Here is a 56,961-nt window from a genome sequence, read left to right on the forward strand (position 1 = left end):
TGCCGATCCTGAGCTCCGGCCAGCCGCGCGCCAGGAAGTCGCGGTTCAGGCGCGCCGCGCTCTCCTGCATCAGGAGCGAGGTCGCCACCGCGCGGCTGGCGTGGTCGGCAAAGCTGACGGGCGCGCCCCAGAAGGCCATCACGGCGTCGCCGATGTACTTGTCGAGCGTGCCCTGGTGGCTGGAACGGATGTCCTCGGACATCGCGGTGAGATACAGGTTGATGTACTCGCGCAGCTCCTTCGGGGAGAGGCCCTCGGAGATGGTGGTGAATCCGCGCACGTCGACGAACATGACCGTCAGCTCGCGGCTCTCGCCATCCATGTTGTAGGCTTGCGGGTCCTCGGCCATCTTCTCGACCAGCTCGGGCGCCACGTATTCGCCGAAGCGCGTGACAAGCGCCCTGCCCTTGCGGAACTCGAAGAAGTAGCCCCAGGCGAGGTTCAGCACGAACAGGGACGCGACCAGGAGCAGGCAGATGAAGACGTTCAGGACCAGGTCGTGTTCCGTGTACGCGTACCAGTTCAGCCAGCCGGTGGCGACGAAGACGCCGGATGCGAGCAGCACCGACCAGGCGGGGGCCAGGGCCGGCAAGGTGAAGGTCAGCACCAGTCCCACGGCGACCACCAGGCAGGCCTCGAGGGCCTCGGCAACCCCGGGACGGACCTTGAAGCGGCCGTCGATCATCGACTTGATCATGTTGGCGTGGATCTCGACCCCGGGATACTCGGCGTTCACCGGCGTCGCGCGCAAGTCGAGCAATCCCGGCGCGGTGGTACCGACCAGCACGATCGTGCCCTCGAGCACCTCCTTCGGCACCTTGCCCTTCAGGACATCACTGGCCGAGACATAGCGAAAGGCTCCGCCCTCCGGCCCGCCACTACCGCGAAACTGGACGGTGGACGTCATTCGGTAGCCCACCGGGAAGCGGACTACCCCGGCCTTGCTGGTGAACAGCTGAATCGTGTCGAAGTCGGAGGCGTCGCGCTGGGACTGGGACATCTCGTCCTTGTTCGTGTCGAGGACCGGCTTGACCGCCCGGGCGTCGAGGAAGGCCGCCATCGTGGCCAAGGAAAGCGATGGATAGTAGCCGTCCCCGATGCGGAAGAGCACCGGCGACGAGCGCACCAGACCATCCGCATCCATCACGGCCGTGAACACGCCGGCGCCGGCCGCGGCCTGCTGGAGGCGCGCGATGTTGGCCTCGTAGCCTTCGCCGCTATGCGCATAGGCTTCGCGGCCGTTCAGGAAATCGGTATCGAAATACGGTGCGGGCAGCACGCCCTTGGTCTGGCTGCCCGACAGGTTGAAGCCGAGCACCACCGGCCGCCCTTTCATGGACGCCGCAAACATGCCGTCATAGTCCAGCGCCGGCTTGAGCCGCGCGAGCTGGTCATGCAGCGCAGGCACTTCTTTCAGCTCCGTTCTGGCCAGGCGCTCCAGCACCTCATAGCCGGAGCTGGTATCCGGCTCCGGGAACGAAATGTCGAAACCGACCACGCCCACCTCGTAATGGCGCGTCAACTGGTCGACCAGCTTGGCCAGCACGTTGCGGCTCCACGGAAAGCGTCCCACTTCGGTCAGGCTCTTGCTGTCGATGTCGACAATCACGATGCCGGGCTCGAGCTCGAAAGGCTCGAGGCGCATGCGCATGTCCGCGATGATGGTGTCCTGGCGCTCGATGGTATGGCTGGTCCAGTCGCCGCGGACGTACAACACGGCGGCAAGCGTCAGCAGCAGTCCGAGCGCCCAGCGCGCCCCATACCGGGAAAAAGCCTGGCGAAGACGTTTCATCGCAACTGCGGGAACCTAGGGCCGGTAACCCGGGATCTGCGACTCGTCGATCTCGTCGATCTGGTGCGCATCCATGTTCTTGTGCGCGAACTGCAGGTAGACGCGGTTGCGCACGAAAATGTCGAACAGGTCCGGATCGATGTGGCCGTTGAGCGCGAACTTGCCGAGGATGTGCAGCGACTCGGACAGTTTCTTGCCCTTCTTGTAGGGACGGTCGCAGGCGGTCAGCGCCTCGAAGATGTCGGCGATCGCCATGATGCGCGCCGGCACCGACATCTGTTCCTTCGTCAGGCCTTTCGGATAGCCCTTGCCGTCCATGCGCTCGTGGTGGCCGCCCGCGTATTCCGGCACGTTCTTCAGGTGCTTCGGCCACGGCAGCGACTCCAGCATGCGCACGGTGACGTCGATGTGGTTGTTGATGATCTTGCGCTCGTCGTCGGTCAGGGTGCCGAAGCGCACAGTCAGGTTGCGCACTTCGTCGTCCGACAGGAAGGCCGCTTCCCGTCCATCCGGCCCGGTCCAGCGGTACGCGGCGATGCGGCGTACGCGTTCCTGGTCTTCGACCGACATGCCTTCGCCGCCGACGTTGGCGTGGCGCAGGAAGTCGCGGTCGGCCTTGATGCGCGCCTGTTCCGACTGCAGGCGGTCCTCGATCGCCTCGGCATTCGCGCCCGGCTCGATTCTCGCGCGCAGCGCACGGATTTCGCAGTCGCGCAGCAGCACCTCGAAGCGCGTGTCCACCAGGTGGATGCGATCAAAAATGGTTTCCAGCTTGGTCGACTTGTCGACCACGTGCACGGGCGTGGTGATCTTGCCGCAGTCGTGCAGCAGGCCGGCCAGCCACAATTCCTTGCGGTCGGCGTCGGTCATGCGGAACCCGGCCAGCGGGCCGTGGGGGGTGGCGTGCACCGCCTCGGCCAGCATCATGGTCAGCTCGGGCACGAACTGGCAGTGGCGGCCGGTGTACGGCGACTTTTCGTCGATGCCGATGTTGATCAGGTTGACCAGCGCTTCCAGCAGGTTCTCGAGCTGCTGGATCAGGAGCTGGTTGGTCAGCGCCACCGCCGCCTGCGCCGCCAGGGCTTCGATGAAGCGCTGGTCGGTCTGGGTGAACACGCAGATCTCGCCGGTCTCGGGATTCTTGGCGTTGACCAGCTGGAGCACGCCCACCAGTTCGCCCTCGTGGTCGGTCATCGGTACCGTGAGGATCGACTGCGAGTGGTAGCCGAAGGCGGTGTCGAAGGAGCGCATGCCCGAGAAGTTGAAGACGTCGGCCTTGTAGACGTCTTCGATGTTCACCGACTGGTTGAAGTTGGCCGCATAGGCCGCCACCGACGCGATGTTCTTGTTGCCGTAGTTGTCGTAGAGCGGCACCGGCGCGATGTCGATCGGCTTGCCGCTGACGCCACCCTGGTAGATGTCGAGGGTGTCGTTGATCGAGATGTGGAAGCACAGGCTCTTGCGGTCCTCGCTCGGGCGGTACAGGGTGCCGCCGTCGGCGTCGGTCATGTGCTTGGCCACGCGCAGGATGCGGTCGAGCAGCGCGGCGGTATCGTGCGTGTCTCCCAGCGCCACGCTGACTTCCGTAAGCTGGTGCAGGCGTTGCGCGATTTGTGTGGGATTCAGCTCTTGCATGATGGTTCGGCCGGGAGGGACGCCGTATGCATGAGGCTAGAGCATATGCACACGGAAACTTATTTGCCAGTTGGTAATTTCCGAAAGTGTAGCTTTGTTACGACCTGGTGTATATGGGACGTGGGTGGAAGTGTCGAAAAATTACAATTTTGGGACGCTTTTCAGGACAATGCCGCTATCATGATCGATGTTCCAAAATAACAAAGACAGATAGTCCGGCTGGGAGTACCAATGAAATTCCGCTTCTGGGGGGTGCGAGGTTCGATACCGTCCCCAGGTCCTCGTACCGCGCGCTACGGCGGCAACACCACCTGCATCGAAGTTCGCAGCGACGACGGCACCCTGATCATCCTCGACGGCGGAACCGGCCTGTTCCCGCTGGCGCAGCACCTGCTCGCCTCGCCGCCGCGTCCGCCCATCCAGGCCAACATCTTCATCACCCACAGCCACTGGGACCATATCCACGGCCTGCCCTTCTTCACGCCCCTGTTCATCAAGGGCAGCCGCGTGCGCCTGCACGGCGCCTATGACCCGGTCACCCGCAGCGGCATCGAGCACGTGATGGGCGTGCAGCTGCAGAACAGCTACTTCCCGGTCAGCGAAACGCAGATGGGCGCCACCATCGAATACCGCACCCTGGACATCGGCGCGCCGATCGAAGTGGGCGATGCGGTGGTGGGCAACGTCCTGATGAACCACCCGGTCACCAACCTCGGCTACCGCATCGCCTGCAATGGCCGTTCGCTGTTCTTCACCGGCGACCACGAACCCTGGCACAACCCCTATCCACCGGGCGACTCGGCCTTCGACGCCTTCGAACAGCACCTGCACGATCGCCAGCGCGCCATCGACGCCGCGATGGAAGGCGTGGACGCCCTGATCGTCGACTGCTCCTACACCCGCGAGGAATACCCAGCCAAGGCCGGCTGGGGCCACGGCACCTTCGACGCCGCCATCGAGATGGCGCTGCGCGTCGGCGCGCGCGCCCTGTACTGCACCCACCACGAACCGACCCGCAGCGACGACGAGCTCGAAGCCGCCTTTGCCGCGGTCACCGCGCGCTACCGCGACCGCCTCGGATCGCTCGAGGTCCACCTGGCCTTCGAAGGCCTGGAAGTGGCGCTCTGATGAACGCGCCCATGGGTGGTCCCGCTCCCGCACGCGCGCAGGACGACACAGCCGGCCAGCTGGTCTTCCTCCGCAAGCTGCAGGCGATCACCAACCGTATCCACGCCACCGCCCGGGTCGAAGAGATCATGCTCGACCTCGGGCTGGATTTCTGCGACCTGCTCGACTGCGACCGCTTCACCCTGTACGCGATGGCGCCCGACAAGGAACACATCGTCTCGCGGGTCAAGACCGGCCTGACCACCGTGCGCGAGCTGCGCCTGCCGCTCGGCCCCGCGTCGATCGCCGGCTATGTGGCCCAGACCCGCCAGGCGGTCGCGATCGCCGACGTCTACGACGAGGCCGAACTGCGGCGGATATCGCCCGCGCTGCAGTTCCAGCGCGGCGTCGACCAGCGCACCGGCTACCGCACCCGCCAGATGCTGGTCGCGCCCCTGCAGGACGCTCTTGGAGAGCTGCTGGGCGTGGTCCAGTTCATCAACCACCGCGGTGGCGGCCCCTTCCCGGCGCGCGCGATGGAGGCGGTGCGCCAGCTGGGAGAGACCCTGTCGGTAGCGCTCAGCCAGCGCCTCGCTCCCCAGCGCATGCGCGGCAAATACGACGCGCTGGTCCGGGAAGCCCTGCTGAGCCAGGAAGAACTGGAGCAGGCCGGCCGCCGCGCGCGCGAGCGCGATGCCGACCTCGAAGACGTGCTGGAAGGCGAGCTGCACGTGCGCCGAGCCGCCATCGGCGCGGCGCTGGCCGCCTGGTTCAAGCTGCCCTACGAGCCCTTCCGGCCGGAGCGCGTCAAGCCGGTCGACCTGCTGCGCAACCTGAAGGCGCAGTATGTCGAGGAGAACGGCTGGCTGCCGCTCGAGGACGGCCCCAACGGCCTGGTGGTGCTGGCAGTGGACCCGGAGCGCACCGCGGCCAGCCGCATCGTCGGCCAGCTGTTCCCGAAAGCGAAGGTCAGCTGGCGCGTCACCACGCGCGCCGAATTCCGCCAGACCCTGGAAGCCTTCTTCGGCACCGGCAGCAGCAGCGAAACCGTGGGCGAGCTGCTCTCGGGGTTGGAAGACGACGAGGACCACGAGTCCTCGGCGGACATCTCGGAGGCGGTCGAGAACGAACTGGTGCGCCTGCTGAACAAGGTCATCGTCGACGCCTACCGCCAGGGCGTGTCGGACATCCACATCGAGCCGCAGCCGGGCAAGGGCAAGACCGGGATCCGCTTCCGCAAGGACGGCGTGCTGGTGCCCTACATCGAAATTCCGTCGAGCTACCGCAATGCGCTGGTGGCGCGCATCAAGATCATGTGCGACCTCGACATCTCCGAGCGCAGGAAGCCGCAGGACGGCAAGATCCGCTTCAGGAAGTACGGCCCGCTCGACATCGAGCTGCGGGTGGCGACCATCCCCTCGGCCGGCGGCGTCGAGGACGTGGTGATGCGCATCCTGCAGGCGGGCGAACCGATTCCCCTTAGCAAGCTCGGGCTGAGCGACTACAACCTCGGCCGCCTGCTGCCGGCGATCGAAAAGCCCTATGGCCTGTTCTTCGTGTGCGGCCCTACCGGCTCGGGCAAGACCACCACCCTGCACTCGATCCTGCACCACCTGAACACGCCGGAAACCAAGATCTGGACCGCCGAGGACCCGGTGGAGATCACGCAGAAGGGCCTGCGCCAGGTGCAGGTCAACCGCAAGGCGGGGCTGGACTTCGCCAGCGTCATGCGCGCGTTCCTGCGCGCCGACCCGGACGTGATCATGGTCGGCGAGATGCGCGACAAGGAAACCGTCAGCACCGGCATCGAAGCCTCGCTGACCGGCCACCTGGTGTTCGCCACGCTGCACACCAACAGCGCGCCCGAATCGATCGTGCGCCTGCTCGACATGGGGATGGACCCCTTCAATTTTGCCGATGCCCTGCTGGGCATCCTCGCGCAGCGCCTCGCGCGCCGCCTGTGCACGACCTGCCGCCAGTCCTATTCACCGGACCCTGCGGAAGTGGAGGCACTGCTGGCGGAGTATTGCGAAGACCTGCGCGGGACCGCGTCGCACCAGGCTGATCCCGAGGCGGCGCGCAACCGGATTCTCGAGGCTTGGCGCCAGCGCCACGGCGATGCCGATGGCCGCTTCACCCTGTACCGCGCGGTCGGTTGCGACGACTGCAACAAGGGCTACCGCGGCCGCATCGGCCTGCACGAGCTGATGCTCGGCAGCGATGCCGTCAAGCGCCTGCTCGTCGAGCACAGCCGGGTGTCAAGCCTGCTCGACGCGGCGCTCGACGACGGCATGCTGACCCTGAAGATGGACGGGATCGAGAAAGTGTTTGCCGGCCTCACCGATATCAAGATGGTCAGGGCGGTTTGTATCAGGTAGTACCCCTTCAAACCTTCCATTCAAGACAGGAGAAGTTCATGAAATATCTGCCGCTTTCCGCCGCCCTCGCCCTCGCCTTCGGCCTGGCCGGCTGCGCCGCCACCGATACCCCGGCCAATGGCCAGAAAGTCGCCCGCGAGGAATCCTACGCCCCGGTCGGCACCATGATCCCGCGCAAGAACGGTAGCGGCCTCGGTGCCGGGCCGGTCACCGCGGTCGACAAGACCCAGGTCGAAAATGCGCGCGCCATGCAATCGAACGGTGTCGCCGGCGCGCCTCCGGGCGCCTGATCCACGCTGCAAGTGTTCAATAAAGGCCAGGAGCATAAAGCACTCCTGGCTTTTTCATTCGATAGCGCTGTGCCGCACTATCCACAGAGGGTAATCATCACCCAGGACAGGCTGAAGCGGTTTTTGCCGGGCGAGTGACATTAGAATAGTTAATGTAATTATTTGCCGATCTGGCGAATCATGCATATCTCATACTCGAGGGCAAAGGATGGCAGTCCATCGCTCCCGATTACCAGGAGACGTCGATGAAACACCTACCGCTGTTTACCGCCCTGGCGCTCGGGCTCGCCGCGAGCCTGGCGGGCTGCGCCGCTACCGAGCCCACGACCAGGGGCGAGAAAGTCGCCCGCGAAGAAGCCTATGCGCCGGTCGGCACTTTCATCCCGCGTAAGAACGGCACCGGTCTGGGCGCCGCGCCGATCACCGCAGTCGACAAGACGGCCGTCGAGAACGCGCGCGCCATGCAGTCCAGCGGCCTGGGCGGCCTCGGCAAACCGCTCTGACGCTGTCTCGATACGCCTGTTTCCGGAATCCGCAACGCTGCGGTTTGCATAGTTGAACGAAGCTTATGGAGGAGACCTCGACATGAAAACCATCATCCTGGCCGCCCTGGCATGTGTGCTGCTTTCCGGCTGCGCTACTGATCCGGCGGCGAAGACAGGCGAGCAAGTGGCGCAGAACAGCAGCTTTACGCATACCGGTTCGGCGATCCCGCGCGCCAAGGGCAAGGGGACTGGCGCTGCAGCGGTCGGTACCGCCGAGATGAACGAGCTGGAGAATGCCCGGATCATGATGAACACGGGCCTGAAGAAATACTGATTGCAGCAAGACAGGCAGCCTGGATGTGAATGAACCGTCTTTCTCATGCATACCAGGATGCAATTGATTTCCGCCGCGCACTTTGCCGTACGTGGCGGCGCATACGTTCGCTTTTCTGACAAGGAGTCGTTTTAGATGAAGAAGTTCCTGATGGCCGCTGCGGCCTGCACCCTGCTGGGCGGCTGCGCCTACTACGTCCCGTCCACCGGCGAGAACGTGGCCCAGAACGACGACGGTCGCTACGTCCCGACCGGCAGCAACATCCCGCGCAAGAAGGGCGAAGGTACGAGCAATGTCAGCACCCTGAGCAAGGTCGAGCTGGAGAGCGCCCGCATGGACGCCGGGTCGGCCCCGGTCATCCCGGCCAACCAGCAATAAGCGCCGGCATAAAAAAAGGCCAGGATTCCTGGCCTTTTCCTTTTGTGCTCAGTCGTCGTCAGGGCCGCTGCCCTACTCGACGAACACCGCCGTCGTGCGCGCGGGAATGGTGAAACTGCCGCTCGCCTCGACATAGCTCGAGCTCTTCACCACCGCGTCGTCCGACTTGCGCTGCAGCTTGTGCAGCTTCAGCTTCAAGCCCTTGAGTGCGGGGATCGCAAGGGTCTTCGCCTCCTTGTCCACGTTGAACAGCACCACCACGCTGCGGTACTGCGCGCCCGGATAGCGGGTCGGCTCGTCGCCGTCGATGCGCATCACGATCAGCCCCGGCTCCTGGTCCGGCCCCGTGTTGTGGAACTTCAGGCGCTCCATCACGTCTTTCGCCGTGCGCAGGCGGAACAGGCTGCTGTCCATGCGGATCGCCAGCAGGTCTTCGAAGGCCGACCTGGCCGACAGGATCGCGCCGGAATCAGGCTTGATCAGCGGGTTTTCCAGGATCGGCGTCATCAGGCCCCAGTTGTCGCGGTTGACGCCCGCCATCGGCAGGCCGACGCCGAAGTTGTTCGCGGCATAGCTGTAGTCGAGGCGGTTGAACCAGTCGCCCGCGTTGTAGCTGTCGCGGTCGAGCGACTTCGAGCGCAGCAATTCCTGGCCGGCATGGATGAAGGGCACGCCCTGCGACAACAGCACGATGGCGGCGCCCAGGTTCTGCACCCGCACGCGGTCCGCCAGCGAGGTCGATTGCGGCAGCCTGAAGGCGTTGATGTCGAACAGGGTCTGGTTGTCGTGCTTCTCCACGTAGTTGATCGCTTCGAGCGGGCTGGCGGTGTAGCCGGCGCGCTGGCCGAAGTAGTCGATGTCGGCATTGCTGCGCAGCGAACCGAAGCGGTCGACAAAGCGGTAGTCGCGCAGGGTGCCGGACAGGCCCACGCGCACCATGTCGGCCAGGCGCAGCGCATCGTCGCGCGACTGGCGCGCCCGGTCGTTCGGGTCATACCACACGCCGTTGATGAAGCCCTGCTGGCTAATCAAGTTCTCGCCGCCGTCGCAGCAGCCGCCGCCGCGCACCGCATCGCGCAGGCGGTCGTTGAAGGAACCGATGCCGCTGCCATACAGGTTGGCCTGGCGCGCCTGCACGAAGCGCTGGTCATTGCCGACGGCGCCGAAGTTCCAGCCTTCGCCGTACAGGTAGATCTCGCGGCCGGCGGCACGGTTCACGGCCGTTTTCAGGCGCGTCATCAGCTCGAGCGGGGCAAAGGACATGATGTCGAAGCGGAAGCTGTCGACCTGGTAGGCCTTGGCCCACAGCGCCACCGAATCGACCATCAGCTTGCCCATCATGGTGTGTTCGGCCGCGGTGTCGGCGCAGCAGCTGTCGTTCAGGTTGGCGCCATTGCCGTTCAGGCGGTAGTAGTAGGCCGGCACGATCTTGTCGAGCACCGACAGGGGCCCCTGCTGCGAGCTGCTGGTGTGGTTGTAGACCACGTCCATCGCCACCCGCAGGCCGGTGTCGTGCAGGCCCTGCACCATCGCGCGGAATTCGCGGATGCGAGCAGCGCCGTCATTCGCGCTGGAGGCATAGCTGCCTTCCGGCGCGTTGTAGTGCACCGGGTCGTAGCCCCAATTGAAGCAGTCGCTGTCGCGCACCGCGTCCACCGCGGCCTGCTGGGCGCTCGATGCCGGCCCCGCATCCGGGATCGCAGGCGTAGTGCATCCGAGCTCGTTGACGCTGGCGATGTCGAAGGCCGGCAGCAGGTGCACGTGGGTCAGTCCGGCTTTCGCCAGCGACTTCAGGTGGCGCATGCCGTTCGACTGGCGCTCGGTGAAGGCCAGGTACTTGCCGCGCCGCGCCGCCGGCACCGAGTCGTCGCCGGCGCTGAAGTCGCGGATGTGCAGCTCGTACAGCGCGATGTCGCCCGCGTGCTCGAGTCTGGGGATGCGGTGCTGGTCCCAGCCGCGCGGCTTGAGCGCGTCGCTGTCGAGGTCCGCCACGAAGGAGCGGGCGCTGTTGGCGTTCAGGCTCACCGAATACGGGTCGGTGACGGTATTGGTCACGATGCTGTTGTTGGCCCAGCGCGACAGCACCTGCACGGTATACGTGTAGTAGGCGCGGTTGGTCCAGTTCGCGTTCGGCGCGGTGTAGCTCCACACGCCGGTGGCGGCATCAAAGCGCATCGGCACCGAACCGGAGCTTGGTGCGTTCGCATCCGGATAGATGTCGAGCGCCACCGACTTTGCGGTCGGGGCCCAGACCCGGAAGCTCGGCACGCCGGCGCCGTTGAAGCTTACCCCCAGCTTCGCGTTCGCGGCGCGCTGCCCGAACACGTCGTCGAGCATGCCCGCGTTCTGCAGCGAGGTGACCTGCACCAGCTTGCCGGCGGCGTCGAACTGGGCGATCGCGAACTGGGCGCTGGCCAAAGCGCCCAGTTTCGCCGCATCCGCGTTCGACAGGGCCAGGCCGGTGGCATTCGCCAGGTGCGGGAACTTCGTGCGCACCGCTTCGGGCAGCGGCGCCAGGCTCAGGTTCATGCTGCCGTCGGCGCCGCTTACGCCCGCCGCGCCGGAACCGAGCCCCCCATTGGCGGCGTAATACAGCTTGTAGCTGCCGGTGGCCGGCACACCGGGCCAGGCCAGGGTGTTCGCGGCCAGCCAGTGGGCGCTGGCGTTGAGCAGGCTGCCGTAGCTGAGTGCAGGCGGCGCCGTGTAGACGGTGCAGTCGCCTTCCAGCAGCCAGATCTCGTGGCCGCGGCTAGCCACGTCGTTCGGGAGCGGCGCGCCCTGGTCGGCGCCGCAGTTCTTGGTGCCGCTGCCGTCGGTGACGAGGAACCACAGCGCGGTCTTGCCGGCGGCAAGCGGGATGTCGACCCAGCCGCCGAAGCTGTCCGACTGGGTGAACATGAAGCGGTCGGTGATCCAGGCGGAACTCGGATTGGCCGGGCCGTCCCACGAATACACGCCCCACTGGGCGGCGTCGTTCTGGACGCGCCGGAAGTGGATGCGGATGGTGCCGGGCGCGACCGGCGCGGCGGCAGTGGTGGCAGTGGCGGCCGGCTGCTGGGCGTACGCGGCCGCTGCGGGCAGGCCGGCGCCGGCGACTGCCGCCAGCAGGCCGCAAGCGGTCATGGCGAACCGCAGCCGTGAAGTCAAACTACGTCTGGTGCGCATTGATGTCCCCTTTGTCATTGTTTTCTTTAGTAGTTACCGCCGGCAACAGCTGAGCAGGCGGTCACGGTAGCGAGCGCTACCATGTAATATTACTACCAACGTACTGACATTTAACAATGCGTTCGCTAAAAAACACTGTCATCCGCGTGCATGGATCTTCTCGGCCGGCACCGGACGCGAGAAGAAGTAGCCCTGCCCTTCGTCGCAGCCAAGGGTCTGCAGCAGCTGCATCTGGCGCCGGCTCTCGATGCCCTCGGCCACCACCCGCATCCCCAGCGCATGCGCCATGGCGATCATCGACGCGATCAGGGTGTCGCCTTCCGGATGCTCGATCCGCAGCACGAAGGCGCGGTCGATCTTGAGCACATCGAAGTGCAGCTTCTGCAACTGCGACAGCGAGGAGTAGCCGGTACCGAAGTCGTCGATGCACAGCTTGATCCCCATGTCGCGCAGCTGGCGGAACACGGCCGACTCGCCGATCCCTTCCTGCATCATCGACGATTCGGTCACCTCGATCTCGAGCAGCCTTGGGTCGATGCCGTGGCGCGTCACGGCCGCGCGGAACAGGCCGAGGATGTCCGACTGGCTGAACTGGCGCGGCGAGACATTCACCGACACCGGCACCGGCGCCGCGCCCTCGCGCTTCCACTGGGCCAGCTGGCGGCAGACGCCATCGATCACCTGCTCGCCCAGGCGGACGATCAGGCCGGTCTCCTCGAGCAGCGGAATGAAGCGGTCCGGCCCGGTCAGCCCGCGGTCCGGGCGCTCCCAGCGCACCAGCGCTTCCATGCTGGCCGGGGCGCCGGACACCAGGTCCACGCGCGGCTGGTAGTGCAGCACGAACTGCTGCCGGTCGAGCGCATGGCGCAGTTCGACCTCGGTTTCCAGACGGGTGCGGATCGCCTCGAAGAAGCTCTCGTGGAAGAAGCGGTACTTGCCCTTGCCCTCGGTCTTGACCGAGTACATGGCGATGTCGGCGTTCTTCAGCAGGGTCTGGGCGTCGTCGCCGTGCTCCGGGAACAGGCTGATGCCGATCGAGGCATTCAGGACGTGCAGCGCGTGCTGCAGGTGGAAGCCGTCGCGGAAGGCGCCGAGGATGCGCTCCGCCACGTGCTCGACATCCGTGCTGCTTGCGACCTGTTCGAGCACCACCACGAATTCGTCGCCGCCCAGGCGCACCACGTGGTCGCGCGGGCGCACCGCGATCCGCAGGCGCTTGCCCACGGTGCGCAGCAGCTCGTCGCCGGCCGCATGGCCGAGCGCATCGTTGACGGTCTTGAAGCCGTCCAGGTCGATAAACAGCACCGCCAGGCCCTGCCCGTCCGCGCGCGCCGCGCCGATCGCCTGCGGCAGGTACTGCTGGATCCAGTAGCGGTTCGGCAGGCCGGTCAGCTCGTCCGAATTGCTGCGGCGCTCGAGTTCGGTCAGGTGCGCCTTGCCCTCGCTGATGTCGCGGATCGTGACCGCCAGGTCGTCGCCGGCGCGCACCGCCTTGTAGCGGATCCACTGGGGCTTCAGGGGCTGCTCCGCCGACGGCGTCACCGGGAGCTCGCGGTCGTACAGCCCGGTGTCGAGCGCCTGGCACAGGCGCGCGCAGGCGGCGCGGAACAACTCGCCCTGGTAGAACTCGGAGAGACGGTGTCCGATCAGTTCCCTGGGCTGCTTGCCGAACATGTCGGCGCCAAACTGGTTGCAGTCGACGACCAGGAAATCGCGCACCACGCCCTGCAGGTCGCGCAGCGGGCGGTTGATGAAGAAGCCCTCGCCCGCATCCTCGGTGGCCAGCCGGTAAGTGGCGCGGATGGTCTCGACCTGGTGCCGGCGCCACTTCGCGTGCACGAAGACGGCGCTGGCCAGCAGCGCGGCCAGCGCCAGCCAGGCGGTGTTCCACCAGGCCCCGGCCAGCTGTTCCTGGCGGTGCGCGCGGTAAGGCGCCAGCGCCGTGTACTGGTCGACGCCGACGACGCCGACCAGGCCCAGCTCCGGAAACGGCCGCCAGCCGACCACGCGCGCGCGCCCGTCGGCGAAGCGAAGCCCGCCGTCCGGCTGGGCCACGCCGCTGGTCGCACCCAGGGGCAGCGGCGCCAGCAGGAATGGTGCGCCCATGCTGTGCACCGTGGCGCCGCTGCGGCTGGCGACCAGCGCGCCGTCCGCCGCCACCACGGCCACGAAGCCATGCTCGCCCAGGATCGGCTCGGCGTAGTGCTGGGTGAAGAAGGACGGCAGGACCGACACCAGCACGATGCCGTCGAAGCGTCCCTCGGGCGTCAACAACGGACGCGAGAAGGCGACCACCTCGCGCCCCGACAGGTCTCCCACCAGCGGGCGGCTCACGTAGAGCCGGTCGGCGCCGGCTGCCTGCTGGGCGCGGAAGTAGGCCCGGTCGCCGACGTAGCGGCCGACGGCGCCCGGATGGGTGCTGGTCATGATGCTCCCCTCGCGGTCGACCAGGGCCACGGCGGATATATATTGTTTGGAGAAAATCCCTGCCTCGAGCGTGCCCGACAGGTCGATACGCCGCCCCGATACCGCCCAGTTGTGGCGCAACAACAGCAACAGGCGATCGGTGTCGCCGATCGAGCGTTCGGTGCGGATCACCAGGCTGCGCGTATAGGCATCGACCTGTTGCGCCAGTTCGGTGCGGCGATCGCTCAGCTCGCGCCCGAGGTCGAGCAGCACATAGCTCCACAGCGCGACCGCGGCAGCCAGCGCGAGCGCCGGCCATACCAGCAGCAGCGCCATGCGCGGACGCAGGAAGGCCAGCAGCGGTCGCAGGCTGTCGATGGCCCGGAGTCCGGTCGCGGTTCCGGCGGGCATTGCCTTGTCGGCTTGCGGGGTCATGGCTCTGGTCGGATGGGCAGCGGCCCGTCCAGTATAACCGCGGGGGCTGCGGGTACCCGGACACGACGGGCGAAAAAAAACCCGGCAGCGCCGGGTTTTCTGGAAGCATTGCTTTCTCTGCTGTGCTTACATGATGTGGGTGCCGATCCACCAGGCCACAGCCGCCATGAAGGCCGACGCCGGGATGGTGAAGATCCAGGCCCAGACGATATTGCCGGCCACGCCCCAGCGCACCGCCGACATCTTCTGCGAGGCGCCGACGCCGACGATGGCGCCGGTGATGGTGTGGGTGGTCGACACCGGGATGCCGAAGTAGCTCGACATCAGCAGCGTCATGGCGCCACCGGTCTCGGCGCAGAAGCCGCCTACCGGCTTGAGCTTGGTGATCTTCTGGCCCATGGTCTTGACGATGCGCCAGCCGCCGAACAGCGTGCCGAAGGCGATCGCCGCGTAGCAGGAGATGATGACCCAGGCCGGCGGGTGCGCATCGCTGGCGCTGACGTAGCCGGCCGCGATCAGCAGCATCCAGATGATGCCCATGGTCTTCTGCGCGTCGTTGCCGCCGTGGCCCAGCGAGTAGGCGGCGGCCGAGGCCAGCTGCAGGCGGCGGAACCAGGTATCGACCTTGCGCGGCGTGGACTTCACGAAGCTCCACGAGACGATCAGCATGATGATCGAGCCGAGGATGAAGCCCAGCATCGGGGCCACCACGATGAAGGCGACGGTCTTGAGCAGGCCGCCGGCGACCAGCGAGCCGGTGCCCGCCTTGGCCACCGCGGCGCCCACCAGGCCGCCGATCAGCGCGTGCGAGGACGAGGACGGGATGCCGTAGTACCAGGTGATGATGTTCCAGGCGATCGCGCCGACCAGCGCGCCGAAGATCACGTAGTGGTCGACCACGTGCGGGTCGATGGTCCCTTTGCCGATGGTCTGCGCCACCTTCATGTTGACCACGAAGATCGCGATGAAGTTGAAGAAGGCCGCCATCGCCACCGCATGGTGCGGCTTCAGGACGCCGGTCGACACGACGGTAGCGATCGAGTTCGCCGAGTCGTGGAAGCCGTTCATGAAGTCGAAGACCAGCGCCAGCAGCACCAGCATGCCCAGCACGTAAATGCTGATGTTAACAGTTTCCATAATTGTTCTTGTTGTTGGCCGCGTTATGCGTTTTCGACGATGATGCCTTCGATGATGTTGGCGACATCCTCGCAGCGGTCGGTCACGGTCTCGAGGATCTCGTAGATGGCTTTCATCTTGATCAGGTTGCGCACGTCCGGCTCATCGCGGAACAGCTTGGACATGGCGGCGCGCATCACGTGGTCGGCGTCCGACTCGAAGCGGTCGATCTCTTCGCAGATGGCGACGATCTTGGCGGCGTTGCCCATGTCGTGCAGCAGGGCGACGGCTTCCTGGACCTTCTTGCAGGCCGACAGGCACAGTTCGGCCAGGCGCGCGGCTTCCGGGGTCACGGCGTGCAGGTCGTACAGCGACACGGTCTGGGCCGCGTCTTCCATCATGTCGAGGATGTCGTCCATGCTGGTGATCAGCTTGTGGATGTCGTCACGGTCGATCGGCGTGATGAAGGTCTTGTGCAGCATGTCGACGGTGGCGTAGGTGATCTTGTCCGCCTGTTTCTCGATGCTCTCCACGGCGTGGGTGCGGTTTTCCAGGTCGTCGAAGTTGGTCATCAGGCCAACCATTTCCTGGGCACCCTTCACGCACAGTGCGGCGTGCTGGTTGAACAGGTCAAAAAACTTGCCCTCCTGGGGCATCAGGCGTCCAAACATATTATTCTCCGTTGTGAATCTCTTGGGACTTCGAAACCGCCGCCACGGCTGGCAGCGGAAAAGGATTGAAACTGCGGCTTATCGAAACTTAGTCGCCCTGGTAGATACTCAGGTTACCGCTATAGTTGCCGAACTTGGTGTAGGAGCCGATCCAGGTAAGGCGAATCGCCCCGATCGGGCCGTTACGCTGCTTACCGATGATGATCTCGGCGGTTCCTTTATCGGGCGAGTCGGGATTGTAGACCTCGTCGCGATACAGGAAGATGATAACGTCCGCATCCTGTTCGATAGCGCCCGATTCGCGCAGGTCGGACATGACGGGTCGTTTGTTGGGGCGTTGTTCCAGCGAGCGGTTCAGCTGGGACAGTGCGATGACGGGGCAATGCAGCTCTTTCGCCAGGCCCTTGAGCGAACGCGAGATCTCCGAGATCTCGGCCGCCCGGTTGTCGCCCGGCTGGCTGCCCTGCATCAGCTGCAGGTAGTCGACGATGATCAGGCCAAGCTTGCCGCACTGGCGCGCCAGGCGTCGTGCCCGCGCGCGCATTTCGATCGGATTGAGCGCCGGCGTCTCGTCGATGTAGAGCTGGGCGTCGTTCATCTTCTGGATCGCATGGGTCAGGCGCGGCCAGTCTTCGTCGTTCAGGCGGCCGGTACGCAGGCGGTGCTGGTCGAGCTGGCCCACCGAGCCGAGCATACGCATGGCCAGCTGGGCGCCGCCCATCTCCATCGAGAACACGGCCACCGGCAGGCCGGCTTCGATCGCGACGTTCTCGCCGATGTTGACCGAGAACGCGGTCTTGCCCATCGAGGGACGGCCGGCCACGATCACCAGGTCGCCCGGCTGCAGGCCGGAGGTCATGCGATCGAGGTCGATGAAGCCGGTCGGCACGCCGGTGATCTCGCCCTGGTTCTCGCGCGAGTACAGTTCGTCGATGCGCTCCACCACCTGGGTGAGCAGCGGCTGGATCGGGTTCCAGCCCTGCTGGCCGCGCGCGCCGGTTTCCGCGATCGCGAAGATCTTCGACTCGGCCTCGTCCAGCATCTGCTTGACCTCCTTCCCTTGCGGGTTGAAGGCGTTGCCCGAGATTTCGTCGGCCACCGTGATCAGGTTGCGCAGGATGCCGCGGTCACGCACGATCTCGGCGTAGCGGCGGATGTTGGCGGCGGACGGCGTGTTCTGCGCCATCGCGTTCAGGTATTGCAGGCCGCCGACCTCTTCGGCCTTGCCCAGCATGTTGCAGGCTTCGTAGACCGTGATCACGTCGGCCGGCTTGCCGGCATTGATCAGGCGGATCATCTGTTCGAAGATGATGCGGTGATCGTAGCGGTAAAAATCCTCCGCGTGCATGAAGTCGGCAATGCGGTCCCACGCGGCATTGTCGCGCAGGAGGCCGCCGATGACGGACTGCTCTGCTTCGATGGAATGCGGCGGGATGCGCAGGGAATCGACTTGCGGATCGGCTGGGGAATTCATGGCGGGCATTATACCTTCTCCTGTCATCCGGCTGTCATAAAGGCTCAGTTTTTCAGGACGTAAAAAAAGCCGGGCGAGCCCGGCTTTTTCATTTATACAACACTTGCTTAGGCAGCTTCACCGACAACAGCGATGGTGATCTCCGAGACGACGTCGGTGTGCAGCGCGACGGCGACCGGGAATTCGCCGGTGGTCTTCAGCGGGCCGGTCGGCAGGCGAACCTGCGACTTCTCGACCGGGAAGCCTTGCTTGCTCAGGGCTTCGGCGATGTCGAAGTTGGTGACCGAACCGAACAGACGGCCGTCCACGCCCGCCTTCTGGGCGATGGTGACGGTCATGCCGCTCAGCTTGTCGCCTTGCGCCTGGGCAGCCGACAGCTTTTCAGCTGCTGCTTTTTCCAGTTCGGCGCGCTTGACTTCGAACTCGGCCACAGCAGCCTGGGTAGCGCGGCGTGCCATCTTTTGCGGGATCAGGAAGTTACGTGCGTAACCGTCCTTGACTTTGACGACGTCGCCCAGGTTGCCGACGTTAACAACTTTTTCGAGCAGAATAACTTGCATATTTTTTCTCCAGGATAACTGACTGACGTGCCGACGCTTAAGCGTTGTGCAGGTCGGTGTACGGCAGCAGCGCGAGGTAGCGTGCGCGCTTGATGGCGGTGTCGACCTGGCGCTGGTAGTGCGCCTTGGTGCCGGTCAGGCGTGCCGGCATGATCTTGCCGTTTTCCTGGACGAAGTCCTTCAGGGTGTCGACGTCCTTGTAGTCCACCTGTTCCACGCCTGCGGCGGTGAAGCGGCAGAACTTCTTGCGCTTGAACAGCGGGTTCTGCTGTTTGCGCTTGAGTTTTTCTTTAGCTTTGTTTTTGTCGAACTTTTTACCGAATGCCATTTCGAGGCTCCTGTATCTAATCTAAATTGGCCGTTTTAGGCGGCACTGAAATCAATGATGTGAAACACCAAGGCTTTGCTGTTGCGGTTTTTTCGTGCAAGGAATCCTTCGAACCGGTAGGCGGCGCCGAGTTCGGCGCTGTCCAGCCTGCCTGAAATCTCGCCCGCGCCGAGCGCAGGCATTTCAAACTCGACCAGTCTTGCCACTCCGGCTTCGACCTGCTGCGAACTGTGCTGCAGGATGGCGCCCACGATGGGGACGCCGGCCGGGGTGAATCGCAGTACGTCTCGCTCCGCGATGGTCGCGATGAGCTGGAACTGATTCACTGCGATGCTTTACTTGGTTCGTTAATTCCTGGAAAAAACTTAGGCAGCTGCGGCCGGGGCAGCGGCTGCTGCTTCTGCGCGGTGGCTCTTGGCTGCGTCTTCGCGCTGGACCGACTTCATCATCGGCGACGGTGCGGTTTCGGCCTTCTTCATCTTGACGGTCAGGTGACGCAGGACGGCATCGTTGAACTTGAATGCGGTTTCCAGCTCGACCAGGGTCTCGTTGTCGCACTCGATGTTCATGCAGATGTAGTGGGCTTTCGGCAGCTTCTGGATCTGGTAAGCCATCTGGCGACGGCCCCAGTCTTCCACGCGATGGATGTTACCGCCGCGGCTGGTCACCGTGGTCTTGTAACGCTCGATCATCGCCGGAACTTGCTCGCTCTGGTCCGGGTGGACGATAAAAACGATTTCATAATGACGCATGCAACACTCCTTAAGGACGTTTAAACAAATGCCCACCTCGGCGTCAAGACGAGTGTGGGAAGGGGTAAGCCCACGATTATAGCCGGAAAAGCGGGCAGTTGGGAAGCCGGGGTGTGGTTTGGGATGGAAGGAGACCTTGCCTGTCCGCCAAGTACCTGCGTACACGCCGCCACACTTTGGCAGTCGGAGGACCCGGATTGCACAATTTTTTTACACTTTTCCCGCGTTTGCCCTTGCGCATTGCGGAATACTGTACAAAAATACAGTCTGCTCTTACAACTAATGCCGTATAACACCCATGCTCAAGCTCACTGCAAGGCAAGAACAGATCCTTAACCTGATCAAGGAAGCGATCGAGAATACCGGTTTCCCGCCGACCCGCGCCGAAATCGCGGCCGAGCTGGGTTTCAAGTCGGCCAACGCGGCCGAGGAACACCTGCAAGCCCTGGCGCGCAAGGGCGCGATCGAGATTTCGCCGGGCACCTCGCGCGGTATCCGCCTCGTCGGCGCCTCCGTCGAGCAGATCCCGATGCCGCCTCCGAACCTGATGATGTCGCTGCCGCTGGTCGGCCGCGTCGCCGCCGGTTCGCCGATCCTGGCGCAGGAACACGTCGAAGCCACCTACTCCGTCGACACCGCCATGTTCTCGGCGCGCCCCGACTTCCTGTTGAAGGTCAAGGGCTGGTCGATGCGCGACGCCGGCATCTGCGATGGCGACTTTCTGGCGGTCAAGAAGGTCGACAGCGCCAAGAACGGTCAGATTGTCGTCGCCCGCCTGGGCGAGGAAGTCACCGTCAAGCGCTACCGCAAGACCGGCAACCTGGTCGAGCTGCTGCCGGAAAACCCGGACTTCAAGGTGATCCAGGTGACGCCGGAAGACGAGTTCGCGCTCGAGGGCCTCGCAGTCGGCCTGATGCGCAGCTGGCACTAACAATTCCCCCGATGGCTGCGTTGCATCGCCTTGCCCTCGGGGTTTTGTTAGTCGAGCGTAAAAAAAGCGGGCACGGCCCGCTCTTTTTATTTGTCCTTGAACAGGGTCGAGCTGTTGGTCTTGACCATCTTGTTGTGTTCGGAGACATAAGCCTCGGTCGCCTTGCGCCAGGCTTCGAAGTCCGCCAGGATCAGCTTCGAACTCACCTTGGCCTCCTCCGACAGGTTGGCCTGCAGCTGCTCCAGGTGGGCGTTCGATTTCTCCAGCTCGTCCTTCTTCATCAGCTTGCGGATGTCTTCCGGCACGCGCTTGGTGAGCGGCGAGGCCGCATTCAGGTTGGTGACGTACTTGTTGTAGCAATCCTGCCAGGTGTTGATGGCGGCGCCGATGCGGTCGATGTCGGCGTTGATCTTCGACATCGCCGGGATGCGCGGCGCCGTGCAGCGGAATTCGCCCGACTTCAGGTCTTCGCCATCGTAGCCGCTGATCCAGTAATCGATCTCCTTGCGGCGCTTGACGCGCTGGTCCATCAGCTCGAGGGACGCGATCGCGACCTTGTTGCCCTTGGCGGCAGCCTTCTTGAACACGGCCTCGGCCTTCGCCTCATCCACCTGCCCCGCTTCGCCGTACCAGTACATCTGGCCGAGCGCCTGCTGCGCGTCCGGGTTACCGGCATTGGCCAGTTTGGTATAGATCTTCAGCGCCGCCGCGTAGTCCTTTTTCTCGAACAGGGCGTTGGCGTCTTCCAGCTCGCCGGCAAAGGCGGCGCCGCACAGCAGCAGGGAGGCAAGGAACAGCTTGGTCTTCATAGACGTGATACCGATGGGAATGGAGTCCCATGATAGCGGTAATGTGCCGTGCCGCTCAACCGCTGAATGAAAAACGGCAGCCGTAGCTGCCGTCGTGTTTACGCTTCCAGCGCCTGGCGGAAGTCCGCCAGCAGGTCGTCCGTGTCCTCGATGCCCACCGACACCCGGATCAGGGATTCGGCGATGCCCATGCTGGCGCGACGCTCGGGCCCCATCTCGAAGAAGATCGTGTGCGCCACCGGGATCACCAGGGTGCGGGTGTCGCCCAGGTTGCTGGCCGGGATGCCCAGCTTCAGGCGGTTCAGGTAGTCGAAGCAGTCGATATCCTCGCGCAGCTCGAAGCTCATCAAGGAGCCGCCCGCGCGGAACAGCTCCTTCGTGATGCCGTGCTGCGGATGCGAAGGCAGGCCCGGGTAGTGCACTGCCGAGACCCGCTCATCCGCCTCCAGCATCTGCGCCAGCGCCAGCGCATTGCTGCTGGTGCGTTCCATGCGCAGCGCCAGGGTCTCGGCGCCCACCGCGATGTGGTGCGCCGCCTCCGGGCCGAGCGCCGCGCCGAAGTCGCGCAAGGCCTTGGCGCGCAACTGGGCCAGGCCCTGGTTGGCGGCCGGCTGCTTGCGGAAGTTGGCCGCGATGTTCGGGTAGGCGCTCCAGTCGAACAGGCCGGTGTCGGTCAGGGCGCCGCCGAGCGCATTGCCATGCCCGCCGATCGACTTGGTCAGCGAATTGACCACCAGGCCCGCGCCCACCGCCTTGGGACGGAACAGGTAGGGCGTGGTCATGGTGTTGTCCACCACGTAGAGGATGCCGCGCTCGCGGCACAGCTGGCCGATGCGGGCGAGGTCCGCCACCTGGGTGCGCGGGTTGGCGATGGTCTCGACGAACACCATGCGCGTCTCAAGCGTCAAGGCCGCTTCCACCTTGGCCACATCGGTGGCGTCGACGAAATCGACGCCGACGCCCTGCCCCGCCACGGTCTGCCACAGGCTGTTGGTATTCCCGAACAGGAAGGACGACGACACGATGTGGTCGCCCGCCTTCAGGAGCGCCTGGAACAGCGCGCCGATGGCGCCCATGCCGGTCGCGAAACAGATGGTGCCAACGCCATCTTCCATCTTCGTGATCTTGTCCTCGAGCGCGCCCACGGTCGGATTGCCCTGGCGGCCGTAACGGAAGCCCGGCTCCTTGCCCTGGAAGACCGACGCCAGCTGGCGCGCGTCGGCGTAGCCGAAGGCGACCGAGGTGTGCACCGGCTTGTGCAGCGAGCCCTGCTCGATCGTCTTGCGGCGGTCGTTGTGCAGGATCGTCGTGGTGAAACCGAACTTCTGATCGCTCATCGCGCTTGTCGCTCCATTACTCGGTCACGGCCGGGGTGTTCAGGTTCAGTTGCGTACGCACCGGATCCTCGACCTGGTTCTTCTTCGGGCTGTGGCGCGCGCTCTCCTGGCGGTCCAGGTATTCCGGGGTCACGTCACCGGTCACGTAGACGCCGTCGAAGCACGAGGCCTCAAAGTTCTTCAGGGCCGGGTTGACGTCCGAGATCGCCTTCTTGAGCGCATCGACGTCCTGGTAGACCAGGCGGTCGGCGGTGATCTCGCGGCACACCTCTTCTACGGTGCGGCCGTGGGCGATCAGCTCGTCGCGGGTGGGCATGTCGATGCCGTACACGTTCGGGTACAGCACCGGCGGCGCGGCCGAGGCGAAGAAGACCTTGCGGGCGCCGGCGTCGCGCGCCATCTGCACGATCTCGCGGCTGGTGGTGCCGCGCACGATCGAATCGTCCACCAGCAGCACGTTCTTGTCCTTGAATTCGGACGCGATCGCGTTCAGCTTCTGGCGCACCGACTTCTTGCGCATCCCTTGGCCCGGCATGATGAAGGTGCGGCCGATGTAGCGGTTCTTGATGAAGCCTTCGCGGTATTCGACGCCGAGTTTCAGCGCCAGCTGGATCGCGGCCGGACGCGAGGAATCCGGAATCGGCATCACGACGTCGATTTCCTCGACCGGGATCTCCTTGCGGATCTTGTCGGCCAGGTACTCGCCCATGCGCAGGCGGGTCGCATAGACCGAGGCGCCGTCGATCACGGAATCCGGACGCGCCAGGTACACGTATTCGAAGGCGCAGGGGTTCAGCGACGGGTTCTCGGCGCACTGCTGCTGCGACATGTTGCCGTCGTTGTCGATGAAGACCGCTTCGCCGGGCGCGATGTCGCGCACGAAGCGGAAGCCCAGGCCTTCCAGCGCCACCGATTCGCTGGCCACCAGGTATTCGGTGCCATGCTCGCCTTCGTTCACGCCCAGGCACAGCGGACGGATACCGAAGGGGTCGCGGAAGGCCAGCATGCCGTGGCCGGCGATCTGCGCCACCACGGCATAGGCGCCGCGCACGCGGCGGTGCACCGCGGCCACCGCCTTGAACACGGCTTCCTTGTCGAGGTTGTAGCCGTCGGCCGCTTCCTGGATCTCGTGGGCCAGCACGTTCAGCAGCACTTCCGAGTCGGAATCGGTGTTGATGTGGCGGCGGTCGTTCTTGAACAGCTCTTCCTTGAGCTGGGCCTGGTTGGTCAGGTTGCCGTTGTGGGCCAGGGTGATGCCGAACGGTGCGTTGACGTAGAAGGGCTGCGCCTCTTCCTCGCTCGACGAGCCGGCGGTCGGGTAGCGGCAGTGGCCGATACCGGTATTGCCCTGCAGCGAACGCATATTACGGGTGCGGAACACGTCACGCACGAGGCCGTTGGCCTTGTACATCGAGAACATGCTGCTGTGATTGGTTGCAATGCCCGCCGCGTCCTGTCCGCGGTGCTGCAGCAGCAGCAAGGCGTCATAGAGAAGCTGGTTGACGGGATTGTTCGAGACGACGCCGACGATGCCACACATGGTGCGCTCCTAAAGCTGGACTGCCTGATTACAGAAATGTCAAAAACGAATCAAAAATTCACATGCTGCGCCATGGCAGCTGGGAGAAATGGTTTTACCGTGCGCGCGCCGGTTTCCGCCATGGGCGACAGCAACGCGTTCCTCCAGAAATCCTGTTGCGGGATGGAAGTCATCCCACTCAATATGACGGCGGCAAGCACGATTACAATGCCGCGCGCCAAGCCAAACAATCCACCGAGGCCGCGGTCCGCGAGGCTCAGCCCGGTGGCCGTGATCAGGGCGCCAATCGCCAGCGACAGCAGGCCCATCAGGATACGCACGCCCAGGAACAGCAGCACGAAGGCCATGATCAGGCGCGCGGTCTCGCCCGGAAGCAACTCCGGCAGCATCGGCGCCAGCTTTGCGCCGTAGGCGTTCGCCACCACGAAGGCGACGATCCAGCCCAGCAGCGACAGGATCTCCTTCACCAGTCCCCGCAAGGTGGAAATGATGACGGACGACACCAGCACGAACAGCACCAGGTAGTCGAAAATCGTCACGCCCTGCAACCTTCCGTTCGTGCGTTCAGAGCGGCACCAGGCTGCCGGACAGGCCCATGCCGATCAGTTTCGAGCGGATCTTCTCGCCCTCTTCCTTGCTGTACGGTCCCACGCGCACGCGGATCAGGTCGCCCGACTTCTCGGTGAACGAGGACACGCCGGCCGCGCGCAGGCGGCTCTGCAGTTCGTTGACCTTTTCCTGCGTGGCCAGTGCGGCCACCTGCACCACGTACTTCTGGGCCGGGCCGGCGGCGACCTTGGCGGCCGGCTTGTCTTCCAGGATGGCCAGGGCGCGTGCGGCGTCTTCGTGGCGCGGTTTCACTTCCACCGGCTTGGCGGCCGGCTTGTCGAGCTTCTTCGCTTCCAGATCGGCGGCCTTCGGATGCGTTTCAGCCTCCGGCTTGCGCTTCGGTTCCAGCTTCACAGGTTCAGGCTTGGGCGCTTCGGTACGGGTGGTGTCGACGCTGCGCATCGGCGCCGGTTCGGCCGGCGGGGCCGCGACCGGTGCGGTTTCCTGCGCCTGGGCGGTGGGTGTGTCTTCCGGTTCGACAATCTCTTCGCCGCTATCGACGGTGGCTGCGGCGGGTACCGGCAGCGGCGCCGCCTTGTCCTTGGCCGGGATATTGATGGCGATGTCGGTGCCGAGCGGCTTGGGCTCGGAATCGAGCAGCATCGGCAGGCCGACCGCGGCCGCGAGGGCCAGCGCGATCGCGCCTACCAGGCGGCGGCGCGCGCGCTTCTTCTCGGGGAGGATCGGATCGTTGCCGGCGCGTCCGCGGCCGCGGGTCGCGCCTTCGCCGGCGTGGGAGGCACGCTTGGAGCGGGCCTGCTGCCCGTAGGCGGCATCGTCGTCCTTGACGAAGTGGCCGCTGTCCCGGACCGTGTCTTGCTTGTTTTTGCTACCGAACGAGAACAAGCCCATGCGTTTTTATTCAGTGAAGAGAGGATTTTCGGGCCGCCATCACGCCGGCGACCGTGTAGAACGAGCCAAAGACCACAATTCTATCATTCTCCCCTGCCCGGCTCACGGCATTCGCATAGGCCTCCGCCGGGGAGGCAAAGGCGGTGACGGAAAAATCGTCCGGTTTCGCGCCCGCAGGCGCCAGGGCCGCCAGCTTTTCCGCCAGCTGTTCCGGCTGCGCGGAACGGGGCGACGGCAGCGCGGTCACGCACCAGTGGTCGACGATGCCCTTCAGGGGCGCGATCACGGCGTCGATGTCCTTGTCTTCCATGATGCCGAACACCGCGTAGGTGTAACGGTGGAAGCCCATGTTGCCGAGGTTGTGCGCCAGGGTGCTTGCGGCATGCGGGTTGTGGGCGACGTCGAGCACCTGGGTCGGGCGGCCCGGCAGCACCTGGAAGCGGCCCGGCAGCTCGACCATTGCGAGGCCGGCGCGCACTTCCTGGGCGCCGCAAGGCAGCTGCATGCGCAGCACCTCGAGGGCTGCCAGCGCGGCCGAGGCGTTGAGCAGCTGGTTGGCGCCGCGCAGGGCCGGATAGGCCAGCGCATTGCGGCGCTGCCCGCGGCCGCCATAGCTCCACTGCTGCTGGTCGCCCTGGTAGTTGAAGTCGCGGCCGAGTAGCCACAGGTCGGCGCCGATGCTCTCGGCATGCTCGATCAGCGTTTGCGGCGGCATCGGGTCGCTGCAGATCGCAGCCTTCCCGGCGCGGAAGATGCCGGCTTTTTCGAAGCCGATCTTCTCGCGCGTGTCGCCCAAGTAGTCGGTGTGGTCGATGTCGACGCTGGTGACGATGGCCACGTCGGCGTCGACCACATTGACCGCATCGAGGCGCCCGCCCAGGCCGACTTCGAGGATGGCGACGTCCACCCCGGCCTGCGAGATCAGGTGCATGATCGCCAGCGTGGTGAATTCAAAATAGGTCAGCGACACGTCGCCGCGCACGCGCTCCACCGCATCGAAGGCCGCCACCAGGGCCGCGTCGGACGCCATCTCGCCGTTGATGCGCGCGCGCTCGTTGAAGTCGAGGAAGTGCGGCTTGATGTACAGGCCGACGCGGTAGCCGGACTGCAGCAGCATCGCTTCCAGCATGGCGCAGGTCGAGCCCTTGCCGTTGGTGCCGGCCACCATGATCACAGGGCAGCTGAAGGCGAGCTGCAAACGCTCCTTGACGGCGCGCACGCGGTCCAGGCCCATGTCGATATGGGTTTCGGCATGGCGTGACTCGAGCAGTGCCAGCCAGTCGGGCAAGGTGGTCGGGAGAGTAGGCATGGGATGGAGCGGTGAGTGCGTGCCAGACGGCACGGGTGCGGACGCGCTGGGCATCCGCACCTGGGTGAAGGTTACGCTGTGGTTCAGGCCAGCGCGTCGGCGGCCTGGTTTTGCAGCAGCGCCAGCAGGCGGGCGATTTCTTCGCGCATCTTGCGGCGGTCGACGATCATGTCGACGGCGCCCTTCTGCACCAGGAACTCGGCGCGCTGGAAACCTTCCGGCAGCTTTTCGCGCACGGTGTTCTCGATGACGCGCGGGCCGGCAAAGCCGATCAGGGCCTTCGGTTCGGCGATGACGACGTCGCCCATGAAGGCGAAGGACGCCGAGACACCACCCATGGTCGGGTCGGTCAGCACGCTAATGAACGGCAGCTTCTTCTCCGACAGCTTGGTCAGCATGGCGGTAGTCTTGGCCATCTGCATCAGCGACAGCAGGCCTTCCTGCATGCGGGCGCCGCCGGTGGCGGTGATGCAGATGAAGGGGACCTTCTGCTCCAGGGCCACCTGGGCGCCGCGCACGAAGCGCTCGCCGACGACCGAACCCATCGAACCGCCCATGAATTCGAATTCGAAGCAGGCGACGACGACCGGCAGGCTCATGATCGAGCCGCCCTGCACGATCAGGGCATCGGTTTCGCCGGTGGCGTCCATGGCCTGCTTGAGGCGGTCCGGGTACTTCTTGCTGTCCTTGAACTTCAGGGTATCGACCGGCAGGGCTTCCTGGCCGATTTCGTAGCGGCCGCCCTCGTCGAGCAGGCTATCCAGGCGCTCGCGGGCGCGGATGCGCATGTGGTGATCGCACTTGGGGCAGACGTGCAGGTTCGACTCCAGGTCGGCGCGGTACAGGACCGATTCGCACGACGGGCACTTGACCCACAGCCCTTCGGGCATGGTTTTGCGGTTGGCGGCATCGGAGCGCTGGATCCGTGGGGGCAGCAGTTTTTCTAGCCAACTCATCTTTTCTCCTTTGCGGGCAATTCTTCGAAGTGGCGGTAGTGTAGCCGCAAGCGTCCGGCTTGTCGAATGATGTCACCCGGCTAATTATCCTTCAGACATCATCGCAGCCTGCGGCTCACCTGAGCTTTAGAAATATTGTTCTGATTGTGCAACATTATTAAGATTGCAAAGCCTCCGCCCGCGAGGATACGCGTCGAACAGGCCGAACCATTGCAATCAACACCCAATCGCTTCATGAAAAAACTCTTTGTTCTTTTATTCCTTGCCGCACAGCCGTTTCTTGTTTTTGCCCAATCGAATCGCACCAATCTCACCGAAAAAATCGACACCGCCAACTTGAACCTGCGTGCCTTGGGCGAGCAGATCACGCGCAACGATGGTACCGATTACCAGAAAGCCGCGAGCTTGCTGAACTGGGTGAGCAACCGCCTGGAATGGCTTGCAACCGACTACCAGCGCAGGACGGTCAAGGAGATCCTGGAGCGCGGAGGCGGAAACTGCTACGAACTGGCCGAGGTTTATCTGGCCCTGGTGCGCGAGATGAATATCAAGTCCCGCCCTATTGCGGAGATCAACCTGTCGAGATTGAATCCCGAAAGGCAGGCAGCGGCGGAACAGCTGGTCAAGGAAAAGGGACACCGTGCTTCAGTATTCGGCGCTCGCCATAATGACCACCGCTGGCTGGAAGTCTATGACGAAACCTCAGGCAAGTGGCTGCCCGTCGATCCGACCATGAATGTGATCGGCGTCGAGCAGTGGGTCAAGGCAAGGCTTGGGTTCGGCAAGCGGGTGACCATCGACCCCGTCATTTCCGACGACATGATCGCGCCGTTTGCGGTCTTCGTGACCGATGCCAGCAAGGCCAACATGATCGAAAACCGGTCCACTTACTACATGGTGGATCAGTTCAACAAGGTCTATCATGGCGAGCTATCGAAACTTCCTTCCTGGAGCAAATGGCTTGGATTGATACGTCAATTGTCCGAGCATTCCCGGTTGGCGTTCGAGAAGAAAGAAAATCTTCATCGTTACACGAAGCAGATAGAGGAACTGGATTCTGTCTATCGGGACTTGAAGGACGAGTACCTGAAATCCCATCAAGAGCTTGCCCGGGGCTGAGCCGCATAAGCACGCGGCATGTCGTCACGTAAAAAAGGACGCCGCAAAGGCGTCCCCGCGTTGGTCGGTGGTGCGGCAGCTTCGTCGCTTACACCTTGCTAGTGCTTGCCGACATTTCCTCAATGCTGTACTCCAGCCCGCCAACACGTTTTGCCACCACGTTATAGAGCCAGGCGACCAGGCCGGTACAAAGAAACGTGATGACACCGTAGATCAGCGGGGCGATCAGGAGCGTCAGGATTACGACACCGACGCCTCCTCCAAAAGCGCCAAAAACAGCGCCGATGGCGAGAAACGGAAGGGACATCACGATATACAGCAGAGTCAATACTTTGGCGGTCTGGGCCACGGATACGTTCACGATCTGTATTTTCATTTCATGATCCAAGGGATTTGTTTATCGGAAAAAACAAATCCAATGTACCGCCATGAAGCTGAACCCAAAACGTGTCAGCGCAAACCGCGTATTGCGCAAAGGCAATCTTTATCGGGGCATGCGGTCCGCCCGCATTATTCGGCGATCCGGCTCATCCGTGGTCGGCAACTTCGGCAGTCGTGAATTCGAAACCACCCATGCGTGCCGCCACCAAGTTGTAAATCCAGGCGCCGAGCAGCGTGAAGACAAAACCAATCGCCGTGTACATCACCGGCATGACAATCAGCATCCAGAACGGAAAGGCCTGGCCGGCAATCATGGCGGGAATCGACATCAAGACCACCATCGGCAGCGAGATAACGAGGTACAGCACCGCCATGACCTTGGCTGACTGGAGAACGGAAACATGCGTGATCTGCTTTTTCATCGGTGATCCTGTTGAGTGACGTATGAGAATACCCAATGTAACTCAACAATTAACACAAAGGAATATGCATTGCACAGGCTATTCAGCATGCTTAAACGCCGGGTTTGCCAGGTCAGCGTCGAATGACCGGAACGTCGAACGTATTCCGGTCATTCAAGCCTGAGCCCCTAGTTCAGGCGTCGAGGGCGGTGCGGATGCCGGAGGTGAAACTGCGGACGGCGTCGACCGCCTTGTCTTTCGGCACCGATTCCAGCTCCTGGATGATGCGGCTGCCGATGACCACGGCGTCCGCCACTTCCGCCACCGCCCGGGCAGTAGCGCCGTCGCGGATGCCGAAGCCGACGCCGATCGGCAGTTTCACGTGCTCGCGGATGGCGGCTACGCGGCGCGCCACGTCGGCCGTGTCGATGCTGCCGGCGCCGGTGACGCCCTTGAGCGAGACGTAGTAGCTGAAGCCGCTGCCGTACTGGGCCACCTGCTGGACGCGCTTCGTGGTCGAGGTCGGGGCCAGCAGGAAGATCAGGTCGAGGTCGGCCGCGCGCATGGCTTCGGCAAAGGCGGCGCATTCTTCCGGCGGGTAGTCGACCACGATCGCGCCGTCAGCGCCGGCTTCTTTCGCGCAGCGGATGAAGTTGTCGGGGCCGATGCGTTCGATCGGGTTGGCGTAGCCCATCAGGACCACCGGGGTGGTGGCGTCCGTCTTGCGGAACTCGCGCACGAAGTTGAAGACGTCGGGCAGGCCAATGTTGAACTTGAGCGCGCGTTCGCAGGCGCGCTGGATCACCGGCCCCTCGGCCATCGGATCGGAAAACGGAACGCCCAGCTCCAGGACGTCGGCGCCGCCCTCCACCAGGGCGTGCATCAGGGGCACCGTCAGTTCGGGGCCGGGGTCACCGGCAGTGATGAAGGTGACGAGGCCGGTCTTGTTCTGCGCCTTGAGGGCGGCAAAGGTCGATTCGATACGGGACATGCTGTTCTTTCTTTTAAAGGTTCACGAATGGTCGAGCGGAGGGTCAGCTGAAATCCAGCCCCATCTTCTCTGCCACCGTGTGCATGTCCTTGTCGCCGCGGCCCGACAGGTTGACCAGGATGAGCTGGTCCTTGCCGAGGGTCGGCACCAGCTTTACCGCGTAGGCGATCGCGTGCGAAGACTCGAGCGCCGGGATGATCCCTTCGATGCGGCAGCAGTCGTGGAAGGCGCTCAGCGCCTCCTCGTCCGTGATCGACACGTATTCCGCCCGCGCCGAATCCTTCAGCCATGCGTGCTCCGGACCCACGCCCGGATAATCCAGGCCGGCCGACACCGAGTGGGTCTCGATGATCTGCCCGTTCGCATCCTGCAGCAGGTAGGTGCGGTTGCCGTGCAACACACCTGGGTAGCCGGCCGTCAGCGACGCGGCGTGCTTGCCCGATCCCAGGCCCTCGCCCGCCGCTTCGACGCCCACCAGCTTCACGCCCGGCTCGTCGATATACGGATAGAAGATGCCCATCGCGTTCGAGCCGCCGCCGATGCAGGCGACCACGTAGTCCGGCTGGCGCCCGGTCATGGCCGGCATCTGGACCCGGCACTCCTCGCCGATCACCGACTGGAAGTCGCGCACCATCATCGGGTACGGGTGTGGGCCGGCCACGGTGCCGATGATGTAGAAGGTGTTTTCGATGTTGGTGACCCAGTCGCGCATCGCTTCGTTGAGCGCGTCCTTCAGGGTCCTGGAGCCCGATTCCACCGGCACCACCGTCGCGCCCAGGAGCTTCATGCGGTAGACGTTCTGGGCCTGGCGCTTGACGTCCTCGCTGCCCATGTAGACCACGCACTCCAGGCCGAAGCGGGCGCAGATGGTGGCAGTGGCCACACCGTGCTGGCCGGCGCCGGTTTCGGCGATGATGCGCTTCTTGCCCATGCGGCGCGCCAGCAGGGCCTGGCCGATCACGTTGTTGATCTTGTGGGCGCCGGTGTGGTTCAGGTCTTCGCGCTTGAAGAAGATCTGGGCGCCACCTTGTTGCTCGGACCAGCGCTTGGCATGGTAGACAGGCGACGGGCGGCCGACGAAGTGGGCCAGCTCGTAGCGGAACTCTTCGAGGAAGGCGGGATCGTGCGAGAAGCGCGCGTAGGCCTCGTTCAGCTCGGCCAGCGCGTGCGACAGGGTCTCGGCGACAAAGCTGCCGCCATAGGCGCCGAAGTGCCCGGTATGGTCGGGCAGCTGGTATTCGGTAGTCTTGTACAGCGGGGTTTGGAAGGATGCGGGTTTGCCGCGTTCAGGCAGGTCCTTGGGAAATTCGTTCATGATCGTACTCACTCGAGATGATGGCGTCGGCGGCCCGCACGGCCTTGATGAAGTCATCAATCCTGCGGGCATCCTTGATGCCCTTCTGCGCTTCGACGCCACTGCTGACGTCGACCGCGAAGGGACGAACACGTACGGTCGCGTCAGTCGCGTTTTGTACGTTCAAGCCACCACTCAAAACGACCCGAGGCGCGAGCTCTTTTGGGACAAGAGACCAATCGAATACCTTTCCTGCGCCGCCGTAGGCGTCCACCCAGGTGTCGAGCAGGAGGCTCGAGAACCATGGACTGGCGGCGCGGTAACCAGCTTCATATTCTAGCAGCTCGTTCGGGCTCGTGTCCGGCCTGACGCGGAAAGCGCGCACAAAAGGACGCTGCACGGCCGCGGCCAGCGCGGCGCACTCCTCCGGCGTTTCGTCGCCATGGAACTGGATCAGCGACAGCGGCGCCTGCGCCGCGACCGCCCGCACCTCGTCCACCGTCGCGTTGACGAACAGCGCCACCGCGGAAACAAAGGGCGGCAGCGCCTTGCACAGCTCAGCCGCCTGCTCCGGGGTGATGTAGCGTGGACTCTTCGGGTAGAACACGAAACCCAGCGCGTCGGCGCCGGCATGGACGGCCGCGCGCAGGTCTTCCTCGCGCGTGATGCCGCAGATTTTGATACGGGTGCGTTGCATGTGAAATCCCAAGGTGGCTCAGAGCCAGGGCAAGGGATGCGCAGGCTCCTGGGGCAATCCCCACTTGGGATCGTAATCGATTTTGGCCAGGTACAGGCCGTCCGGCATGAACGTGGGCGCGGCCACGTCGCGCGAGCGGCTCTCCAGCACTTCCTTCATCCAGGCCGGCTCATTGCGGCCGGTGCCCACATAGATGAGCGAACCGACGATGTTGCGCACCATATGGTGGAGGAAGGCGCTGGCGCGCACCGTGAACACGATCACGTCGCCGTAGCGCGCGATGCTCACCTCGTGCATCTGCTTGACCGGGGAATTGGCCTGGCAGCCCGAGGCCCGGAAGGCCGAAAAGTCATGCTCGCCGATCAGGTACTGCCCCGCTTCGACCATGCGATCGACGTCGAGCGGACGGAACACCCAGCCCGCGCGGCCAGTCAGCAGCGCCGACGGATTCGGGTGGTTGTAGAGCACGTAGTGATAGGTGCGCGAGCGCGCCGAGAAGCGCGCATGGAACTCGTTGCCGTCCAGGTCGGGCGCGACCTCGTGCGCCCAGCGCACCACGATCGAGTCGGGCAGGAAGGCGTTCACGCCGCGCACCCAGCTCTGCATGGCGCGGTCGAGCTCCGTGTCGAAGTGGACGACCTGCTCGATGCCGTGCACGCCGGCGTCCGTCCGGCCGGCGCAAGTGGTGGCTAGGTGCGTGCAGGCGAACTTCTCGAGAGCGATCTCGAGCCGGTCCTGGACGGTGTTGCGATCCGGCTGCTTCTGGTAGCCGTTCCAGGCGGTGCCTACGTACTGGACACCAAGTGCAATGCGCCTCACGCCAGCAGGGAGCGCATGGCGCTGGCCTTGCTCACCTGTTCGTTGCTGCCACCTTTGATGACTTCATCGAGCAGCTCGCGCGCACCTTCCTTGTCGCCGATTTCCTGGTAGGCGATCGCGAGATCGAGCTTGGTTTCCATTTCCATGTGCTCTGGCGACATCGCGGCCGGCTCCAGCGCCTGCTCTGGCGACTGCGCCGGGAACGGCAGCACATTGTCGGCCGCGGCCGGCTGCTCGATCGACGGCAGGTCGAGGTCGATGTCGGCCAGGTCGAACGAAGGCTCGACCGGCACGCCCGGCATCGGGGCGGTTTCCCCGGCCGCGGCGATCGCCGGCACTTCCGGCAGCGCGAACGGGTCGTCGCCGCCGGCCTGCCTCATGTCGAAGTCGAACGGTTCGGCGCCCGGGGCCGCAGCGGCGGCCGGCGGGGCATCGAACTCGAAAGGCTCGACCGCCGGCTGGCTCAGGGCCGGGGCCGGCTCGGCCGGGCTGCCGAAGTCCATGGTGTCGAGGTCGAACAGCGGATCGTCCGCGCCCTGGGCGGCGCCGCCGCTTGGTGCGCCGAGGATGGCCGGCACTTCTTCGTGGAACGGGGTCGCCTCGGCCACGGCGGCAGGCGCCGGGGCGGTGGCCGGCAGGCCGAAGTCCATCGTGTCGAGGTCGAACAGCGGGTCCTTCCCGGCCGCCGCCGCGCTCACGGCCGGCACTTCTTCTTCCACCGCCGGCGGCGGCAGGTCGAATTCGGCGGCCAGGCTGGCCATGTCGGCCTCGTGGTCGACCGGTGCGGCCGCGCGTGCCTCGGGCTGCGGTTCGCCGAAGCTCATGTCGAAGGCCAGGTCGAAGGCTTCTTCGCTGGCTGGCGCCGGCGCCGCGGTTACATCAGCTGGTGGCGAGGTGATGGAATCACCGAGCGGGTCGAGGGCGAAGTCGAGATCCGGCACGGCGGTCTCGTCCTGGGCCGCGTCCGGGCCGCTCATCGCGATCGGTTCGTGGTCGGTGACCGGCTCGAAGCTCAGGCCGCCGAGGTCGAAGTCGAGCGAGTTGTCGTCGGTACGCTGCTCGGCCACGGTATCGAGCGGCTCTGCCGGGACGGCGGTCGCTTCCTGCTCCGCGTCGTGGTCCATTGCGGCGTAGGCAGCGCCGGCTGCGACACCCGCACCCAGGGCCGCCACGGGTGCGCCGGTAGGCGAACCCGAGCGGAAGGCATCTTCGAGCTGCTGCGACAGCAGCGACTGCTGGTCGCGCTCCTGCGCGCTCGGGCTGGCCGCGACGGGGGCGGCGCCATTCGCGCTGGCGTACAGCGGATTGGTCGGGTCGATGCTCAGGCCCAGGGCCGCAGCCTGCGCCCATTCTTCGCCGTGGCCGCGGGTCAGTCCGTGCAGCTCGGTGGCCTGGGCTTCGAAGGCGCGCAGGTCCTTGCGCGCCGCGTAGATCTCGAGCAGCTTCAGGCGCACCGGATGGCGTTCCGGATGGGTGCGCAGCGCTTCCTTCAGGATCTCTTCAGCCTGGGCGTCGCGGCCGTAGGCGATGTAGACGTCGGCTTCCGCCACCGGGTCGACTTCATTGGTGTCGAGCTGCGAGGCCGAGGGGGCGAAGCTGGAATTGAACACGCTATTGCTGGTGTCGACGCTCTGGCCGCCCGCTTCCGCGAACAGCGAGTGCGCGGCCGTCGACGGCACGCCCAGCACCGACGGCTCGGCGACGACGGTCCTGTCGCCGTCCTTCTTCTTCCTGCGGCGCTGCGAGACGCCCAGTGCGGCCAGCAGCAGGATGGCGACGCCGCCGGCGACGTAGTTGATGTTGTCCATCACGGTGTCGGCGAAGCTCTTCTCTTGCGGCTTGGCCTTCTTGGGCGGCTTGGCCTTCTTCTCGGCCGGCTTGGCCGGCGCGGCGGCAGCTTCGGCAGGCTTGTCCGCGGCCGCTTCCGTTGCCTTGTTGGCGGCAACCCCGGCGGCGGCGCCGGCGGCTGCACCGGCCGCGGCGCTCTGCACGTCGGTGCCGGCGCGGTTCTTCACCGTCATCAGCTGCTCGAGTTCGTTGACGTTGCGCTCGAGTTCCTTGACGCGTTCCTGGGCCTGGTTCAGTTCGCGTTCGCGCGCGATGGTCTCTTCGGCGCTGGCGGTGCTGCCCTGGGCGCCGGTGCTGGCCTGGGTGGCTTTCGACAGGCGCAGCTGGTCCTGCGATTCCTTGGCCGCGGTCGGGCGTTCCTCGACCTTGGCGGTGATCTTGCCGGCCGCGCTCTGGCCGGCCTGCGGCGTGCGCTGCGGGGCGGCGTTGGCCACCTGCCCTGCCAGCTTGTTGCGGTAGGCGTTGAAGTCGGCCGCGTGCGCGACCACGACCCCGCGCGCCTCGGCCTCGCCGGTCCCGCGCAGGCCGTCCGAATCCGGCACCGACAGGATCTGGCCCGACTTCAGGCGGTTCATGTTATTGCCGATAAAGGCGTCCGGATTGGCGCGGTACAGCGCCACCAGCATCATGTCGAGCGAGATGTCGGCCGGCTTGAGCTTGGCCGCGATTTTGCCCAGGGTGTCGCCCTGGCGGACGCGGTAGCGCGACGGCGTCTCGTTTGCTGCGGCTGCCGCAGCCGGCGCAGGAGCGGGAGCCGGCGCGGCGGCGCGCGGCGCCGGGGCCGGCGCGGCCGGCTGGACCGGCTGGGCCAGCGGCGCGCTCGGCGCCGGCACGGCCGGACGCTGGGCCTGCTGGGCGGCCGCACGCGGCTCGCCGGCTACCTGGGCCGGCTGGGTCGTGCGCAGTTCGGCCGGGTCGAGCAGGAAGGTGTACTCGCGGACCAGGCGGCCGTTGTTCCACGACAGCTCGATCAGCATGTCGACGAAAGGCTCGTTCAGCGGCTGGGTCGAGCTCAGGCGGATGAACTGGCGGCCCGCGCGCTGCTCGACATTGAAGCGCAGCGACAGCAGGGCCGGGTTGAATTCGATATTGGCCGCACGGAAAGCTTCCGGCGAGGCCAGTTTGACGGCCAGGCTGGATGCGTCTTCGCCGGCGGTCGTCGTCAGTTCGATCTCGGCCCGCAGCGGCTGGCCGAGTGCCGACAGCACCGTCAGTTTCCCAAGGCCGGCAGCGGAGGCGGCGGACGACAGGAGCACGGCGCTGGCGACGGCCGCGGTGACTGTTTTCAGCGCAAATGCCATGAGCGGAGGACGGTGTTGAAAATGCATAGTTCGGTTAACCGGAAAGTTGGCCAGAGGAAAGACGATTTCCTGGGAGTCTCAACATATCATCATGCTCTAGAGCATGCAAGCCTCCTGCGCACATGGAAGGCGCGGCAGCGAACGATGTGTGGCCAGAATGACCGATACGAGGGGAATTTGATAGCGTTTGATTACAAGCGCTTAGCAATATGGCAGGGGTCGTGGCAAGGCTGCCAACAGGGGTGGTCCGGACAGCGGACCGGACCACCCGGGTGCTTACTTGTCCAGCACGATGCGCAGCATGCGGCGCAGCGGCTCGGCAGCGCCCCACAGCAGCTGGTCGCCGACGGTGAAGGCCGACAGGTAGTCTTCGCCCATCGACATCTTGCGCAGGCGGCCGACCGGGATGGTCAGGCTGCCGGTCACCGCAGCCGGCGACAGGTCGCGCATCGAGGCTTCGCGGGTGTTCGGCACCACCTTCACCCACTGGTTGTGCGAGGCGATGATGTCGGTGATCTCGTCCAGCGGCACATCCTTGGTGAGCTTGATGGTCAGCGCCTGCGAATGGCAGCGCATCGCGCCGATGCGCACGCACAGGCCATCGACCGGGATGGCTTTGGTACCTGCAAAACCTTCGCCACGGCCGAGGATCTTGTTGGTCTCGGCGCCGGCCTTCCACTCTTCCTTCGACTGGCCGTTGCCCAGGTCCTTGTCGATCCACGGAATCAGGTTGCCGGCCAGCGGCACGCCGAACTGCTTCGTTTCGTCCGCCGACAGGCCGTGCTGGGTCGCCAGCACGGTGCGGTCGATCTCGAGGATGGCCGAGGCCGGGTCGTCCAGCAGCGGCTTGACGGCGCCGTTGATGGTGCCGAACTGGGTCAGCAGTTCGCGCATGTGCTGGGCGCCGCCGCCCGAAGCCGCCTGGTAGGTCATCGAGGTCATCCACTCGACCAGGCCCTGCTCGAACAGGCCGCCCAGGCCCATCAGCATGCACGACACGGTGCAGTTACCGCCGATGTAGTTCTTCACGCCGCGCGACATGGCGTTCTTGATCACGTCCTTGTTGACGGGATCGAGCACGATGACGGCGTCGTCCTTCATGCGCAGGGTCGAGGCGGCGTCGATCCAGTAGCCGTTCCAGCCGGCTGCGCGCAGCTGTGGGTACACCTCGGTCGTGTAGTCGCCGCCCTGGCACGAGATGATGATCTCGCATTTCGACAGTTCGGCGATGTCGCTGGCGCTTTTCAGCGTGGTTTCGTTCTTCGCCATTTTCGGTGCGGCGCCGCCCGGATTCGAGGTGGTAAAGAACACCGGCTCGATATGGTCGAAATCGCCCTCTTCCTGCATGCGCTGCATCAGGACCGAGCCCACCATGCCGCGCCAGCCAACCAGGCCTACTAATTTCATTGTCTTCCCTCAGGTATAAAAATGATTATGAAATCCATTAACGCATCAGGCCAGCGCCGCGACGACAGCGTCGCCCATTTCTTTCGTGCCGACCCTGGTCGTGCCCGGCTCATGGATATCCGGGGTGCGCAGGCCCTGGGCCAGCACGCGCTTGACCGCGTTCTCGATCCGGTCGGCCGCGTCCATGCGGCCGAAGCTGAAGCGCAGCATCATCGCGGCGGACAGGATGGTCGCCAGCGGATTGGCCACGCCCTTGCCGGCGATGTCGGGCGCCGAGCCGTGCGAGGGCTCGTACAGACCCTTGTTGTTCGCGTCGAGCGAGGCGGACGGCAGCATGCCGATCGAGCCCGTCAGCATCGCCGCGGCATCCGACAGGATGTCGCCGAACATATTACCAGTGACGATGACATCGAACTTCTTGGGGGCCCGCACCAGCTGCATGGCCGCGTTATCGACGTACATGTGCTCGAGCTCGACGTCGGCGTACTCGCGGTGCACCTCGGTGACGATGTCGCGCCAGAACTGGAAGGTTTCCAGCACGTTGGCCTTGTCGACGCTGGTCACGCGTCGGTCGCGCTTGCGGGCGGCCTGGAAGGCTACGTGGGCGATGCGGCGGATCTCGCCTTCGGCGTAGCGCATGGTGTCGAAACCTTCGCGCTGGCCGGCGAAGGGTCCGTCCGGGCATTCGCGCACGCCACGCGGCTTGCCGAAATAGATGTCGCCGGTGAGTTCGCGGATGATCAGGATATCCAGGCCGGAAACCACTTCCGGCTTGAGCGTGGACGCGCCCGCCAGTTCCGGATACAGGATCGCGGGACGCAGGTTGGCAAACAGGCCGAGCTCCTTGCGCAGGCCGAGGATGGCCTGCTCGGGACGCAGGGCGCGCTCGAGCTTGTCGTACTGGTAGTCGCCGACCGCGCCGAACAGCACGGCGTCCGCTTCCTTCGCCAGCTTCAGGGTGCCTTCGGGCAGCGGATGGCCGTGGGCCGCATAGCCGGCGCCGCCAACCTGGGCGATCTCCATCTCGAAGGATTCGCCGAGCGCGCTCAGGACCTTGATCGCTTCGTGGATGATTTCCGGACCGATGCCGTCACCCGGCAGGACTGCGATTTTCATGAGCTCTCTTTCAGATCGAGTTGGCGAGCCAGGGCTGGGCGGCCAGGTGGCGTTGTTCGAAGGCGCGGATCTCGTCGGCGTGGCGCAGGGTCAGGCCGATGTCGTCCAGGCCGTTGAGCAGGCAGTACTTGCGGAACTCGTCGATGGCGAAGCCGTACGACACCGAACCGTCGGCGGCGCCGATGCGCTGCTGTTCCAGGTCGACCACCAGCCTGAAGCCCGGCTGGTTTTCCACCGCCTTGAACAGGCCATCGACCTCTTCCTCGCTCAGCACGATCGGCAGCAGGCCGCTCTTGTAGCAGTTGTTGAAGAAGATGTCGGCGAAGCTCGGCGCCACGATGGCGCGAAAACCGTACTGCTGCAGGGCCCAGGGCGCGTGCTCGCGCGAGGAGCCGCAGCCGAAGTTCTTGCGCGCCAGCAGGATCGAGGCGCCGGCATAGCGCGGCTGGTTGAGCACGAAGTCCGGGTTCAGCGGACGGGTGCTGCAGTCCTGGCCCGGCTCGCCGTGGTCCAGGTAGCGCCACTCGTCGAATAGATTGGGGCCGAAGCCGGTGCGGCGGATCGATTTCAGGAACTGCTTCGGGATGATGGCATCGGTGTCGACATTGGCGCGGTCGAGCGGCGCCACCAGGCCTGCGTGTACGGTGAATTTGTCCATGATCGTTCCGCCTTTGCCGATTACCTGCCGCCGGCGCCGGTGATGACCTGGCCGGCCTTCTGCACGTCGCGGCCGACGCCGGAGATGGTGTTGCATCCGGCGAGGACGATGGCGACGAGGGCGAGTGCGATTGCTTTCTTCATGATGTTCCTTCGGTATTCCTGGTTAAAAGCCTTATTAACGTTTCAAAGTGCGCGGACGTCGACAAAGTGGCCGGCAATCCCGGCAGCCGCCGCCATCGCGGGCGAGACCAGGTGGGTGCGGCCGCCCTGCCCCTGGCGTCCCTCGAAGTTGCGGTTCGAGGTCGAGGCGCAGCGCTCGCCCGGCTCCAGGCGGTCGGCGTTCATGGCCAGGCACATCGAGCAGCCCGGCTCGCGCCATTCGAAGCCGGCCTCCCTGAAGATGCGGTCGAGGCCCTCGCGCTCGGCCTGTTCCTTGACCAGGCCCGAACCCGGCACCACCATCGCCAGCTTGACGCTGTCGGCGCGGCGGCGGCCGCGCACCACCTCGGCGGCGGCGCGCAGGTCTTCGATGCGCGAATTGGTGCAGGAGCCGATGAAGACCTTGTCGATCCGGATCTGTTCAATCGGGGTGTTGGGCTGCAGGTCCATGTAGGCCAGTGCCTTCTCAAACGCGCTGCGACGCACGGCGTCGCTCTCCTGCTGCGGATCCGGTACGCGGCCGTCGACCGAGGTCACCATCTCGGGCGAGGTGCCCCAGGTGACCTGCGGGCGGATCTGCGCAGCGTCGAGCCTGACGACCGTGTCGAAGGCAGCGCCCTCGTCCGAGTGCAGGGTGCGCCAGTAAGCCACGGCCTGCTCCCACTGCTCGCCCTTGGGCGAGAACGGGCGGCCCTTGACGTAGTCGATGGTGGTGTCGTCCACCGCGACCATGCCGGCGCGCGCGCCCGCTTCGATCGCCATGTTACAGACCGTCATGCGGCCTTCCATCGACAGCGCGCGGATGGTCGAGCCGCCGAATTCGATGGCGTAGCCGGTGCCGCCGGCGGTGCCGATCTCGCCGATCACGGCCAGCACGATGTCCTTGGCGGTCACGCCCGGCGGCAGTTCGCCGTCGACCTGCACCAGCATCGATTTCGACTTCTTGGCCAGCAGGGTCTGGGTGGCCAGCACGTGTTCGACTTCCGAGGTGCCGATGCCGTGCGCCAGGCAGCCGAAGGCGCCGTGGGTGCTGGTGTGCGAGTCGCCGCAGACCACGGTCATGCCGGGCAGCGTGGCGCCCTGCTCCGGGCCGATCACGTGCACGATGCCCTGGCGCTTGTCGTTCATGTCGAAATAGGTAAGACCGAAGCTCTTCGCATTGCTGTCCAGGGTCTCGACCTGCAGGCGCGACGTGGGGTCGGCAATGCCGTGGGCGCGGTCGGTGGTCGGCACGTTGTGGTCGGCCACGGCCAGGTTCGCCTCGGTACGCCATAGCCCGCGCCCTGCCTCGCGCAGGCCCTCGAAGGCTTGCGGGCTGGTGACTTCGTGCACCAGGTGGCGGTCGATGTAGAGGACGGTGGTGCCATCGGCGTCGGCACGCACGACATGGGAATCCCAGAGTTTGTCGTAGAGCGTTTTTTGCATGGTCTATCCAGTGAACGCCTCCCCGCTTATGCAGGGACGGTTTTTGATTATGCCATAATTGTGCAGTGCCGCACCAAGCCAGGGCAACGCATTTTTCTGCCAACAACACCCTACTCATGCAAATAATATTTGCATAGACAACTTACCATGCAAATAAAAAAAGCCTGAGCTGGGTAGCTCAGGCTTTTGTCTGCGCTTTTGTCACAGAGTGAGGTAGCAGGTGTATTGCGCAGTGCATCGTAGGGTGGGCGGGTTTCCCGCCCACGCAGCTGTCCGCGTGGGCGGCGAAGCCGCCCACCCTACGCAGGCCTTATGCGGCGAGTCGCACGTTGCTGCGGCAGCCGTCCATCAGGAAGGACAGGCCGACCACCAGCACCAGTTCGCCCTCGGCCGAACGTGCGGTACCGGTGATGCCTTCGACGGACAGCGCCGTCATCGGCTTGATCACCAGGTCGGCCGTGCCGTCCACCGCTTCCACCGCCAGGATGTAAGGCTGCGGTGCGTTGATGACGATGCCGACGCGTTCGGAACAGGCTTCGTAGCCCAGCGCCAGGGCCAGCGAACGCACCGGCAGCGGGCGGCCCTGGTCTTTCAGCACCGGGGCGCCGCCCACGCACTGGAACTCTTCCGGCAGCTCGACCACGCGCTCGACGACGGCCATCGGCAGCGCCAGCGAAGCGCTGGAGGTCGACACCAGCATGGTCGGCACGATCGACAGTTCGATCGGCAGGCGGATCGCGAAGCGGGTGCCCGCGCCCAGCTGCGATTCGATGCGGATCGCGCCGCGGTTCTTCTCCACCGCCGTCTTGACCACGTCCATGCCGACGCCGCGGCCCGACACCGAGGAAGCGACTTCCTTGGTCGAGAAGCCCGGCAGGAACACCAGCTGGTAGGCGTCGTCGTCGTTCGGGGCGCCGTTCTCGCCGATCAGGCCCTTGTCGATCGCCTTCTTGCGCAGCTTGACCGGGTCCATGCCCTTGCCGTCGTCCTGCAGCACGATCATGACGCTGTTGGCTTCCTGCCAGGCTTTCAGCAGGATGAAGGCCTTGGCCGGCTTGCCGTTGGCGACGCGCTCTTCCGGCGACTCGACACCGTGGTCGAGCGCGTTGCGCAGCATGTGCACCAGCGGATCGTACAGGCTGTCCACCACCACGCGGTCGACTTCGGTCTCGGCGCCTTCGATGGTCAGCTCGACGTCCTTGCCCAGGTCCTTGGCCAGCTCGCGCACCAGGCGCGGGAACTTCTGGAACAGGCGGCCGACCGGCTGCATGCGGGTCGCCAGCGTGGCGCGCTGCAGTTCGGCCGAGTAGCGCGAGGCGCGCTCCAGGGTCTCGGTCAGCGTCGCCATCAGGGCGGCGGCCGGACCTTCGAACTTGAACTGCTGCAGGCGCTCGAGCAGCACGGCAGCCTGGTTGGCGGCCTGCACCGATTCGCCGGCCACTTCCAGCAGCGCGTCCAGCTTGACCGCATCGATACGGATGCTTTCGTCCTTGGCCGGCGCGGCGGCGGCGCGCGCATCGGCCACCTTGTCGTTCTGGCGGCGGTCGACACCGTCCCAGCCACCCTGCTTGGCGGCAGGCGCGGCTTCAACGGGCGCCGCTGCTGCGGCGGCTGCAGCGGCAACCGGCGCCGGCGCTGCGGGCACGGCGGCGAGCGCGGAGCCGGCGGGCACCACGGCGTTGTACATGCCGACCCAGTCGAGGCCATCCTCGCCCGCGGCCGGGACAGCCACGGCTTCGGCGGCAGCCGGTGCGGCAGCGGCCGGTGCGACGGCAGCCGGCGCGGGAGCGGCCGGCGCCGGGGCGCTCGGCGCGCCCTTGCCTTCGATCGCATCGGTCAGGATGCGCTCGAGCGCGGCCGGCATTTGCGCCAGGCCTTCCGGCGGGGTGCCGTTGTTCAGGTCATTCAGCTGGTCGGCCACGAAGCCCGACGCTTCCAGCGCGGCTTCGATCGCCAGCGGCGTCACCGGAGCCTGTCCCGTACGCAGGGCGTCGAACAGGTTCTCGGTCAGGTGGCAGGCCGCGACCAGCGCGGGCAGGCCCATGAAGCCGGCTCCGCCCTTGATGGTGTGGAAGGAGCGGAACACCGCATTGAGCGTTTCCTTGTTGTCCGGATCGCGTTCGAGGCGCAGCAAATGTTCTTCAACATTCACCGCAAGGTCCATCGCCTCCACGACGAAGTCCTTGAGCATATCGTCCATTAGAATCCCAGATCGGCAAGAAGGTCGTCAACGTTGTCCTGGTTCAGCGCCGTATCCGGCACCGAGGGGCCCGACATCAGCGGCGCGGGCGCGGGCGGCGCTTCTTTCTTGGCCAGCTTTTCCTTCAGGTCGGCCGGAGCGTGATCGCGCAGCAGCTGTGCCAGCTCGGATTCGACCGTCTGGGTGATCTTCACCACTTTCTTGATCAGCTGGCCGGTGATGTCCTGGAAGTCCTGCGCCATCATGATCTCGAGCAGGCGTGCCTTCTCGGCTTCGGTCGCTTCGTTGACGCTGGCGGCGAACTGGCGCGAATCGCCGGCCAGGGCCTTGAATTCGTCCAGGCTCAGCTTGCCCGAGAACAGGTCGGCCCAGCGGTTTTCCATGTCCTTGGCCTGCTTCGACAGCAGGTCCTGGGCCGGCATGCCGTCGTCCAGGGTGTTCAGCACCTTGTTGGCGGCCTGCTCGGTCAGCGTGGCGACGTATTCCAGGCGGTCCTGGGCGTCGACGATGGCCGACGAGGCTTCGGTCAGTGCCTTGTCGTAGCCCAGCTCACGCAGGGAGTCGTGCAACAGACGCACGATGCCACCGAGGCGTTCGAACATGCCCGGCTCGCCTTCAGTGGCGGCAGCGCCCGCGGCCGGAGCGGCGGCGGCCAATGCCGGCGCGGCAGCGACCGCAACGGCAGGTGCGCTCGAGGCCGACACCTGGTCGAACAGGGACTCGAGGTCGTCCTCGGCTGCGGCCGGGGCCGCCTCGGGCGCCGGCGCCGGGGCGTCAGCGGGAGCGCTGGCGCGCTGCGCCGCCACTTCCTCGAATAATGCGTCGAAATCGTCAGCGGCGTCGGTCATAATCCCTGCTTCTCCATGGTGTATAAGTTCGCAATGTACTCTGCGTCAGTGTAGGTAAGTAATGCAACCACCCGGCCGCGCGGCGGCCTGCAGGATGGTCCAAGTCTGCATGGAAGTGTAGCAGTGTGGTTGCCGTAGGTAAATCTCAGAGACAGAGACGCAACAAAATGGACAGCGAAACTTAATTCCGCGACAATTAAAACGTCTGGTTCCTGAATGTTTACACAAGTGAGGTGTTGTTTTTCGTAACGTAGGGGTCTCAGTGCCCCTGTTGTTGATGCACAGAAATAACGGTCTGACGTTTGATCGAGCTCAACAGTTTGCGTTCTTGCAAGCACTGCCACGCCGCGGACACCGCAGAATGGCGTGGCCATTGGAGGAGACATCACCATGTACCGCAAAATCCTGATCACCACCGACGGCTCGGCCGTGTCGCAGCATACGGCCTGCGCCGGCGTCAAATTCGCGCAACAGATGGGCGCCCAAGTGCTGGCCCTGTTCGTCGCGCCGGAATACCAGTATCCGGTGTACGTGGAAATCATTCCGCCCTCCTACCCCAGCGAAGAGGAATATATCGCGCAAATGCGCCGCATGGGCGAGGAATACATGGGGAAAATCATGCGCTCCTGCGCCGGCGCCGGCCTGCAGCATGCCTGCATGACCGCCTTTTCCGACACCGCGGCCCTGAAGATCGTCGATGTCGCCGAGCAAGAAGGCTGCGACCTGATCTTCATGGGCTCGCACGGCCGCAGCGGCTGGGGCCAGCTGCTGCTGGGGAGCGTGACCAACAAGGTGCTGTCGCACACGACCAAGCCGGTGCTGGTGCACCGCCTGATCAGCGAACCGGCGCCTGCCTGAACAAAGCTGTAACGAAAGGAAGACAGATTCAGCCCCGGCCCTGTGCTAGCCTGCATCGGCCGCTGTCGCTTTCACCGGAAAGGATGGTCCTATGATTCGCATCGTAATTGCCGACGACCACACGATCATGCGCGAAGGCCTCAAGCGCATCCTCGACGGTGCGCCGGATATCGAGATCGCCGGTGAAGCGACCAACGGCTTCGAAGTGCTGACCCAGGTGCGCCAGGGCGGCTTCGACCTGCTGCTGCTCGACCTGTCGATGCCGGGCCGCAGCGGGGTCGACCTGATCCGCCAGGTGCGCAGCGAAGCGCCCAAGCTGGCGATCCTGATCCTCACCATGCACGAAGAAGAGCAATACGCGGTGCGCGCCATCCGCGCCGGCGCCCAGGGCTACCTGACCAAGGAAAGCGCCGGCACCCAGCTGGTGGGCGCGATCCGCAAGGTGGCCTCGGGACGCCCCTATATCAGTACCGAAGTGGCCGAGCAGCTAGCGCTGAACATCATGGCGCCCAATGAGCAACTGCTTCACAAGCAATTGTCGGATCGCGAGTTTGAGGTATTTTCGCTACTCGTCAGTGGAAAATCGATCACCGAGATCGCAAATGGCCTGCACCTGTCGGTCAAGACAGTCAGCACCCACAAGACCCGGATCATGCAGAAAATGGGCATGACCTCCTTGTCCGAAATGGTCCAGTACGCGGTGGCGCACCGCCTGCTGTCCCCGATGAAAGCGTAGGACAAAGACCACTTAGACAGGCCGGCGCCGGTTTTGTGCCGGCGTCACTCTTCCCCCGGCAGCCCTGCCTGCTACCCGGCGCTCCCTCTGGCGCCGCCCCTGCTGGACTCTCCCTCTGGGGCTGAAATCTTCCGTCGGAATATTCCTACAAGCCGATGAACCGTCCTACCTACATATTCAGCAGTCGCTGATATCCGTGCCGGACTCGTGTTGGCATACTGAATTCAGCGTTTCGACTTGCTTGCGATCCAAGTCCCAGCGTGAGCCAGCCTGCAGCGGGGTTCGCCGCCGCAGCCCGCGAAGGCTAAAAACGAGCTCCGCTCTGTGGTCGCCGCCTGAAACCCTGAGTCTTTCACCTGGAGATGAGCATGCAGTCCCAGCCAACGTCAGAACAACGCAACATCACTCAGCCGACCCTGCATACTCCCATGGAAGCCGGTCGCCAGCGCCAGGGTCGCCTCTGGTCCAACCTGAAGGAAGTCTGCGACCTGCTCCGCATCCCGGCCAGCGTGTCGGTGACCTCCGAAGAACTGCTGTTCCAGCATGTCCAGTTCAAGACCGGGCAACGCGTGCACACCATCGGCCAGGCTTTCGACACCCTCTATATCGTCAACTCCGGCTTCCTCAAGACCGTACTCATCGACGAGTTCGGCAACGAGCAGGTGCTGAGCTTCCCGATGAAGGGCGACATGCTGGGCGTGGACGGCATCCACACCCGCCACTACGCCTCGGAAGCGGTGGCCCTGTCCGACTGCGACCTGATCCTGCTGCCCTTCAAGAAGCTGACCGCCCTCGGCCGCGTCCACGCCGAACTCGAGAACATGATGTACGGCGTCATGAGCCGTGAGCTGGTGCGCGAGCAGACCATGATCGGCATGCTCGGCGCCCTCTCCGCCGAGGCGCGCGTGGCCAGGTTCCTGGTCTCGCTGGCCGACCGCTTCGCCGCCATGGGCTACTCCAGCAAGCTGTTCAACCTGCGCATGACCCGCCACGAGATCGGCAGCTACCTCGGCCTGACCCTGGAAACCGTCAGCCGCACCCTGTCGGCCTTCAACGAGATCGGCCTGATCACCGTCGACCAGCGCACCATCGGCATCAAGGACGCCGAAGCGCTCAAGACCCTGCGCCGCCTGCCGCCTTCGCGTTCGCGCACCAAGGGCGGGGCCAAGCAGAAGGCCGAGAGCGAACAGCCGGGTGACGATCAGGTGCTGGCTACCGCCTGAGGACGTACCTGAAAAACAACAAGGCCGGTTCCTTTGCGGGAACCGGCCTTTTCTATATGTAGGGTGGGCGGATTTCCGCCCACGCGGTCAGCGGAAATTAGCGCAGCCGCGACGAGTCAATTTCTTGCTATCACCGCGTGGGCGGGGAACCCGCCCACCCTACGGACAGAAGAACTCTGGCCTTACTGGTCGCGCGACAGCACGCCGTTGTTCACACGCACCCGGTCACCCTGGCGGAAGCCCGGATCGTTGTCGAACTGCAGCGTTTGGGTCGCACCGCTGTTGGAATAACGCACCACCACTTCATAGCGCTGCTCGCGGTTCATGTTGCGCTGGATGTTGCGGCCAGCCAGGCCGCCGGCCACCGCGCCGGCCACCGTCGCCGCGGTACGGCCGCTGCCGCTGCCGACCTGGCTGCCCAGCAGGCCGCCGACCACCGCGCCGCCGGCCGTACCCAGGTAGTTGCCATTTCCCGACACTTCAATCACGTTCACGGCTTCCACGGTCGCGCAATTGGTGCAGTACCGGGCCTGGCGCGGTTCGCTGACGCGTCCACCCGCCAGCAGCGGGCGGCCCAGCACCGAGGTGGTGTAGCGGCCATTGGCGCGGATGGTCGCGGTGACGCGGCTGTCCGGCGCGATGCGGTCGGAGTTGCGGATCGTATACACGGCGTCGTATTCACCCGGACGCACTTCCGGCAGGAAGAACACGCCGCGGGCGCCGGCCATCGCCACCTCGACCCGGCCGCCCGGGGTGCCGAACACGGTAAACCGCAGTTCGTTACCCGGGCTCAGGTCCGGGCTGCCCTGCACGTTGAAGCGTTCGATCGCCGGCGCCGCCGCCAGCTGGCCACGGCGCTGGGCGCGCGGGGCGTTGTCCTGCAACAGGGATTCACTCAGCAGGCTGGTCGCGACCTGGTTGCCCAGGCGCAGGTTGGCGCTGACGCCGCTTTCCGGGCGGATGCGGTCGTGGGTGCCGATGGTATAGGTACCGGTGTACTGGCCTGGCTCGACTTCGGTCAGGTTCAGGTTGCGCGTGGCGCCATCGATGCGCAGCGTCGCGACACCACCCGGGCTGCCGTACAGGTCGAAATGCAGTTCGACGCCCGGCGTCAGGCGGCGCACTTCCTCGACGTTGAATCCGTTGATGGCCGGCCCGTAGGCACGGTTGTTCTGGTAGGCCTGGGCGACGGCTGAGCCGGTGAGCACCGGGCCGAGCGTCACTACCGCAAGGAACGCGGCTTGCAGCAACTTACTGAAATACATGGCTTTTCCTCCCTGGTCGATGGCGTTGCAGGATCTAAGAGGAATGTACTCTCCAGCACGACAGGAATCGGTTCGCTATCGTACGCAGTGCACGGCCTCGCCCGAGGTGACCCAGATGCTGTCGCCCGCTTCCGGACGGATCGCGTGGCCGCCGGTGAAGGCGCCGAAGGATGGCAGGATCATGCGCTCGCGGCCCACCACGAAGCACGGCAGGCGCAGCGCGTCGAAGCGGGTGGCCAGCACATAGACGGGGTGGATGTGGCCGGCCAGCGCGTAGCCCTCGGTCGGAAGATCCGGGTGGTGGCAGAACGCGAAGGGGCCGAGCGTGTGCGGTTCGTCCACCAGGTCGATGCGCAGGCTTGCCGCCGGGTCGCCCGCGTGGCGGTCGTGATTGCCGCGCACCAGGGTCAGCTGCAGCTCGCTGCGGCGCTCGCGCCAGGCCAGCATCGCCAGCTGGGTGGCGCTGGCGTGGGCGGCGCGCGCATGCAGGAAGTCGCCGAGAAAGACGATGTGGCGCGCGCCGTGCGCATCGATCAGGGCGTCCAGGCCCAGCAGGTTCTCGGTGGTGGTCCCGCGCGGCACCGGCACGCCCAGGGCGCGGAAGGCGGCAGCCTTGCCGAAGTGGATATCGGCCACGATCAGCATCTTCTCGGCCGGCCAGTACAGGGCTTTCTCGGGCAGCAGCAGCACGGTCTCGCCGGCCACCCGCACCGCCGCCGCATCGGTTTGGACACTCATGCGGCGGCCGCCTTTTCCAGTTCGCGCACCATGCGCGCCACCCGGTCGGACAGCTTTTCGGTGCTGACCTTTTCGCGGAAGCGCTCGACCATCAGGGCGAAGCCGAAGGGCGTGGCGCGTTTGACTTCACGAAAGGCGACGCGCCGGCCGTGCAGCTCGACCAGAGTCTCGCGCAGGCGCGTGAGTTCCAGTTCCTGCTCCAGCACCTCGCGCTGGGCTTGCGTGAGCAGCAGGTTGCCGCTGTCGTGCTTGCGGAAGACTTCGAAGAACAGCGAAGACGAGGCCTGCAGCTGACGGTTCGATTTCGGCTGGCCCGGATAGCCCTGGAACACCAGGCCGGCGATCCGCGCCACTTCGCGGAAGCGCTGCTGCGACAGCTGGGTCGCGTTCAGGCTGCCCAGCACGTCTTCGAGCAGGCAGTCAGTCGTGAACAGATCGACCCCGGCGCCGGTCTGCGCATCGAACATGCTGGTCCAGTCGACCGGCTCCGGCGTCAGCAGCTCGAAGCCGTAGTCATTGACCGCGATCGAGAAGGTCGAGGGCTGCATGCGTCCGATGCGGTAGGCGAACAGGGAAGCCAGGCCCGTGTGCACCGAGCGTCCGGCAAACGCGAACACGAACAGGTGATAGCCTTCGCGGCTTTTCATGCTTTCGAGGACCAGGGTCTCGCTGGTGGGCAGCGCCGACCAGCGGCACTGGATCTCGATCAGCGGGCGGATCGCCTGCATCTCCGGGCTGTCGTAGATGCCTTGCGAGGCCAGGCGCAGCTCTTCCAGCGCCGCATGCGCCAGCTCCGAGGACATCGGCATCTTGGCGCCGCCCCAGCGCGCGATCGCGCCGCGGTTGCTGGTGGCGCGTTTAACAAAAGCCGTCATCTCGTGCACCCGCACGAATTCCAGGATGCGTCCGCCGAACAGGAAGTGGTCGCCCGGCTTCATGCGCGAGATGAAGGATTCCTCGACACTGCCAATTCTCCCGCCGCTCATGTACTTCACCGAGATGGTCGAGTCGGACACGATGGTGCCGATGCCCATGCGGTGGCGCCGGCCGATGGCCGTATCCGGCACGCGGTACACGCCCTCCTCGTCCGGCAGCACGCGGCGGTATTCCGGATAGGCCAGCAGGCTCTGGCCGCCGCGCGCGACGAAATCCAGCGCCCACTGCCATTCTTCTACATTCAGGTTGCGGTAGGACCAGGCGCGCTTGACCTCCTCGAACAGCTCCTCGGAGCGGAAGCCCCCGCCCAGCGCCACCGTGACCAGGTGCTGCACCAGCACGTCGAAGGGTTTGTTCGGCACGTAGCGGCCCTCGATGCGGCGCGCCGCCACCGCTTTCTTGGCGCCGGCCGCTTCCAGCAGTTCCAGGCTGTTGGTCGGCACCAGGGTCACGCGCGAGACCCGCCCCGGCGCGTGGCCGCTGCGCCCTGCACGCTGCAGCAGGCGCGCGATGCCCTTGGCGCTGCCGACCTGCAGCACGCGCTCGACCGGCAGGAAGTCCACGCCCAGGTCGAGGCTCGCGGTGCAGATCACCGCCTTCAGCTCGCCCTTCTTGAGGCCCATCTCGACCCACTCGCGCACCTCGCGGTCGAGCGAGCCGTGGTGCAGCGCGATCAGGCCGGCCCAGTCGGGCCGTTCATCGAGGATGTTCTGGTACCAGATCTCGGACTGGGCGCGGGTATTGGTGAACACCAGGGTGGCGTCGTAGTGCTCGATCTCGCGGATCACGGGGCCCAGCATCTGCAGGCCCATGTGGCCGCCCCAGGGGAAGCGCGCCACGTTCTCGGGGATCAGGCAGTCCACCTCGATTTTCTTGCGCAAGTCGCCTTCCACCAGCACACCCTCGTCGCCGCCCAGCAGCACCTGGCGCGCCAGGTCCAGGTTGCCCATGGTCGCCGATACGCCCCAGACCAGGAGTTCAGGGCGCCAGTGGCGCAGCCGGGCCAGCGCCAGCTGCACCTGCACGCCGCGCTTGCTGCCCATCAGTTCGTGCCACTCGTCGATGACGATCATGTCGAGGTGCTTGAATTGCTCGGATGCGGCAGCGTGGCTCAGCATCAGCGACAGGCTTTCGGGCGTGGTGACCAGCGCCGCCGGCATCTTGCGGCTCTGGCGTGCGCGTTCGGCGGAACCGGTGTCGCCGGTGCGGGCGCCGACTTCCCACTCGGGCAGCAGTTGGGCGCTCGACTCCTGCAGCGCACGCGTCGTGTCGGCCGCCAGCGCCCGCATCGGCGTGATCCACAGCACGCGCAGGCCGGAGCTGTGGCGGCCAGTCTTCAGGCCGGCGCGTTGCAGGGCTGCGAACCAGACCGCGAAGGTCTTGCCGGCGCCAGTGTTCGCGTGCAGCAGGCCGGACTGGCCCTTGAGGGCCGCCTTCCACACATTGCGCTGGAACGGAAACGCAGTCCAGCCCTTCGACGCCAGCCAGGCGTCGATACGTTCGGTGACGGCATTCTTGCTCATGCCTTGCTCATGCCCCGGCCGCGGCCAGCAGGCCTTTCAGGGTGTCGAGGGTGTCCGCTTCCTCGACCGGCTTGTCGAAGCGGCGGCGCAGGATGCGCGGGAAGCGCACCGCGATGCCGGCCTTGTGGCGGGTCGACAGCGCGATGCCCTCGAAGCCGATCTCGAACACCATGGTGGGCTTGACCGATCGTACCGGCCCGAATTTTTCGATCGTGGTCTTGCGCACCGCACTGTCCACCTGCTGGATCTCGGCATCGGTCAGGCCCGAGTAGGCCTTGGCGAAGGGGACCAGCTTGCGCTCCTCGCCCTCGCCGTCCCAGACCGCGAAGGTGTAGTCGGTGTAGAGCGAGGCGCGCCGTCCGCTGCCGGCCTGGGCGTAGATCAGCACCGCGTCCACCGTATAGGGATCGATCTTCCACTTCCACCAGGTGCCGACATCCTTGGTGCGGCCCACGCCGTATTGCGCGCTGCGCGCCTTGAGCATCATGCCTTCGACGCCGCGCGCTCGCGATTCGGCGCGTAGGCTTGCCAGCGCATCCCAGCTGTCCGCCGTCACCAGCGGCGACAGGCGCAGCTGGGGCACGTCGATGGCCGCGACCTCGGTTTCCATCAGCGCGCGCCGCTCGTGCTGGGGCAGCGCGCGCAGGTCGACGCCGCCGAATTCGAGCAGGTCGTAGCAGCACAGCACGGCCGGCAGCTCGGCCAGCAGCTTGGCGCTCAGGGTCTTGCGGCCGATGCGCTTCTGCAGGTCGGCGAATGGTGCGGGCGCCGCGCAGCCGGGCTGCCAGATCAGCACCTCGCCGTCGAGCACCGTGCCCTCCGGGATGCGCAAGTTGGCCAGTTCCGGGAAGCGCTCGGTGATCAGGTCTTCGCCGCGCGACCACAGGAAGTTCTGGCCGCCGCGCCGCACCAGCTGGGCGCGGATGCCGTCGTACTTCCACTCCACCTGCCAGTCGTCGACTTCGCCCAGCTCGGCAGGTTCCCCCTGCAGTTGGTGCGCCAGGAAGAAGGGGTAAGGCTGGCCGCCGCGCAGCTTGTGTTCTTCGTCCGACTGCGCGGCGATCAGCTGCAGGAAGCTGGTCGCCGTGGGTCGCACCGAGTTGTCGGTCCAGCCCATCAGGCGTTGCGCGATCAGCTTGCTGTCGACCGCGGCGATGGCGGCCAGGGCCCGCGTCACCAGCAGGCGCGACACCCCGACCCGGAAACCGCCGCCGATCAGCTTCACGAACAGGAAGCGCTCGCGCCAGTCGAGTTCATCCCAGGCCGCGAACAGGGCTTCACGGATGGTGCCCGGCTCGGCGCCGCGCAGGGGGCCGATACGCCCCTCCATCCATTCGGCCAGCCCGACCTCGCTGCGGCGACTCGGTGGCGGCAGGATGTGGGCGATGGTCTCGGCCATGTCGCCGACCGCGTGATAGGACTCGTCGAACAGCCAGTCGTCCAGGCCCGCGTATTCGATCGCATACTGGCGCAGCAGTTTGGTCGGTACCGCCTGGCGCGGCTTGCCACCGGCCAGGAAGTACACCGCCCAGGCGGCGTTTTCCGGCGCCGCGTGCGAGAAATAGGATTGCAGGGCCTCGAGCTTGCGCGTGGTGGAGGTGGTTTCGTCGAGTTCGGCGTACAGGCGGGCGAATTCACGCATCGCTCTCTCCCGACGGCTCCTCTTCCTTTGCGGCTTCTTTCGAAGCAGCGGCGCCGGCCGGCGGCAGCGCCTCGTCCTCTTCTTCGTCGCCGTACTCGGTATCGAATCCCTTGGCATCCAGCCCGTTCTGGCACAGCCAGCGCACCATGGTCGGAATCGAGCCGTGGGTGACGATCACCTGCTCGGCCTCGGTCGCCTTGATGGCGCTCATCAGGCCAGGCCAGTCGGCGTGGTCGGACAGCACGAAGCCACGGTCCACGCCGCGCCGGCGGCGCGCGCCGCGCAGCAGCATCCAGCCGCTGGCAAAGGAATCGCTGTAGTCGCCGAAGCGCTTCATCCAGGGCGAGCCGCTGGCCGAGGGCGGTGCGATGACGATCGCGCGCCGCAGGGCCGCCTTGTCGATTTCGCTGACCATCACGGTCTCGGGCAGCTCGACACCCCCGGCCCGGTACACCCGGTTGAGCGGCTCCACCGCGCCATGGCAGACGATGGGACCGATCGAGGCGTCCAGGCGTGACAGAATGCGCTGGGCCTTGCCGAATGCATAGGCGAACACCACGCTACAGCGCCCTGCCTCGGCATTGCGGCGCCACCAGGCATTCATCTCGTCGATGACCTGCTGCTCCGGGTCCCAGCGGTAAATCGGCAGGCCGAAGGTCGATTCGGTGATGAAGGTGTCGCAGCGCACCGGTTCGAAGGGCGCGCAGGTCTTGTCCGGCTCGACCTTGTAGTCGCCCGAAGCGACCCACACCCTGCCGCCGCACTCCATCCGGATCTGCGCCGAGCCGAGTACGTGCCCGGCCGGGTGCAGCGAGATGGTCACGCCGTTATGAACGATGGTTTCGCCGTACTCCAGCCCCTGCACGTTGATGTCGCCAAGGCGCGACTTGAGCACGTTGACGCCGGGCGCCGCGGACAGGTAATGGCCGTGGCCGTAGCGCGCATGGTCGCCGTGGGCATGGGTGATGATGGCCCGGTCGACCGGGCGCCAGGGGTCGATATAGAACCCGCCGGGCACGCAATACAGCCCTTCCTTCCTGACGACGACCATGTCTCCCATGCAGCCCCTTCGCGGTTGAAGCGCGGCCTTGTCAGGCCGGCTCGAGAAAATCAGCCAGGAAGGTACGCGGCTCTTCCTGGTCCGGGAATTCCAGTGTGACCTGGTCGCCTGCCACGGCGACGACCACACCTTCGCCATGTTTCGGCGCCTTTGCCCGCCCACCGACTTCGAATTGCGGGCCGGATGGCTCGGGCGCCGGTTCGCGGTCGAATTCGTCGTCGCGGATTTCGATGCCTTCCGTCAGAGCCAGCGCCGGCGGATTCAGGCAGTTGTCGCATTTGCAGCACTTCTCGAAGCCATCGACTTCGTCGCCGAAATAATCCAGCAACAGCTTCCAGCGGCAAAAACCGCTTACGGCATAGCCTACCATCTGCTCGAGGGCCACACGGTCCCGTTCCGCCTTCTGGACATACACCTCTGCCAATTGCCCGAACACTTGCGGGTCAGGCTCCTTGCTGGTAAGCACGTATTCGAGCTTGCGGTTCTGGCGCAGCAGCTTGCCGTCCTTCAGGAGCTTGAGGCAGACCTTGAGCTTGGCCTCGCCCGCTTCCTCCAGCGCCGTCTCGAAACGCTCGGTGGTGAGCGGCCCTTCCTCGGCCAGTTCGCGCGCCACGGTGTACACCGTCTGCAACTCGGCGGCGGCCGGATAGTGCTTCATCAGGAAGAATTGCTGGATGCGCTTGTCGTCCTGCAGGAACAGCAGCGTGCAGCTCGCGTCCAGCCCGTCGCGCCCGGCGCGGCCCGATTCCTGGTAATAGGACTCCAGGTTGGCCGGGATCTGCAGGTGGATCACGAAGCGGGTGTCGCTCTTGTCGATGCCCATGCCGAAAGCATTGGTCGCGACCATGACGCGGCGCTCGCCGCTCATGAACATGTCCTGGTTCTGCTTGCGCTCGGCGGCGCTCAGCTTGCCGTGGTAGATGGTGACCGATTCGCCGGCCTCTTCCAGTACGGCCAGCATTTCCTCGGCTACCTTGACGGTGGCGGCATAGACGATACCGACGCCCTCGCTTTCCTGCACCAGGCGCAAGGCCTGGGCCAGCTTTTCGTGCTGGTTGGTGACCTGCACCACGCCATAGTGCAGGTTCGGCCGGTAGATGCCCGTGTTAATCACGTTCATCTTCGTGCGGTTCAGCTGCTTGCGGATGTCCTCGATCACGTCATCGGTCGCGGTGGCGGTCAGCGCCAGCACCGGCGGCTTGCCGAGGGCGTCGATGGCGGCGGCGATGCCAATGTAGGCCGGACGGAAATCGTGGCCCCATTGCGAAATGCAGTGGGCTTCGTCGATCACGATGATGTCGAGCGTGACTTCCTTGAGCACGGCGATGAATTCGGGCGAGACCAGGCGCTCGGGCGTGCAGAACACGATCTCGCAGGCTTCATTGGCAATCGCCTCGATGGCGGCCGCTTCCTCTTCCGCGTTCAGGCTGCTGTTGACCTGGACCGAGCGGATCCCCATTTCCTCCAGCTTCTCGAGCTGGTCCTTCATCAGGGAGATCAGGGGCGAAACGACGATGGTGATCCCCTCGAGCATCTTGGCGGGGATCTGGTAGCACAGCGACTTGCCGCCGCCGGTAGGCATGATCGCCAGCGTGTCCTTGCCGTCCAGGACGCTGTCGATCACCTTTTGCTGGCCCTCGCGCAGCTGCTCGATGCCGAAGACGGAGCGCAGCAGGCGACGGATGGTATTGCGGCGCACGGCCAGAAGGCCGCGGTGCAGGAGTTTGGGTTCGTGTCGGGTCATGATAGGCATCACTCTATGCCCGCCGCATCGGCCCACCTATAGGACGCAGCCTACCTGACCCGTAGGAGCTCAACTGGAAAAGTGACTACGGATCGTCGTGACAATGTCACAAGGTTTATTCCTACAACTTCGCGGAGTTTTTGCCGATGGTTACGAACATGGCGGATGTCTAAGATGACACCATCATCACTACGAATTCAATCGATCAGGAGTCTTATCATGGCACGCCACCACCCAATGACCTGGACCGCAGTCCACCTGGCACTTGCCAGTGCGGCGACGTGGCTGTTGCTCGAGACCGAAGCGCTGACGGGCGCGCTGCTGGTCGCCTTCCACTGAAGCACGCTGCCCTGACCCTCTCCGGCCTATTATAGGTGCTTGTAGAAGAAGGTCGTCGCACAGAAGGACCCGTCCGGCATCAGCGCGAATTTCGGCACGACGCCGACACGCTCCCATCCGGCGCGCTGGTACAGCCGCTCGGCGTCGCCGCCGGTGACCGTGTCCAGTACCAGCACCGTTTTCCCCTCTTCCCGCGCCACCTCGTCGAGGGCCGCCAGCAGGCGCGCCGCGATACCGGCCCGGCGCGCGCGCCGATGCACCAGCATCTTGGCGACGTCGGCCCGGTGCGGCTGGTTGTCCGGCATCGCCATGACCAGCTGCACGGTGCCGACGATCTTCCCCTCGCCATCGGCGGCGACCAGCAGGGCGCGCTCGCCCCGTGCGACCGCGTCGGCCACGCCACGCCAGAAGCCTAGCGCCCGTTCGCGCGCCAGGGGGAGCATGAAGCTGACGGACGCGCCGCCCTCGACGCAATCGGCCAGCACCTCGGCCAGTTCCTCGACAGCAGCAGCTGCCTCGGCGCCGTCCAGGCGCCGCACGGTCACGGATTCGCTCATTGATGCCCTCTATTGGATGGATACG

Annotated in this window: 51 protein-coding genes (2 of these 51 running past the window's edge); 11 read left to right on the forward strand and 40 right to left on the reverse strand. The window is 65.1% G+C overall.

The genetic code is table 11. From position 1 onward, the window contains the following. Positions 1-1,792: the 5' portion of a CHASE2 domain-containing protein gene (locus LK539_RS01350; RefSeq protein WP_227799111.1), read on the reverse strand. The gene continues 476 nt to the left of window position 1, outside the view; the window shows 1,792 of its 2,268 coding nt (coding positions 1-1,792); the start codon lies at positions 1,790-1,792; its stop codon lies off the left edge, out of view. A gap of 15 nt (positions 1,793-1,807) precedes the next feature. Beyond that, on the reverse strand, positions 1,808-3,427 hold the full coding sequence (locus LK539_RS01355; RefSeq protein ID WP_227799112.1) for an HD family phosphohydrolase: 1,620 nt from the start codon (positions 3,425-3,427) through the stop codon (positions 1,808-1,810). A gap of 231 nt (positions 3,428-3,658) precedes the next feature. Here LK539_RS01355 and LK539_RS01360 point away from each other — a divergent pair, with 231 nt between their 5' ends. From LK539_RS01360 to LK539_RS01385, 6 genes are all read left to right on the forward strand, one after another. After that, a complete protein-coding gene (locus LK539_RS01360; RefSeq protein ID WP_227799113.1) occupies positions 3,659-4,555 on the forward strand; it encodes an MBL fold metallo-hydrolase in 897 nt (298 codons plus the stop codon). Further along, positions 4,555-6,912: a GspE/PulE family protein gene (locus LK539_RS01365; RefSeq protein WP_227799114.1), complete on the forward strand. Its 2,358-nt coding sequence runs from the start codon at positions 4,555-4,557 to the stop codon at positions 6,910-6,912. Before LK539_RS01360 ends, LK539_RS01365 begins: the two co-directional genes overlap by 1 nt. Positions 6,913-6,950: 38 nt before the next feature. Next, a complete protein-coding gene (locus tag LK539_RS01370) occupies positions 6,951-7,202 on the forward strand; it encodes a hypothetical protein (protein WP_227799115.1) in 252 nt (83 codons plus the stop codon). Between the two features lie 245 nt (positions 7,203-7,447). Next, positions 7,448-7,705, forward strand: a complete 258-nt coding sequence (locus tag LK539_RS01375) for a hypothetical protein (RefSeq protein WP_227799116.1) — start codon at positions 7,448-7,450, stop codon at positions 7,703-7,705. Between the two features lie 82 nt (positions 7,706-7,787). Continuing rightward, positions 7,788-8,021, forward strand: a complete 234-nt coding sequence (locus tag LK539_RS01380; protein ID WP_227799117.1) for a hypothetical protein — start codon at positions 7,788-7,790, stop codon at positions 8,019-8,021. Between the two features lie 135 nt (positions 8,022-8,156). Then, positions 8,157-8,399 (forward strand): hypothetical protein, encoded by a 243-nt coding sequence (locus LK539_RS01385; protein ID WP_227799118.1) that lies wholly within the window; start codon positions 8,157-8,159, stop codon positions 8,397-8,399. A gap of 72 nt (positions 8,400-8,471) precedes the next feature. Here LK539_RS01385 and pulA read toward each other — a convergent pair whose 3' ends face one another. The 9 genes from pulA to rpsF form a co-directional block, all read right to left on the reverse strand. Next, positions 8,472-11,522: a pullulanase-type alpha-1,6-glucosidase gene (gene pulA, locus LK539_RS01390; RefSeq protein ID WP_227799119.1), complete on the reverse strand. Its 3,051-nt coding sequence runs from the start codon at positions 11,520-11,522 to the stop codon at positions 8,472-8,474. A gap of 180 nt (positions 11,523-11,702) precedes the next feature. Continuing rightward, positions 11,703-14,405 (reverse strand): EAL domain-containing protein, encoded by a 2,703-nt coding sequence (locus LK539_RS01395; protein ID WP_227799120.1) that lies wholly within the window; start codon positions 14,403-14,405, stop codon positions 11,703-11,705. Between the two features lie 126 nt (positions 14,406-14,531). Then, entirely contained in the window at positions 14,532-15,542 is a 1,011-nt protein-coding gene (locus LK539_RS01400; RefSeq protein WP_227799121.1) for an inorganic phosphate transporter, read from the reverse strand. Positions 15,543-15,565: 23 nt separating this feature from the next. Next, positions 15,566-16,192, reverse strand: a complete 627-nt coding sequence (locus LK539_RS01405; protein WP_227799122.1) for a DUF47 domain-containing protein — start codon at positions 16,190-16,192, stop codon at positions 15,566-15,568. Positions 16,193-16,280: 88 nt separating this feature from the next. Beyond that, entirely contained in the window at positions 16,281-17,666 is a 1,386-nt protein-coding gene (locus tag LK539_RS01410) for a replicative DNA helicase (RefSeq protein ID WP_227799764.1), read from the reverse strand. A gap of 107 nt (positions 17,667-17,773) precedes the next feature. Further along, entirely contained in the window at positions 17,774-18,226 is a 453-nt protein-coding gene (rplI, locus tag LK539_RS01415; protein ID WP_159703143.1) for a 50S ribosomal protein L9, read from the reverse strand. A gap of 37 nt (positions 18,227-18,263) precedes the next feature. Then, positions 18,264-18,554 carry a 30S ribosomal protein S18 gene (gene rpsR / locus LK539_RS01420; protein WP_036249492.1) on the reverse strand — a complete coding sequence of 97 codons (291 nt, stop codon included), beginning with the start codon at positions 18,552-18,554 and terminating at the stop codon, positions 18,264-18,266. 35 nt (positions 18,555-18,589) lie between these two features. Continuing rightward, complete coding sequence (gene priB, locus LK539_RS01425; protein ID WP_227799123.1) at positions 18,590-18,880, reverse strand: primosomal replication protein N; 291 nt, start codon at positions 18,878-18,880, stop codon at positions 18,590-18,592. 39 nt (positions 18,881-18,919) lie between these two features. After that, positions 18,920-19,306, reverse strand: coding sequence for a 30S ribosomal protein S6 (gene rpsF, locus LK539_RS01430; protein ID WP_020656856.1), 387 nt, complete (start codon positions 19,304-19,306; stop codon positions 18,920-18,922). 298 nt (positions 19,307-19,604) lie between these two features. On the opposite strand from rpsF, the gene lexA reads away from it, so the two are divergent. Beyond that, positions 19,605-20,237 carry a transcriptional repressor LexA gene (lexA, locus tag LK539_RS01435; RefSeq protein ID WP_227799124.1) on the forward strand — a complete coding sequence of 211 codons (633 nt, stop codon included), beginning with the start codon at positions 19,605-19,607 and terminating at the stop codon, positions 20,235-20,237. 86 nt (positions 20,238-20,323) lie between these two features. Here the strand turns inward: lexA and LK539_RS01440 are convergent, their stop codons facing one another. The 7 genes from LK539_RS01440 to accD form a co-directional block, all read right to left on the reverse strand. Further along, positions 20,324-21,046 (reverse strand): tetratricopeptide repeat protein, encoded by a 723-nt coding sequence (locus LK539_RS01440; RefSeq protein WP_227799125.1) that lies wholly within the window; start codon positions 21,044-21,046, stop codon positions 20,324-20,326. 98 nt (positions 21,047-21,144) lie between these two features. Beyond that, the gene (locus LK539_RS01445; RefSeq protein WP_227799126.1) at positions 21,145-22,383 is read right to left on the reverse strand and encodes a cystathionine gamma-synthase family protein; all 1,239 of its coding nucleotides are present in this window, start codon (positions 22,381-22,383) and stop codon (positions 21,145-21,147) included. Between the two features lie 16 nt (positions 22,384-22,399). After that, a complete protein-coding gene (purF, locus tag LK539_RS01450; RefSeq protein WP_227799127.1) occupies positions 22,400-23,923 on the reverse strand; it encodes an amidophosphoribosyltransferase in 1,524 nt (507 codons plus the stop codon). Between the two features lie 50 nt (positions 23,924-23,973). Then, a complete protein-coding gene (locus tag LK539_RS01455; RefSeq protein WP_227799765.1) occupies positions 23,974-24,462 on the reverse strand; it encodes a CvpA family protein in 489 nt (162 codons plus the stop codon). A gap of 25 nt (positions 24,463-24,487) precedes the next feature. Further along, on the reverse strand, positions 24,488-25,384 hold the full coding sequence (locus LK539_RS01460; RefSeq protein WP_227799128.1) for an SPOR domain-containing protein: 897 nt from the start codon (positions 25,382-25,384) through the stop codon (positions 24,488-24,490). 10 nt (positions 25,385-25,394) lie between these two features. Then, positions 25,395-26,693: a bifunctional tetrahydrofolate synthase/dihydrofolate synthase gene (folC, locus tag LK539_RS01465; RefSeq protein ID WP_227799129.1), complete on the reverse strand. Its 1,299-nt coding sequence runs from the start codon at positions 26,691-26,693 to the stop codon at positions 25,395-25,397. Between the two features lie 83 nt (positions 26,694-26,776). Continuing rightward, complete coding sequence (accD, locus tag LK539_RS01470) at positions 26,777-27,649, reverse strand: acetyl-CoA carboxylase, carboxyltransferase subunit beta (protein ID WP_227799130.1); 873 nt, start codon at positions 27,647-27,649, stop codon at positions 26,777-26,779. Positions 27,650-27,883: 234 nt separating this feature from the next. On the opposite strand from accD, the gene LK539_RS01475 reads away from it, so the two are divergent. Further along, positions 27,884-28,768 carry a transglutaminase family protein gene (locus LK539_RS01475; protein ID WP_227799131.1) on the forward strand — a complete coding sequence of 295 codons (885 nt, stop codon included), beginning with the start codon at positions 27,884-27,886 and terminating at the stop codon, positions 28,766-28,768. Positions 28,769-28,856: 88 nt separating this feature from the next. Here the strand turns inward: LK539_RS01475 and LK539_RS01480 are convergent, their stop codons facing one another. From LK539_RS01480 to LK539_RS01545, 14 genes are all read right to left on the reverse strand, one after another. Then, positions 28,857-29,144, reverse strand: coding sequence for a hypothetical protein (locus LK539_RS01480; RefSeq protein WP_227799132.1), 288 nt, complete (start codon positions 29,142-29,144; stop codon positions 28,857-28,859). Positions 29,145-29,295: 151 nt separating this feature from the next. After that, positions 29,296-29,571 carry a hypothetical protein gene (locus LK539_RS01485; protein WP_227799133.1) on the reverse strand — a complete coding sequence of 92 codons (276 nt, stop codon included), beginning with the start codon at positions 29,569-29,571 and terminating at the stop codon, positions 29,296-29,298. A gap of 172 nt (positions 29,572-29,743) precedes the next feature. Next, complete coding sequence (trpA, locus tag LK539_RS01490) at positions 29,744-30,541, reverse strand: tryptophan synthase subunit alpha (RefSeq protein WP_227799134.1); 798 nt, start codon at positions 30,539-30,541, stop codon at positions 29,744-29,746. A 43-nt stretch (positions 30,542-30,584) separates the two neighbouring features. After that, complete coding sequence (gene trpB / locus LK539_RS01495; RefSeq protein ID WP_227799135.1) at positions 30,585-31,856, reverse strand: tryptophan synthase subunit beta; 1,272 nt, start codon at positions 31,854-31,856, stop codon at positions 30,585-30,587. After that, positions 31,828-32,532 carry a phosphoribosylanthranilate isomerase gene (locus tag LK539_RS01500; RefSeq protein WP_227799136.1) on the reverse strand — a complete coding sequence of 235 codons (705 nt, stop codon included), beginning with the start codon at positions 32,530-32,532 and terminating at the stop codon, positions 31,828-31,830. Before LK539_RS01500 ends, trpB begins: the two co-directional genes overlap by 29 nt. Positions 32,533-32,550: 18 nt before the next feature. Continuing rightward, positions 32,551-33,351, reverse strand: coding sequence for a tRNA pseudouridine(38-40) synthase TruA (truA, locus tag LK539_RS01505; protein WP_227799137.1), 801 nt, complete (start codon positions 33,349-33,351; stop codon positions 32,551-32,553). Continuing rightward, positions 33,348-36,500, reverse strand: coding sequence for a FimV/HubP family polar landmark protein (locus LK539_RS01510; RefSeq protein ID WP_227799138.1), 3,153 nt, complete (start codon positions 36,498-36,500; stop codon positions 33,348-33,350). The genes truA and LK539_RS01510 overlap by 4 nt, the downstream gene beginning before the upstream one ends. Positions 36,501-36,776: 276 nt before the next feature. Then, positions 36,777-37,907, reverse strand: coding sequence for an aspartate-semialdehyde dehydrogenase (asd, locus tag LK539_RS01515; RefSeq protein WP_227799139.1), 1,131 nt, complete (start codon positions 37,905-37,907; stop codon positions 36,777-36,779). Between the two features lie 45 nt (positions 37,908-37,952). Further along, positions 37,953-39,023, reverse strand: coding sequence for a 3-isopropylmalate dehydrogenase (gene leuB / locus LK539_RS01520; protein ID WP_227799140.1), 1,071 nt, complete (start codon positions 39,021-39,023; stop codon positions 37,953-37,955). Positions 39,024-39,033: 10 nt separating this feature from the next. Continuing rightward, on the reverse strand, positions 39,034-39,681 hold the full coding sequence (gene leuD, locus LK539_RS01525) for a 3-isopropylmalate dehydratase small subunit (protein ID WP_227799141.1): 648 nt from the start codon (positions 39,679-39,681) through the stop codon (positions 39,034-39,036). A 20-nt stretch (positions 39,682-39,701) separates the two neighbouring features. Beyond that, positions 39,702-39,824 carry an entericidin A/B family lipoprotein gene (locus LK539_RS01530; RefSeq protein WP_227799142.1) on the reverse strand — a complete coding sequence of 41 codons (123 nt, stop codon included), beginning with the start codon at positions 39,822-39,824 and terminating at the stop codon, positions 39,702-39,704. A 42-nt stretch (positions 39,825-39,866) separates the two neighbouring features. Beyond that, positions 39,867-41,267, reverse strand: a complete 1,401-nt coding sequence (gene leuC, locus LK539_RS01535; protein ID WP_227799143.1) for a 3-isopropylmalate dehydratase large subunit — start codon at positions 41,265-41,267, stop codon at positions 39,867-39,869. Positions 41,268-41,577: 310 nt separating this feature from the next. Next, positions 41,578-43,467 carry a chemotaxis protein CheA gene (locus LK539_RS01540; RefSeq protein ID WP_227799144.1) on the reverse strand — a complete coding sequence of 630 codons (1,890 nt, stop codon included), beginning with the start codon at positions 43,465-43,467 and terminating at the stop codon, positions 41,578-41,580. Beyond that, positions 43,467-44,315, reverse strand: a complete 849-nt coding sequence (locus tag LK539_RS01545; protein ID WP_227799145.1) for a protein phosphatase CheZ — start codon at positions 44,313-44,315, stop codon at positions 43,467-43,469. The genes LK539_RS01540 and LK539_RS01545 overlap by 1 nt, the downstream gene beginning before the upstream one ends. 390 nt (positions 44,316-44,705) lie before the next feature. Here LK539_RS01545 and LK539_RS01550 point away from each other — a divergent pair, with 390 nt between their 5' ends. The 3 genes from LK539_RS01550 to LK539_RS01560 all read left to right on the forward strand — a co-directional run bounded on the left by LK539_RS01550 (position 44,706) and on the right by LK539_RS01560 (position 47,132). Next, positions 44,706-45,173 carry a universal stress protein gene (locus LK539_RS01550; protein WP_227799146.1) on the forward strand — a complete coding sequence of 156 codons (468 nt, stop codon included), beginning with the start codon at positions 44,706-44,708 and terminating at the stop codon, positions 45,171-45,173. A 91-nt stretch (positions 45,174-45,264) separates the two neighbouring features. Then, on the forward strand, positions 45,265-45,909 hold the full coding sequence (locus LK539_RS01555) for a response regulator transcription factor (RefSeq protein WP_227799147.1): 645 nt from the start codon (positions 45,265-45,267) through the stop codon (positions 45,907-45,909). Between the two features lie 428 nt (positions 45,910-46,337). After that, complete coding sequence (locus LK539_RS01560) at positions 46,338-47,132, forward strand: Crp/Fnr family transcriptional regulator (RefSeq protein WP_027866725.1); 795 nt, start codon at positions 46,338-46,340, stop codon at positions 47,130-47,132. Between the two features lie 182 nt (positions 47,133-47,314). Here LK539_RS01560 and LK539_RS01565 read toward each other — a convergent pair whose 3' ends face one another. From LK539_RS01565 to LK539_RS01600, 8 genes are all read right to left on the reverse strand, one after another. Then, positions 47,315-48,397, reverse strand: a complete 1,083-nt coding sequence (locus tag LK539_RS01565; protein WP_227799148.1) for a glycine zipper 2TM domain-containing protein — start codon at positions 48,395-48,397, stop codon at positions 47,315-47,317. Positions 48,398-48,472: 75 nt separating this feature from the next. Beyond that, positions 48,473-49,135, reverse strand: a complete 663-nt coding sequence (pdeM, locus tag LK539_RS01570) for a ligase-associated DNA damage response endonuclease PdeM (protein ID WP_227799149.1) — start codon at positions 49,133-49,135, stop codon at positions 48,473-48,475. Further along, entirely contained in the window at positions 49,132-51,594 is a 2,463-nt protein-coding gene (locus LK539_RS01575) for a ligase-associated DNA damage response DEXH box helicase (protein ID WP_227799150.1), read from the reverse strand. The genes pdeM and LK539_RS01575 overlap by 4 nt, the downstream gene beginning before the upstream one ends. 7 nt (positions 51,595-51,601) lie before the next feature. Continuing rightward, positions 51,602-53,236 (reverse strand): ATP-dependent DNA ligase, encoded by a 1,635-nt coding sequence (locus LK539_RS01580; protein WP_227799151.1) that lies wholly within the window; start codon positions 53,234-53,236, stop codon positions 51,602-51,604. Then, positions 53,229-54,296: a ligase-associated DNA damage response exonuclease gene (locus LK539_RS01585; protein ID WP_227799152.1), complete on the reverse strand. Its 1,068-nt coding sequence runs from the start codon at positions 54,294-54,296 to the stop codon at positions 53,229-53,231. The genes LK539_RS01580 and LK539_RS01585 overlap by 8 nt, the downstream gene beginning before the upstream one ends. A 31-nt stretch (positions 54,297-54,327) precedes the next feature. Further along, positions 54,328-56,040 (reverse strand): ATP-dependent DNA helicase RecQ, encoded by a 1,713-nt coding sequence (locus LK539_RS01590; protein ID WP_227799153.1) that lies wholly within the window; start codon positions 56,038-56,040, stop codon positions 54,328-54,330. A gap of 368 nt (positions 56,041-56,408) precedes the next feature. Further along, a complete protein-coding gene (locus LK539_RS01595; RefSeq protein ID WP_227799154.1) occupies positions 56,409-56,936 on the reverse strand; it encodes a GNAT family N-acetyltransferase in 528 nt (175 codons plus the stop codon). Beyond that, positions 56,933-56,961 carry the 3' portion of an XRE family transcriptional regulator gene (locus LK539_RS01600; protein ID WP_227799155.1) on the reverse strand. It continues 550 nt past the right edge of the window, so only the last 29 of its 579 coding nucleotides appear in the window; its start codon lies beyond the right edge, outside the window — the gene reads right to left on this strand; it ends in the stop codon at positions 56,933-56,935. The genes LK539_RS01595 and LK539_RS01600 overlap by 4 nt, the downstream gene beginning before the upstream one ends.

This window comes from Massilia sp. IC2-476, assembly GCF_020707295.1.
Lineage (GTDB): Bacteria > Pseudomonadota > Gammaproteobacteria > Burkholderiales > Burkholderiaceae_D > Telluria.

Bases quoted from the DNA above. Each gene is read 5' to 3' on its own strand.
- LK539_RS01355 (WP_227799112.1), bottom strand. From the start codon at position 3,427: ATGCAAGAGCTGAATCCCACACAAATCGCGCAACGCCTGCACCAGCTT.
- LK539_RS01360 (WP_227799113.1), top strand. From the start codon at position 3,659: ATGAAATTCCGCTTCTGGGGGGTGCGAGGTTCGATACCGTCCCCAGGT.
- LK539_RS01365 (WP_227799114.1), top strand. From the start codon at position 4,555: ATGAACGCGCCCATGGGTGGTCCCGCTCCCGCACGCGCGCAGGACGAC.
- LK539_RS01370 (WP_227799115.1), top strand. From the start codon at position 6,951: ATGAAATATCTGCCGCTTTCCGCCGCCCTCGCCCTCGCCTTCGGCCTG.
- LK539_RS01375 (WP_227799116.1), top strand. From the start codon at position 7,448: ATGAAACACCTACCGCTGTTTACCGCCCTGGCGCTCGGGCTCGCCGCG.
- LK539_RS01380 (WP_227799117.1), top strand. From the start codon at position 7,788: ATGAAAACCATCATCCTGGCCGCCCTGGCATGTGTGCTGCTTTCCGGC.
- LK539_RS01385 (WP_227799118.1), top strand. From the start codon at position 8,157: ATGAAGAAGTTCCTGATGGCCGCTGCGGCCTGCACCCTGCTGGGCGGC.
- pulA (WP_227799119.1), bottom strand. From the start codon at position 11,522: ATGACCGCTTGCGGCCTGCTGGCGGCAGTCGCCGGCGCCGGCCTGCCC.
- LK539_RS01395 (WP_227799120.1), bottom strand. From the start codon at position 14,405: ATGACCCCGCAAGCCGACAAGGCAATGCCCGCCGGAACCGCGACCGGA.
- LK539_RS01400 (WP_227799121.1), bottom strand. From the start codon at position 15,542: ATGGAAACTGTTAACATCAGCATTTACGTGCTGGGCATGCTGGTGCTG.
- LK539_RS01405 (WP_227799122.1), bottom strand. From the start codon at position 16,192: ATGTTTGGACGCCTGATGCCCCAGGAGGGCAAGTTTTTTGACCTGTTC.
- LK539_RS01410 (WP_227799764.1), bottom strand. From the start codon at position 17,666: ATGAATTCCCCAGCCGATCCGCAAGTCGATTCCCTGCGCATCCCGCCG.
- rplI (WP_159703143.1), bottom strand. From the start codon at position 18,226: ATGCAAGTTATTCTGCTCGAAAAAGTTGTTAACGTCGGCAACCTGGGC.
- rpsR (WP_036249492.1), bottom strand. From the start codon at position 18,554: ATGGCATTCGGTAAAAAGTTCGACAAAAACAAAGCTAAAGAAAAACTC.
- rpsF (WP_020656856.1), bottom strand. From the start codon at position 19,306: ATGCGTCATTATGAAATCGTTTTTATCGTCCACCCGGACCAGAGCGAG.
- lexA (WP_227799124.1), top strand. From the start codon at position 19,605: ATGCTCAAGCTCACTGCAAGGCAAGAACAGATCCTTAACCTGATCAAG.
- LK539_RS01440 (WP_227799125.1), bottom strand. From the start codon at position 21,046: ATGAAGACCAAGCTGTTCCTTGCCTCCCTGCTGCTGTGCGGCGCCGCC.
- LK539_RS01445 (WP_227799126.1), bottom strand. From the start codon at position 22,383: ATGAGCGATCAGAAGTTCGGTTTCACCACGACGATCCTGCACAACGAC.
- purF (WP_227799127.1), bottom strand. From the start codon at position 23,923: ATGTGTGGCATCGTCGGCGTCGTCTCGAACAATCCCGTCAACCAGCTT.
- LK539_RS01460 (WP_227799128.1), bottom strand. From the start codon at position 25,384: ATGGGCTTGTTCTCGTTCGGTAGCAAAAACAAGCAAGACACGGTCCGG.
- folC (WP_227799129.1), bottom strand. From the start codon at position 26,693: ATGCCTACTCTCCCGACCACCTTGCCCGACTGGCTGGCACTGCTCGAG.
- accD (WP_227799130.1), bottom strand. From the start codon at position 27,649: ATGAGTTGGCTAGAAAAACTGCTGCCCCCACGGATCCAGCGCTCCGAT.
- LK539_RS01475 (WP_227799131.1), top strand. From the start codon at position 27,884: ATGAAAAAACTCTTTGTTCTTTTATTCCTTGCCGCACAGCCGTTTCTT.
- LK539_RS01480 (WP_227799132.1), bottom strand. From the start codon at position 29,144: ATGAAAATACAGATCGTGAACGTATCCGTGGCCCAGACCGCCAAAGTA.
- LK539_RS01485 (WP_227799133.1), bottom strand. From the start codon at position 29,571: ATGAAAAAGCAGATCACGCATGTTTCCGTTCTCCAGTCAGCCAAGGTC.
- trpA (WP_227799134.1), bottom strand. From the start codon at position 30,541: ATGTCCCGTATCGAATCGACCTTTGCCGCCCTCAAGGCGCAGAACAAG.
- trpB (WP_227799135.1), bottom strand. From the start codon at position 31,856: ATGAACGAATTTCCCAAGGACCTGCCTGAACGCGGCAAACCCGCATCC.
- LK539_RS01500 (WP_227799136.1), bottom strand. From the start codon at position 32,532: ATGCAACGCACCCGTATCAAAATCTGCGGCATCACGCGCGAGGAAGAC.
- LK539_RS01510 (WP_227799138.1), bottom strand. From the start codon at position 36,500: ATGGCATTTGCGCTGAAAACAGTCACCGCGGCCGTCGCCAGCGCCGTG.
- asd (WP_227799139.1), bottom strand. From the start codon at position 37,907: ATGAAATTAGTAGGCCTGGTTGGCTGGCGCGGCATGGTGGGCTCGGTC.
- leuB (WP_227799140.1), bottom strand. From the start codon at position 39,023: ATGAAAATCGCAGTCCTGCCGGGTGACGGCATCGGTCCGGAAATCATC.
- leuD (WP_227799141.1), bottom strand. From the start codon at position 39,681: ATGGACAAATTCACCGTACACGCAGGCCTGGTGGCGCCGCTCGACCGC.
- LK539_RS01530 (WP_227799142.1), bottom strand. From the start codon at position 39,824: ATGAAGAAAGCAATCGCACTCGCCCTCGTCGCCATCGTCCTCGCCGGA.
- leuC (WP_227799143.1), bottom strand. From the start codon at position 41,267: ATGCAAAAAACGCTCTACGACAAACTCTGGGATTCCCATGTCGTGCGT.
- LK539_RS01540 (WP_227799144.1), bottom strand. From the start codon at position 43,467: ATGGACGATATGCTCAAGGACTTCGTCGTGGAGGCGATGGACCTTGCG.
- LK539_RS01545 (WP_227799145.1), bottom strand. From the start codon at position 44,315: ATGACCGACGCCGCTGACGATTTCGACGCATTATTCGAGGAAGTGGCG.
- LK539_RS01550 (WP_227799146.1), top strand. From the start codon at position 44,706: ATGTACCGCAAAATCCTGATCACCACCGACGGCTCGGCCGTGTCGCAG.
- LK539_RS01555 (WP_227799147.1), top strand. From the start codon at position 45,265: ATGATTCGCATCGTAATTGCCGACGACCACACGATCATGCGCGAAGGC.
- LK539_RS01560 (WP_027866725.1), top strand. From the start codon at position 46,338: ATGGAAGCCGGTCGCCAGCGCCAGGGTCGCCTCTGGTCCAACCTGAAG.
- LK539_RS01565 (WP_227799148.1), bottom strand. From the start codon at position 48,397: ATGTATTTCAGTAAGTTGCTGCAAGCCGCGTTCCTTGCGGTAGTGACG.
- pdeM (WP_227799149.1), bottom strand. From the start codon at position 49,135: ATGAGTGTCCAAACCGATGCGGCGGCGGTGCGGGTGGCCGGCGAGACC.
- LK539_RS01575 (WP_227799150.1), bottom strand. From the start codon at position 51,594: ATGAGCAAGAATGCCGTCACCGAACGTATCGACGCCTGGCTGGCGTCG.
- LK539_RS01580 (WP_227799151.1), bottom strand. From the start codon at position 53,236: ATGCGTGAATTCGCCCGCCTGTACGCCGAACTCGACGAAACCACCTCC.
- LK539_RS01585 (WP_227799152.1), bottom strand. From the start codon at position 54,296: ATGGGAGACATGGTCGTCGTCAGGAAGGAAGGGCTGTATTGCGTGCCC.
- LK539_RS01590 (WP_227799153.1), bottom strand. From the start codon at position 56,040: ATGACCCGACACGAACCCAAACTCCTGCACCGCGGCCTTCTGGCCGTG.
- LK539_RS01595 (WP_227799154.1), bottom strand. From the start codon at position 56,936: ATGAGCGAATCCGTGACCGTGCGGCGCCTGGACGGCGCCGAGGCAGCT.